The organism is Bacteroidales bacterium, from assembly GCA_014860585.1.
GTDB lineage: Bacteria > Bacteroidota > Bacteroidia > Bacteroidales > 4484-276 > RZYY01.
Genome location: JACZJL010000107.1, coordinates 1 through 57,671 on the forward strand (window position 1 = coordinate 1; position 57,671 = coordinate 57,671).

Annotated in this window: 31 protein-coding genes (1 of these 31 running past the window's edge); 23 read left to right on the forward strand and 8 right to left on the reverse strand. The window is 43.5% G+C overall.

From position 1 onward, the window contains the following. A partial coding sequence (locus tag IH598_11225) for a hypothetical protein (GenBank protein MBE0639081.1) occupies positions 1-6,531 on the reverse strand: 6,531 nt, incomplete at its 3' end. A 316-nt stretch (positions 6,532-6,847) separates the two neighbouring features. Next, a complete protein-coding gene (locus IH598_11230; protein MBE0639082.1) occupies positions 6,848-8,062 on the reverse strand; it encodes a dicarboxylate/amino acid:cation symporter in 1,215 nt (404 codons plus the stop codon). A 180-nt stretch (positions 8,063-8,242) separates the two neighbouring features. Here IH598_11230 and IH598_11235 point away from each other — a divergent pair, with 180 nt between their 5' ends. From IH598_11235 to IH598_11275, 9 genes are all read left to right on the forward strand, one after another. Beyond that, positions 8,243-9,811 (forward strand): T9SS type A sorting domain-containing protein, encoded by a 1,569-nt coding sequence (locus IH598_11235; protein ID MBE0639083.1) that lies wholly within the window; start codon positions 8,243-8,245, stop codon positions 9,809-9,811. Positions 9,812-9,908: 97 nt separating this feature from the next. After that, positions 9,909-10,529, forward strand: a complete 621-nt coding sequence (locus tag IH598_11240; protein ID MBE0639084.1) for a hypothetical protein — start codon at positions 9,909-9,911, stop codon at positions 10,527-10,529. A gap of 138 nt (positions 10,530-10,667) precedes the next feature. Next, positions 10,668-11,309, forward strand: coding sequence for a TetR/AcrR family transcriptional regulator (locus tag IH598_11245; GenBank protein ID MBE0639085.1), 642 nt, complete (start codon positions 10,668-10,670; stop codon positions 11,307-11,309). Continuing rightward, complete coding sequence (locus IH598_11250; GenBank protein ID MBE0639086.1) at positions 11,306-12,658, forward strand: TolC family protein; 1,353 nt, start codon at positions 11,306-11,308, stop codon at positions 12,656-12,658. Before IH598_11245 ends, IH598_11250 begins: the two co-directional genes overlap by 4 nt. Before the next feature lie 16 nt (positions 12,659-12,674). Beyond that, positions 12,675-13,835: an efflux RND transporter periplasmic adaptor subunit gene (locus IH598_11255; protein ID MBE0639087.1), complete on the forward strand. Its 1,161-nt coding sequence runs from the start codon at positions 12,675-12,677 to the stop codon at positions 13,833-13,835. A gap of 48 nt (positions 13,836-13,883) precedes the next feature. Then, positions 13,884-17,252, forward strand: a complete 3,369-nt coding sequence (locus IH598_11260) for an efflux RND transporter permease subunit (protein ID MBE0639088.1) — start codon at positions 13,884-13,886, stop codon at positions 17,250-17,252. Positions 17,253-17,270: 18 nt separating this feature from the next. After that, positions 17,271-17,978 carry an FKBP-type peptidyl-prolyl cis-trans isomerase gene (locus tag IH598_11265; GenBank protein MBE0639089.1) on the forward strand — a complete coding sequence of 236 codons (708 nt, stop codon included), beginning with the start codon at positions 17,271-17,273 and terminating at the stop codon, positions 17,976-17,978. A 12-nt stretch (positions 17,979-17,990) separates the two neighbouring features. Beyond that, the gene (locus IH598_11270) at positions 17,991-19,148 is read left to right on the forward strand and encodes an iron-containing alcohol dehydrogenase (GenBank protein ID MBE0639090.1); all 1,158 of its coding nucleotides are present in this window, start codon (positions 17,991-17,993) and stop codon (positions 19,146-19,148) included. 66 nt (positions 19,149-19,214) lie between these two features. Further along, a complete protein-coding gene (locus IH598_11275; GenBank protein ID MBE0639091.1) occupies positions 19,215-21,086 on the forward strand; it encodes an ABC-F family ATP-binding cassette domain-containing protein in 1,872 nt (623 codons plus the stop codon). A gap of 435 nt (positions 21,087-21,521) precedes the next feature. Here IH598_11275 and IH598_11280 read toward each other — a convergent pair whose 3' ends face one another. After that, entirely contained in the window at positions 21,522-21,878 is a 357-nt protein-coding gene (locus tag IH598_11280) for a hypothetical protein (GenBank protein ID MBE0639092.1), read from the reverse strand. A gap of 226 nt (positions 21,879-22,104) precedes the next feature. Between IH598_11280 and IH598_11285 the strand changes: the two genes are divergently transcribed. From IH598_11285 to IH598_11295, 3 genes are all read left to right on the forward strand, one after another. Then, positions 22,105-23,013, forward strand: a complete 909-nt coding sequence (locus tag IH598_11285; GenBank protein MBE0639093.1) for a DMT family transporter — start codon at positions 22,105-22,107, stop codon at positions 23,011-23,013. Between the two features lie 62 nt (positions 23,014-23,075). Beyond that, on the forward strand, positions 23,076-23,888 hold the full coding sequence (locus tag IH598_11290; protein MBE0639094.1) for an inositol monophosphatase: 813 nt from the start codon (positions 23,076-23,078) through the stop codon (positions 23,886-23,888). A gap of 184 nt (positions 23,889-24,072) precedes the next feature. Then, complete coding sequence (locus tag IH598_11295; GenBank protein ID MBE0639095.1) at positions 24,073-24,570, forward strand: nuclear transport factor 2 family protein; 498 nt, start codon at positions 24,073-24,075, stop codon at positions 24,568-24,570. A 30-nt stretch (positions 24,571-24,600) separates the two neighbouring features. Here the strand turns inward: IH598_11295 and pheS are convergent, their stop codons facing one another. From pheS to IH598_11315, 4 genes are all read right to left on the reverse strand, one after another. Beyond that, positions 24,601-25,641 carry a phenylalanine--tRNA ligase subunit alpha gene (gene pheS / locus IH598_11300; GenBank protein MBE0639096.1) on the reverse strand — a complete coding sequence of 347 codons (1,041 nt, stop codon included), beginning with the start codon at positions 25,639-25,641 and terminating at the stop codon, positions 24,601-24,603. 26 nt (positions 25,642-25,667) lie between these two features. Beyond that, complete coding sequence (locus IH598_11305; GenBank protein ID MBE0639097.1) at positions 25,668-26,300, reverse strand: peptidylprolyl isomerase; 633 nt, start codon at positions 26,298-26,300, stop codon at positions 25,668-25,670. Between the two features lie 34 nt (positions 26,301-26,334). Next, entirely contained in the window at positions 26,335-27,054 is a 720-nt protein-coding gene (locus tag IH598_11310; GenBank protein ID MBE0639098.1) for a peptidylprolyl isomerase, read from the reverse strand. 148 nt (positions 27,055-27,202) lie between these two features. Continuing rightward, complete coding sequence (locus tag IH598_11315) at positions 27,203-27,799, reverse strand: thymidine kinase (protein ID MBE0639099.1); 597 nt, start codon at positions 27,797-27,799, stop codon at positions 27,203-27,205. A gap of 126 nt (positions 27,800-27,925) precedes the next feature. Between IH598_11315 and IH598_11320 the strand changes: the two genes are divergently transcribed. The 11 genes from IH598_11320 (at position 27,926) to IH598_11370 (ending at position 56,526) form a co-directional block, all read left to right on the forward strand. Then, complete coding sequence (locus IH598_11320) at positions 27,926-28,690, forward strand: hypothetical protein (GenBank protein MBE0639100.1); 765 nt, start codon at positions 27,926-27,928, stop codon at positions 28,688-28,690. Positions 28,691-28,721: 31 nt separating this feature from the next. Further along, a complete protein-coding gene (locus IH598_11325; GenBank protein ID MBE0639101.1) occupies positions 28,722-29,510 on the forward strand; it encodes a hypothetical protein in 789 nt (262 codons plus the stop codon). A 129-nt stretch (positions 29,511-29,639) separates the two neighbouring features. Beyond that, entirely contained in the window at positions 29,640-33,044 is a 3,405-nt protein-coding gene (locus tag IH598_11330) for a S8 family serine peptidase (protein MBE0639102.1), read from the forward strand. Between the two features lie 133 nt (positions 33,045-33,177). Beyond that, complete coding sequence (locus IH598_11335; protein MBE0639103.1) at positions 33,178-37,101, forward strand: T9SS type A sorting domain-containing protein; 3,924 nt, start codon at positions 33,178-33,180, stop codon at positions 37,099-37,101. 103 nt (positions 37,102-37,204) lie between these two features. Continuing rightward, on the forward strand, positions 37,205-41,608 hold the full coding sequence (locus IH598_11340) for a T9SS type A sorting domain-containing protein (GenBank protein ID MBE0639104.1): 4,404 nt from the start codon (positions 37,205-37,207) through the stop codon (positions 41,606-41,608). A 100-nt stretch (positions 41,609-41,708) separates the two neighbouring features. After that, positions 41,709-45,668: a PKD domain-containing protein gene (locus IH598_11345; protein MBE0639105.1), complete on the forward strand. Its 3,960-nt coding sequence runs from the start codon at positions 41,709-41,711 to the stop codon at positions 45,666-45,668. Positions 45,669-45,726: 58 nt separating this feature from the next. After that, positions 45,727-49,470 carry a hypothetical protein gene (locus IH598_11350; protein ID MBE0639106.1) on the forward strand — a complete coding sequence of 1,248 codons (3,744 nt, stop codon included), beginning with the start codon at positions 45,727-45,729 and terminating at the stop codon, positions 49,468-49,470. Between the two features lie 23 nt (positions 49,471-49,493). Next, complete coding sequence (locus tag IH598_11355) at positions 49,494-52,751, forward strand: T9SS type A sorting domain-containing protein (protein MBE0639107.1); 3,258 nt, start codon at positions 49,494-49,496, stop codon at positions 52,749-52,751. A 404-nt stretch (positions 52,752-53,155) separates the two neighbouring features. Continuing rightward, a complete protein-coding gene (locus IH598_11360) occupies positions 53,156-54,088 on the forward strand; it encodes an EamA family transporter (protein ID MBE0639108.1) in 933 nt (310 codons plus the stop codon). Positions 54,089-54,417: 329 nt separating this feature from the next. Then, the gene (locus tag IH598_11365) at positions 54,418-55,668 is read left to right on the forward strand and encodes a U32 family peptidase (protein ID MBE0639109.1); all 1,251 of its coding nucleotides are present in this window, start codon (positions 54,418-54,420) and stop codon (positions 55,666-55,668) included. A gap of 6 nt (positions 55,669-55,674) precedes the next feature. Beyond that, complete coding sequence (locus tag IH598_11370) at positions 55,675-56,526, forward strand: histidinol-phosphatase (protein MBE0639110.1); 852 nt, start codon at positions 55,675-55,677, stop codon at positions 56,524-56,526. 38 nt (positions 56,527-56,564) lie between these two features. Here the strand turns inward: IH598_11370 and IH598_11375 are convergent, their stop codons facing one another. Continuing rightward, positions 56,565-57,671, reverse strand: the final stretch of a protein-coding gene (locus tag IH598_11375; GenBank protein MBE0639111.1) for a leucine-rich repeat domain-containing protein. Its footprint extends 1,515 nt past the window's final position; only the last 1,107 of its 2,622 coding nucleotides appear in the window; its start codon lies beyond the right edge, outside the window; the stop codon is at positions 56,565-56,567.

The window sequence follows — 57,671 nt, forward strand, 5'->3', positions numbered from 1 at the left end:
TTCCCAGAGAACACTTTCATCATTTTCTGCAGTGGCAGATAAACTCACTGTTTGCGACTCGCAAACCGACATGTCCTCTCCGGCAGAAACAGTTGCATTGGGCAGGAAGGTCAGGGTAAAACAATGTTCGTCATCAGCACAAGGATTAAGGGCAAAGGCTTTGAGGCACAGCTCTGCTGAACCGTTAATCATATCCAGCTCTCCCGGTTGGTAGGTTGTGTTCAGTTGATCCGGAGCATCAAAATATCCATCACCGCTTGTTGACCAGAAAAGTTGTTGGTAATTCACCGCAAAAGCATCGCTGATCATATAAACCTCACCTGAACAAACTGAACTATGTTCTCCTGCAAAAACTATGGGTAAGCGGTTGAAGGAAATTAATAACTGATCACTGACCGATGGGCAAAAACTGCTGTTGGCAGTTAGGGTTATCATTACTTCACCATTGATGAGATCTTGATTGCCTGGGGAATAGGTCGTATTGAGTGAGCCTGGGTCAGTAAAAATACCATTTCCGGAGGTTGTCCAAAAAACATCGGTGAAATTTTTTGCAGAGCCGTCTAAAACTATACTATCTTCAGTCTCACAGACTGTTTGATCAGTACCTGCGTCCACTTGAAGTGCAGGTGACAGGGTTACCTGCATAAAGTCAGTACTATCAATGCAATTGGGGTGAGCGATGGCAGTTAAATTGAGCGTAACGGTACCTGAAGAGATATCGTTTACACCCGGATAATAAACTGTCTCAAGGGAAATTGGGTTGGTAAAGATGCCATCACCCGATGTTTGCCAAAGTACTGATTGTTCATTCAGTGCTATACCGTACAGAATTACCGATCCTGTTGCACAAATGGTTACATCTTCACCAGCATCAGCAATTGCATCCTCGCAACCTGCCATAATGGTAATCTGAATAAGATCAACCGCTGCAACATAGCATGGATCAAATGGAAATGCAGTTAGTGTTAGAGTGACACTCCCAAAATCAATTTCGCCCTGGCTGGGATAATAAACCGGGTTAATAATTGCCGGATTATTAAACAAGCCTGAGCCACTTGTAGACCATGCAATGCCAGATACTGAGTGCACAGTTGCATTAATGATCGAAACACTGTCACCGGCAATAATTGTTAAATCGTTTCCTGCATCAGCAAATGGAGCTTGTTGGATAGTAATTGAAACATGATCAGTAGCATCGTCGCACTTGTCATTTGCAAAAGCAGTGATGGAAAGGTTCACATGCCCGTTCATGATATCAACTGCACCGGGAACATAGTCCGGATTTAGTGCTGATGCATCGGAAAAAACACCATCTCCATCGGTTGTCCAGAGAATGGATGTGTAATTCCCGGCAGTAGCGGCAAGGGGAACAATATCATCTGTTTCACAGATCGTTAAATCATTACCTGCATTAACGTTAGGTGATTTTTCGACAGTTACCACCAATGTCGAAACAGCATCGCTGCATCCATTTATTGATGAGGCTGTTACAGACAACTGAACGATTCCGAAATCGATGTCCTGAGGGCCGGGAACGTATTCAGTAGTTAGGCTGTATGCATTGCTAAATGAACCATCTCCTTCAGATTCCCAGATAACGGAACTAAAATTCAAAGCGTTGGCTGTCAAAATCACAGATTGTGTCTGACAAATGGTAACATCTTCACCCGCAAAAACTGATGCGTGCGGGAGGAGGGATAAGATAAAACAACTTTCATCATCATCGCACGGCTCATCTGCAAAAGCTTTGAGGCATAATTCCACATAACCGTTGTTAATATCCTCTATACATGGATGGTAAATAGTATGCAGTTGATCAGGTGCTTCAAATTGACCACCACCTGATGTTGACCAGAGAAGATGATCAAAGTTTACAGCAAAAGCATCAATAGTAAAAAATGTTGCGCCGGCGCAAACAGATGCGTTTTCTCCTGCAAAAACAATAGGCTTACGGGTAATGCTGACCATGACCTGATCATAAACTTCAGGACAAAAATCACTATAGGCCGTAAGCGTAAGTGTTACCTCACCGCTATTGACATCTGCAATGCCAGGGTTATAAATGGCAAAAAGTGCACCTGCGTCGGAGAAGGAACCATCACCTGATGTTGTCCACAAAATGGTTGAGAAGTTTGCGGCAGTTCCTGTTAAAACTGCTCCAATCTCACTTTCACAAATTGTTTGGTCATTTCCGGCATTCACCTGAGGAAAAGGCGACAACGTTACTACGATGTAATCGGTATCATTTGCACAATCTGGTAAAGCAAAGGCTGTTAAGCTTAGATTTACTAACCCTGATGAAATATCGTCTGAGCCCGGAAAATACTGCGCTTCAAGTGCAGTAGCATCAGAAAAACTTCCATCACCTTCAGTTTGCCAAAGTACTGATTCTTCATACTCAGCCGAACCGGATAAATTCAGCCAAGCCACGGCACAAGTGGTGAAATCCTCACCTGCAAATGCAACTGCATCATCACAGTCGATCACAAAAGTAACTTCAACCTGATCCACTGCTGAAACAGAGCATGGCTCAACCGGAAAAGCAGTCAGGGTGAGTACAACATTTCCATTGCTATAATCATCATTGCTTGGTTGGTAGATCGGGTTCACGATTGCCGGATTACTGAATGTTCCTGTCCCGCTTGTAGTCCATTCCAGGCTTGACAAAAATTCCACAGATGCTGAGGTAATTGGAAAATCTTCACCAATCAACACAGTGGCATCATTTCCAGCATTAGCTACAGCTAAAGCTTGGATGGTAATTGTTAAACAATCAGCCACATCATTGCAAACACCCTGCCCGCCAGCAGTTAGACACAGTTGAACCGAGCCCGTCTCACGATCATTCATGCCGGGAGCATAAATTGGAGTCAATAATCCGGCATTGTTGAATGACCCATCTCCGCTGGTTTCCCAGATCAAACCGTTGTAACTATAAGCAAAACCCGAAAGCTGCACCTCTTCGCTGGAACAAATCGTTATATTTTCACCAGCTTCTACAATCGGTGAAGCGAAATAGTTGATTGTCGTGCAATCGGTCACATCATAGCAAACAGAGTTGCCCATCGCAGTTAAACACAGCTCTGCAAAGCCTATAATCAAATCATTTTCACCGGGCGAATAGACCGGGTTTATCGTTCCAATATCATCAAAAATACCATCGCCATTTGTAGTCCAGATTAGTTCAGTATAGTTATCAGCGGTTGCATCAATCATTACCGGCTGATTGCCACAAACCGAAAGATCAGGCCCCGCATCGGCAGATGGTGAATGTTGGATAAAGAGGGTCAGGCAATCTGACACACTTTCACAATCCTCTATACCAGAAGCTGAAAGGCAAAGTAAAACCTGACCGTTATTAATGTCTGAAATTCCCGGTGTATAAACCGGGTTCAGTGTTTGAGCATCATTGAATAATCCGTCCCCGTAAGTTGTCCAGAGAATTGTTCCAGAATTTTCGGCTGTCCCGGATAAAGGAACTATTTCATTTTGACAAAAAGATAAATCATCGCCAGCATAAACTATCGGAGGTGCCTGAAAGTAAACGGTGATACAATCTTCAGCAATGCCACAGCCATTGATGCCAAAGGCTGTCAGGCAAAAAGTCGCAAAACCATTAAGAAGGTCATTTGCACCAGGTGTATAAAATGGTTGTAAGTGGTTTGGATCATTGAATATACCGTCCCCATTGGTCTCCCAGGTAAGCAGTTCATAGTATTGAGCCTCTCCGGATAATTGGATCATATAATTTGAGCAAGCTATAAAATCTGAGCCTGCAAAAACCACTGGCAAATGTTGAATAAACAGCGTAAGGAAATCTTCAACTTCACCACACCCCTGGTTACCATATGCTTTTAAAGATAGATGTACTGATCCTAGTTGTACATCCGACGGGCCGTGCTGGTAAACCGGACTAAGTGACTGTGGATTGATAAAAACTCCGTCACCGGAAGTTTGCCAAACAAACCCGGAATAATTCCCTGCAGTGCCAGATAGCTGATATTGCATACCTTCGCATATCGTTGCATCTTCGCCAACTTGAACATTGGCCTTTCCAGTGATGTTTACAATCAGGCAGTCTGTAGAATTCTCAAAACCCTCGTAGGCAAATGCTGTCAGACACAAGGAAACCGTTCCGGTCTGTTTGTCATTTGTTCCGGGATGATAAACCGGATTGAGCAGGAATGGATTCTCGAAAAAACCATCTCCGGTGGTATTCCATTCCAGTGAAGCATAAAAAGCAGCATTGGCTTCAATTAACAAAACATCTTCATCACTGCAGATCAATTGATCTGAACCGGCATCAGCTATGGCATGATGACCACCGGTGTTGACTATTGAAAGTGTTAGGGTATCCGATGAAATGATCGAACAGGGCGCTATGGGTTGAGCAATAAGGATAAGATCAACTTGTCCAGATATTTCATCCGTCATCCCATGCACATAGGTGGAGATTACTGCTGAAGCGTTTTCAAAAACCCCGTCTCCGGTTGTAATCCATTGTACTTCAGAATAATTATCAGCGGAGGACCCTATAGTGACAAAATGTTCCCCGGCATTAATTTCAGCATCTGCACCTGCAAAAACTTCTGCAAGGGGAGTAATTACAACAGATTTACTGAGTGTGGTTCCAGTACTGCAATAAGTTTTTGGACCGGCAAAGAGAGTAAGCGTGAAAGAACCATTGGCCTTGTCATTTGGACCGGGATAGTACTTTGGATTTAAAATATTGGTCGAACTTAATGTTCCATCACCACTGGTTGACCATGAAAGAACATCGCTTTCAAACACCTCTGCTGCTAATTGTAAATAACTGTTTGTTATACACAGGGAATCAGTATTTGGGCCAAAAGAAATGATTTGAGGAAGGGGTTGTATGAAAAGTGTTACATCTTTTGTTGCAGGAATCGAACAGGGTGCAATGGGAAGCGCATTTAATGTTACTATCGTTCCCTTGTTTGCCAAATCCTGTGGGCCTGGTGTATAAACTGTTGGTTTTATAGTTGGATTTGAAAAAGTACCATCACCCTGGGTAGTCCATAATATTCCGGAATTGTTGGAAACACTCCCATTGAGAGAAAATGTCTGACCCTGGCAGCGACGAATAATTGCAGGTCCTGATGCGGTGGGCCCCGGCAAATAGGATATGCAAAGATTGTCGCAAACGGAGGCCACACATGGATTTATGGCCTGTGCACTGATGGTGAGCGTTACTCCGTTCGTGATATCGCTATTTGAAGGGATATACTGTGTAACAGGTGAACTGGGATTTGTAAAAGTTCCTGATCCGTTTGTGGTCCAGGCAACAGAACTGTAATTGGTAACAGAGGGCTCTAAAATGATGGTTTCATTGCCACAGGCGCTCCTGTCTTCACCTGCACTAACGATTGGTATGGGTAGCACGGTAAGCTGTAAATCGTCAGTTGCAATTAGCGAACATGGACTAAGTGGCTCCGCAGAAAAAACAAGTGTTACTGAACCATTTGCAATATCCTGAACCCCTGGTGTATATATAGCACAAGACTGTAATGGAGTATTGAATGTCCCGTCACCGCTCGTATTCCATTGTGTATTCAGTGAATTGGTGGACACTCCTGTAACGGTAAATGTTTGATTAGCACATATTTCCCCATCATTCCCTGCCGAAGCGGAAGGGTGATCATGAACAACAACAGTAAGCTGATGTGTAGAGGTGTAATTTGGATCGGTCACTGTTAAATAAAAGTCAGTGGTAACATCGAGAGTAACAGGAGGGGGCGTTTGGACATTGGAAGTTAATATCGGCGGGTTTGATGTCCATGAAAAAGTATATGGCCCTCCTGCCCCAACAAATTCATTGGCATTCATGGCTACCTGGCTGTTTATACAAACCGGATTTTCTGATGCACTAATATAAAAATCGAGGTTGGTAACCGCCTTCATATTCATCACCATTGATAATGATGTCGGGTACCATCGGCCATTAGTGACATAACCGGTACTCACGTAATACGATATGACCGTAACAATGTACTCCTTCTGGGTCTCCCAAAGAAAAAATCTGAATTCGATCAGTTCTCCACCCGAAAATCCATCCTTAATCGGGGTTGTGTTGTCATCACCAAATAAAGTTAGGATTACATTCTCCGTGCCTGTCCACATCCTGGCGCCACCACATACCCTTACACCATTGCGAAGAAAAAACCCTCCCATATAATCTCCGGGTTGCAACGGAATGTCATTTATTCGTGGATTGGCAGCAAGGTTAATAATATAACCATGAATTGTTCCAGTGTTTACAGGTGTATCCCAAACTGGCGGAAATCCTGATCCACGGGTGTTTTCAACCTGAAGCAAAGAATCCAGAATCTGTTTCTTTCTTTCTTCCGTCAGATCATCAAGAAAATAGTTGGTAACAGCACTATTTTCGAAATTGAATTGGCTGGCTGAGTCTGCTCCTGGCTCAGCGGCCCGAAGCGACGAAGCAGCAAGCATTTCAATAACAACCAGTAAAAACACTACGCTTGCAAATCTCTTGTAAAAACAGTACATATTTCCCCCCTTCTTTATGAAGATTCGATCATTAAATTCCACATCTTAAAATGCAGAAATCACTTTAATTGGTTTTGGAGATATTGTACTTGGCTTGTTTAAAACAACATTATCACTTGTTAATAACTTGCGGTGGTAAAAATATTAATAATCCTCACTTATCAAATAAAAAAATATATCAAAAAAATTGATTATTGTCATAATATTTTGTTTTTCAGTATTTTACAATTTCCTTAAAATAGAAATTTTTACACAGTATAAATAGTGTACCGGAAAATTAAAAGTTAAAAACAATTATTTTTATTGTTGAAAACTTTTAATCTGTTTTCAGCATTTCGCCTTCAATCTTTGCAATGATCACAGCCCCACATGTATCGCTCCATACATTTACAGTGGTTCTGAACATGTCGAGAATGCGGTCAACTGCCAAAATCAGCCCAACCCCTTCTAAAGGTAGTCCGACAGCAGAAAGAACAATAGTTATCATCACCAGTCCGGCCATCGGGATTCCTGCAGCTCCAATTGAGGCGAGCAACGCCGTAATAACAACAATGACTTGCTGAACGAAGCTAAGCTCTACTCCATAAGCCTGGGCTATGAAAATTACAGCAACGCATTCATACAGTGCCGTTCCGTCCATGTTGATAGTTGCACCTAAAGGCAAGGTGAAACTGCATATTTTGTTTGAAACCCCTGAATTGTTCTCCACAGCCTGAATTGTAAGTGGTAGCGTTGCACTTGAGGAAGAGGTGGAAAATGCAGTAAGTAAAGGTGTTTGCATACACCTGAAATGCTTCATTGGTTTTGTTTTACCAACTAATTTCACGAGTAACGGAAGGGTAATGATCGAGTGAATTGCAAGCCCTGTAATGACTACCAACATATAAAGACCCATACTTTGCATCAGTCCAGACAAATCGTTCTGTTGAGCTACTTTCTCGGCTACAAGCCCAAAAATACCGAACGGTGTGAATTTAATGATAAACAATGTCAGTTTCATCATGACCTCAAAAACAGCGTTGAAAAAACCTGTCAACATTTCCTGATAATCAGTCTTTACGCGGGTGATGAAAAAACCAAACAACATGGCAAAAAATATAACCGAAAGCATCTGACCATTGGAAGACATCGCATTGAAAATGTTGTCAGGAATTATTTTAATCAGCGTTGTGGCAAGGGTGTCACTCTCCATACCAAGATCCACTTGTTGTTTCAAATTCAGGTCTGCACCTATTCCCGGCTTGAAAATATTGACAAGAACAAGCCCTGTGAAGATTGCAAAAACACTTGTTGTCAAATAATAAATGATTGTTTTGATGCCAAGTCTGCCAATGTTATCTGCATTTCCTATGTTCGTGATACCCGATATAATGGAACTGATGATGAGTGGAATAATGATCATTTTGAGCGCCCTGAGAAAAATCTCGCCCATCCATGAAACATAACCAACATAACCTTTAAAAAAAATTCCGAATAAAACGGCAAGAATCAATGCAATCAGAATTTGCCAGTGCAGCTCAATTTTTTTCATATCAATGTCTTTCATGATCCGAATACACAACCATGTTGGGTTATTCTTATTTTTTGGGCTAAAGTATAATATTTATCCAAAACAGACCATGATGTTGTTTCCAATGACGTTGATTAGTTTTTACAAATACCGGATTATCAGATTTTATATACTTTTACCCATTGAATTAAATTTTGCAAAATGAAAATTATACAGTTACTGTTACTGCTCGGTTTTTTATTCTTCAACTCATTGGTTTTTAGTCAACACGAAAACATTATGATTGTAAATGTGGATGGCCCGAATGAACCAACTATTGCTATTGATCCCAATAATACCAACCGACTGATAGGTGGATCCAACCTCAATTTCTATTTTTATTCTGACGACGGAGGCTACACCTGGCAATATGGTGTACTTACTTCTGCATCTCTGGGTGTTTGGGGCGACCCGGTAACTATGGTGGATAATAACGGACATTATTACTTTTTCCACCTCTCCAATCCGCCAAGCGGCAACTGGATCGACAGGATAGTCTGCCAGAAATCAACCGATGGTGGTGTTACCTGGAATGAAGGAACTTATATGGGGCTGAACGGTACTAAAGCCCAGGACAAACACTGGGTAATCATTGACCGGAACAATGGAAATATTTATGTAACATGGACCCAATTTGACAGTTATGGAAGTTCCAACCCAAGCCACCGAAGCAACATCATGTTTTCAAAATCAACTGACGGTGGAATGACTTGGTCGCCGGCGCTGAGGATAAATGAAGTGGATGGCGATTGTATCGACAGCGACAATACAGTGGAAGGATCGGTTCCGGCTGTTGGGCCAAACGGTGAGATTTACGCCTCATGGTCTGGGCCTTCCGGACTTGTTTTCGATAAATCCTTAGACCAGGGTGAAACCTGGCTTGAAAATGATATTTTTATTTCTGATCTTCCGGGAGGCTGGGACATAGCCATACCCGGGATTTACCGCGCTAATGGCTTCCCTGTGACTGTCTGTGACCTGAGCGGAGGACCCAATCATGGCACAATTTATATCAACTGGTCAGATCAGCGAAACGGAGAAGATGACACCGATGTATGGCTGATCAAATCCACCGATGGCGGCGAAACATGGTCGGAGCGAAAGCGGGTAAACAATGACCCGCCGGGCAATCAACAGTTTTTCACATGGATGACTATTGACCAGGTGACCGGCTACCTCCATGTTGTGTTTTACGACCGTCGAAATTATACAGATAACCAGACTGATGTGTATATGGCCGTTTCGAAAGATGGAGGTAATACCTTCTTCAACTATAAAGTAAGCGAAGAACCTTTCATACCCAACTCATGGATTTTCTTTGGTGACTATAACAATGTAACCGCACATGACAACGTAATCAGACCAGTATGGACTAGGATGCATGACGGGCAACGCAGCATAATGACCGCGATCATTGATAGCCAGATACTTTCAGTCGAAAACGCACAAACACCCGTCATTCCATTTGCCCTGGAGCAAAACTACCCAAACCCTTTTTATGGCAGCACAGGTTTTTCTTTCCGGTTAAAGCGGGCTTCAACAATTTCGTTGAAAATTTTTGATTTATTCGGACGTGAGGTGGCTACCCTGGTGGATGATGAATACCGATTTCCCGGCAATTATACAGTTCATTTCGATTCGAGGGCTTACCAGTTAAGCCCGGGCGTTTATTATTTTTCCCTTTCAGGAAACGAGGTTAACCAGGTCAGAAAAATGATCATCGAACGATAAATCATACGCAAATACCTGGTTGATTGTTTAATAAGTGTTTCATTTAAACTTTTGAATATACATTTGTAAAAATTAATTATCCTGTAAATCGTTAATTATGGACGACCGATTAAAAGCTTTTCTCTCGAAAATCCGGATGCTGGCCGTTGAAGAAGGAATCGAAAACCTTTCAGTTCAGGCCATTTGTGATAAACTTTCAATCTGCAAGGATGAACTTTTCAGTATGATCAGGGACGAAGAAGATCTCGCATCGAAAGTGCTCGAATATGAGCGTGATAGTTTCAAAGCCATATTTGATGAGTACAACTTTGAAGGGATGAATGCCATTGATATCCTGATGATCGTCAGCCGTGAAATTGCAAGCCGGTATTACGATGTCACTCCGGCAATTTCCCGATCACTCAAACAGCGGTTCCCCGAAATTTACCAGGATCATTTTCAAAAACGGGTTGACTATATTTTCGGTAAAATCCAAATCAACCTTCAGAAGGGAATCAGTCAGGGGATTTACCGAACAGACCTGAGCATAGAACTGGTTGCCCGTCTTTACCTCAGCAGACTGATCGACATCCATAACGAAGATATTTTCCCCTCTAAACAATTCAGTTTTCACACCCTTTTTGAAGTGATGTTTGAGAATTTCGTCCGCAGTGTGGCAACTCCCGAAGGACTTAAGTATTTTGAAAAAAGGATGAAGAGAGTGGATTGGCGTCGTTAGAACTTTAACATCTTCTTACACCATCAAATTTCTGTAAACACCGCCCGTTTAAAGTAGTTTCTTTGCAAAAACTTTGGAAACGAATTTTATTAAAAACGTTTCCTGGGTCATTTTGTAAAAATTCAACATCATAAAGCATTGGAAAATACTGAGAAAGCGGAAAGGATAAAAAGAATTGTTGCCAAAAGTGTGAATCTTTTCAAGACTTATGGCATCCGTAGCGTTTCGATGGACGATATTGCCAGGGAACTGGGTATGTCGAAAAAAACATTGTATGAGCATTTCGACAACAAAGCTGAATTGTTATCCACAGCATTGGAGGTTGTACTTCAGGAATTTACACTTTGGTATGATGATTTGAAAGAGCAGAATCTTAATGCTATTGACGAGTTGCTCAGTATCAGTAAAAGGGTGAATGATGAATATGCCAAATTTTCGCCGTCCAACATTTTCGACCTGAAGAAGTACTACCCTGATGTGATTAAAGAACACATCAACAACGAAAAACAAATCACCTATACAGTGCTGGTCGAAAACCTCCGCAAAGGTATAACAGGAAATATTTACCGCAATGACCTTGATGTTGATCTGATCGCAGGACTATACGTGCAGAAGATCGCAGTCTTACATTCCGGAGAATTCTGGAGCGATGCCAATGTGACTTTCGAAAAAATTTTTGAGATCATGTTTGAAAATCACATCAGGGGAATAGTTAATCCGGAAGGATTGGAATATTTTGAACAACGTAAATCACAATTAATTTTTAAAAACTTACAATGAAAAATCTGTTGAGTTTTCTTTTTTCCGCTGTTGTTATATTGTTCAACAGCCTCACAGCGCAGGAAATCGCATCAAATGACTCGGTAATGCGTATCTCGTTGGAAGATGCGAAAAAGTTTGCATTCGACAATAATTACGACATCATCAATGCGATGAAAGAAATCGATATAGCTCGTGAAAAAGTGAAGGAAACGGCTGCTATTGGTTTACCACAAGTCAGTGGGTCGATTGCTTATAATGATTTTATCAACATTCCGACGCAACTCATCCCGGGTGAATTCTTTGGCGAGGAAGCAGGAACATTTATACCGGTAAAATTTGGAACGAAATACAATATGAGTCTTTCTGCCACGGCGAGCCAGCTGATTTTCAGCGGGGAGTACATTATCGGGTTGCAAGCCATGCGGGCTATTGTGGACTTGTCGCAAAAACAACACGAAAAAGCACTTATAGAATTGGTGCAAAATGTTTCACAATCCTATTACCTGGTGCTGATTGCCGAGCGAAACAAGCTAATTGTTGATTCTCTCCTCGAGTCGCTAACCGAAATCAGGGATGCCAATGTGGCGCTTTACGAAAATGGGTTTGCTGAAGATATTGATGTTGATCAGGTTAACCTGCTTATTTCTGATCTGAATGCCACGCTGATGAATATCCAAAACAATCTTTCCGTGTCGAAAAACATGCTTAAATTCCAGATGGGTCTCAAACTTGAAAATGAAATTGAACTCACCGATAATCTTGATGACCTGCTTGGAAAGGTTGACCAGGAAGTACTCGTGCAGTCAGGATTTGATTATCGTCGAAACATCGACTACCGTATTCTCCAAAACCAACAAGAATTGACCAATCTCAATCTTAAACGATATAAATCGCTTTACCTTCCAAGGCTTTATGCTTTTGTAAATTATGCCGAAAACGCACAGCGCAACGAATGGAACTTTATGGACATGACGCAGCAATGGTACACAACCACTATATTCGGAGTGCAAATGGACATTCCGATTTTTGAAAGTGGCAACCGCTCAGCAAAAATTAACCAGGTTAAAATACAACTTGACCAGCTTGAAGTAACTGACAACAAATTACAGGCAGGTCTGAATATTCAATACAGCACTGTAAGGAACAACTTCATCAATGCATGGAAAGTGATGAAAAATAAGGAACAGGGATTGGAACTTTCACAAAAAATTTACGACCGCACACGACTGAAAGTTCTTGAGGGAGTCACCTCCTCTATCGAATTGCAGCAAATCTACACGCAGTTCCTCAATTCAGAACGCGATTACGTAATGGCTGTGCTCGACCTGTTAAATAACAAACTTGAGCTGGAAAGATTAAATAATTAACATAAAAGTGATCCCAATGAACTTTAAAATCCTATTCAGGAATGAAATTAAATCCGCATTTCTGATTCTGTTTTCGGTTTTAATTATTGCCGGATGTTCAGCAAAAACTGATGACTCATCCCAACTTCAGAAACTTATAAGTGAGCGTAACAGCTTAGATAACCAAATTAAAGAAATCGAACAGCGCATGGCTGTAAGTGGAGACAAAACCGGAAAAACAGATCATGTGCCATCGGTTAATGCTCTGGTGTTAAAGCCTGAGCTTTTTAGCTATTTTGTAAAAGTAAGAGGGAAAGTTGAGTCGGACAACAACATTTTTGTTCCAGCACAGCGTCCTAACCTCGTCAGCCGAATCCTGGTTAAAGAAGGCGATTACGTCAACAGTGGACAACTGATGGCCGAGCTGGACAATGAAAGTATTCTGCAGTCGGTCAAAGAACTTGAGAACGCCCTTGAACTGGCTCAGACACTTTACGAACGCCAGAAGAATCTTTGGGAAAAGAAGATTGGCACCGAAATTCAGTACCTACAGGCAAAGACCCAGGTTGAGGATTTACAGATCAAACTTAAAAATGTAAATACTGAATTGGAGAAAACCAGGATATACTCACCAATCGACGGGGTTGTTGATCACATAGCGATTAAGGAGGGTGAAGCAGCTATTCCAAATGTCGGGGCGATCAGGGTTGCCAATTTTTCCTCACTTAAGGTTAGGGCAAAATTAGCAGAAAATATGATAGGCCAGGTTAAACGGGGCGATAGGGCGACTGTTGAATTCCCAATTACCGGCCTCAGTCTTGATGCAAAAATTACGGCCATTTCAAATGTAATAGACCCTCAAAACAGAACTTTCGACATCGAATTGTTACTGCCGGATGACAAGAAAATTAACCCCAACATGCTGGTTATCGTAACCATCAAAACATATGAAAACACTGAAGCCATAATTGTTCCTGTGAACGCCCTGCAAAAATCAGATGACGAAATTTTTGTTTTTATTGCATCGAAAAAGAACGACCAATGGATTGCTGAATTAAGAAAAGTGACCACGGGTTTATTTTACAATAATCAAATCGAAATCACCTCAGGTCTTGCAAGCGATGATGTAGTCATTACTTTCGGATTGAACAATGTAACCCTTGGAGAGCCTGTTGATCTGATATTTTCAGCACTTTGACAACTCAGCATCAACCTGAATACTACGATTTAAAACACGAAAAACCTGATGAATACAGAAAAAGAATTTAGCCTGACCAATATAGCGGTAAAGAATCGCACTACAGTATATATTTTTACCATTATCCTTATTATTGCAGGCATTGTAGCGTATCAATCCACACCAAAGGAGAAATTTCCCGAGGTCACTTTCCCTTTTTTTTCCATAGCAACAATTTATGTCGGTACATCACCCGAAGACATGGAAAACCTGGTGACCTATCAGTTGGAAAAAGAGTTGAAAGGCTTGAAAGGTGTGAAAAACATCAGTTCCAACTCAATACAGGATTTTTCACTTATCTTCCTTGAGTTTGACACCAATATTGATGATAATCGCGCCATGCAGGATGTTAAAGATGCTGTGGACAAGGCAAAAACCAACCTCCCCCCCGAACTGGCGCAGGTGCCGAACCAAATGCCGGAAGTAACCCGAATTGATCTTTCCGAAATCCCAATTCTCAACATCAATCTTTCGGGTGAACTGGGTTTGGTAAAAATGAAGGAATATGCCGAAAGTCTTCAGGATCGTATCGAAAGTCTTCAGGAGGTTACAAGGGTTGATATTGTCGGGGCGCTCGATCGCGAAATACAGGTAAATGTAGACTTGTACAAAATGCAGGCTGCCGGCATTACCTTCGACCATATAACCAATGCCATCCGCCTGGAAAATATGACCATTACTGCCGGCATGTACAAGATGGGAACGATGGAACGCAACATGCGTGTTGTTGGAGAATTTACCGACCCTGACCAACTGAACTATCTGCTCCTGAAAGAGGGTGTTTATCTTCGTGATATCGCTGAAATTCGGGATGATTTCCGTGACAGAGAAAGCTACTCACGGATGGACGGAAAAGATGTAGTGACGCTGAATGTGATCAAAAAATCGGGTGAAAATCTTATCGTTGCAATTGATAAAATTAAGGAGATCATAGCCGACTTTGAAGAGAACACCCCGGGAAATTTTGAGATCAAAGCCACCGGCGATCAAAGTACCATGACCCGAAATAACGTGAGTGATTTATTCAACACAATTATACTTGGTTTTTTGATTGTAACCCTGGTGTTGATGTTTTTCATGGGTATCGACAACGCGTTGTTTGTAGCAGTAGCGATCCCGCTCTCGATGGTCATCGCATTCATTTTTATTCCCCTGATTGGTTTTACCATGAATATGGTGGTGCTCATGGCGTTCATCCTGGTGTTGGGTATTGTGGTTGACAACTCCATTGTGATTGTGGAAAACATCTACAGAATTTTTATGACCACACCCAACCTGAACATAATGGACGCTACCCGACGTTCTGTTGGCGAAGTGGCCCTTCCCGTTTTTACAGGAACTTTAACTACCATCATGCCATTTGTACCCCTGGCATTTTGGCCGGGTCTTATCGGAAATTTTATGGTCTACATCCCTGTTACCTTGATCATTACCTTGTTGGCTTCAATGCTTGTAGCCTATGTAATGAATCCTGTTTTCGCAGTATCCTTTATGAAATACCGTGGGGAAAAAGCGCACGAACGTAAACTCTACCGCAAAGAATCCATTTTCCTCATTTCAATAACCGTTATTGCCGTAATTCTTTATGTTGTTGGAATATTCTGGGCTGGTAATCTACTTGCATTCCTCGTCATTATCTGGTTGTTCACAAAGTTTGTGATCTTTTATTTTGTCGAAAAATTCCAGCAACGTGTTATTCCAGTGATCATGAATGCCTATAAAAGTACTTTGTCTTTTTTACTTAAAGGGATCCATCCATACCTCATTATAGGATTAACAGTTTTTCTTTTCTTTTTTACTTTCTATATGCTGGGCGTAAGAACACCACGTGTAGTTTTTTTCCCCGAGGGAGAGCCAAACAATATTTTTATTTACATTTCAATGCCTTCAGGAACTGATATTGAGGTAACAAACCGGGTAACTCAGCAGGCTGAAGACTCAGTGTTTGCAATTCTTGGCTATAACAACACTGACGTTGAGTCGGTGATTACCAACGTGGCTATTAATGCCGGACAAAATATCTTTGAGCGGAGTACCCAGGCTCGATTGGCAAAGATTGCCATCAATTTTCAGGAATACAAATACCGAACTGGAAAAAGTACAACAAAATACCTCGAAGAAATGCGGCAGAGAATTGTGGGGATTCCTGGAGCAAAAATCATCGTGGATCGCGAGCAGTCAGGTCCACCTACCGGGAAAGCCATCAATCTTGAGATCAGGGGGCAATCTGACCGTCCTTACCGCGAGTTGATCGCATTGTCAGAAAGCACGCGGTTGTTTATTGATTCATTAAATATCCATGGCATTGAAGATTTGCGTTCGGATGTTGAAATGGATAAACCTGAAATCGTTGTAAAAATTGACAGGATAAAAGCCAATCAGCTTGGAATAAGCACAGTTCATATTGGATCAATGCTGCGAACCGCCCTTGCTGGAACCACGGCTTCAAAGTACCGCGAAGGTGAAGACGAGTATCCTATTAATGTCCGGTTGGATAAGCAATATCGAGATCACCTTGATCAATTGTTATCAATTACCGCAGTTCTGCCTGGCGGACAAGATGGCTCTATGCGTGAAATTCCTCTATCTTCTGTGGCTGAAATCGAATACCAGAATTCTTATGGTGGTGTAATCCACCAGCAGTACCGTCCAACAGTAACCATTTCTTCGAATGTACTGACCGGCTACAATGCCAACGAGATCGTTCAACAGTTGCGCACAGCGCTCAACTCCTTCGATCTTCCCGATGGATACGAAATCACTTTCACAGGTGAACAGGAAGACCAGGCGGAGGCATCCAGCTTTCTTACTATTGCTTTTCTCATCGCAATATCAGTGGTATTTTTAATTTTGGTTTCCCAGTTTAATTCCCTCTCAAAACCGGTAATCATTATGTTACAGGTGCTTTTCAGTATGATCGGAATATTTCTGTTGACAATCATTTTCGGCATGAGTATCTCGGTGATCATGACAGGGATGGGCCTTGTTGCAGTGATTGGGATTGTAGTGAAAAACGCCATTATCCTGATCGACTACATTGATATCCTGATCAATCGTGGTTATAAATTCAAAGATGCTGTAGTCATCGGAAGTGCAACACGTCTTACACCGGTAATCCTGACAGCTTTTTCTACCATCTTCGGGTTGCTGCCGCTGGCCATTGGGATGAACATCAATTTTTACACGATTTTCACAGAACTGAACCCACACATTTATTTCGGCGGCGACAGTGCATCATTCTGGAATCCACTGGCCTGGACCATTATTTTCGGATTGTCGTTTGCCACTTTCCTTACACTTGTAGTTATTCCCGCCATGTATTATTTAATTTACCGTAAAAGACACACTGAACCAATTGCCGTGCAAAGCGTTGATTGAAGCAAAGTCCATGTTAAAATGACCAAAAACTTTTTATTGCTGCCAGTTGTCCTGATGATCATAAACGCCTGTAATCAGCCTGCCGAAGGTCCTGATCAGGTTTTACCCAAAGACAGGATGGATTCCATCAGCTACATCATAGGTTATGATTATGGTAAGGGCATTCGTGAGCAGGAAATCAAAGCAAATCCTTTTTTGGTTTATAAAGGGATCTATGATGCGCTGAATAAGGAACAAGGTCTTTTTGATGATTCGTTGCAAAGCAGGCTTATAGCAGAGTTCAACCAGGAGTTGGAAGTTAAGGATGCTGAACGATTCAACGAAATGTTGGCTAAAAATAAGCAGGACGGAGAAAAATTCCTTGAAGAAAACAGCAAAAAAGCGGATGTTTTTGTTTTACCTAGCGGACTTCAATACAAAGTCATGAAATTAGGTTCCGGGGATTATCCTTCGGTTGCGGACAGCATTACCATTCATTACCGTGCAATGTACCTTGACCGGACTACTTTCGACATGTCTTACGATGGCGGACCGGTGGATATCCGGATCAATCATCTGGTAAAAGGGCTGACTGAAGGTATCCGGTTGATGCAGCCCGGCGCCATTTTCGAGTTTTATATTCCATCCCAACTTGCTTACGGCGACCGCAATTACCTTGACCTTGTGCCCGCCGGTTCAACAGTCATTTATACCATCGAATTAATTGCCATTCATAATAAAAAATAAAACCAAAAAATCATGAACAACTTCACCTATTACAATCCTACAAAAATCATTTTTGGGGAAAATACCATCGCTAAAATTACTACAGAAATTCCGCATCATGCCAGGATTTTAATTACTTATGGCGGCGGTTCGATCAAGCAAAATGGTATTCATAAACAGGTAGTTAGTGCCCTTAAAGGATTTACCTTCTTTGAGTTTGGCGGGATTGAACCCAACCCACAATACAGCACGCTGATGAAAGCTGTTGAAATGTGCCGCAAAGAAAAAATTGACTTCCTGCTTCCCGTTGGAGGGGGGTCGGTACTGGATGGAACAAAGTTCATTGCAGCAGCTGCATCATTTGAAGGGGAACCATGGGATATTCTTGAGAAAGGAGCTAAAGTCGAATCAGTAATCCCCTTCGGCGCGATTCTCACATTACCGGCTACCGGCTCCGAAATGAATGCATTTGCTGTGATTTCAAGGAAGGAGATCGGAAAAAAACTGGCTTTTGGTGTCCCTCCGCTTACTAATCCAAGATTTTCAGTACTCGATCCCAACTTCACCCGTTCACTTTCACGTCGTCAGCGCGGTAATGGTGTGGTTGACGCGTTTGTACACGTTACCGAACAATACCTCACTTATCCGCAAAACGCTCCGTTACAGGACCGTTATGCCGAATCGGTGCTGAAAACACTTATCGAACAGGGTCCTGCTTACCTGAATCATCCGGAAGACATGGAAACCGCATCGAATGTGATGTGGAGCGCTACCATGGCGCTCAATGGACTGCTCTCCTGTGGAGTGATACCCGATTGGGCAACCCACAGTATTGGCCATGAACTAACAGCCCTCCATGGCATTGACCACGCCCGAACTCTTGCCATTGTATGGCCGGGTATGATGCGCGTGATGATGCCCGAGAAAAAAGTAAAACTGTTGCAATTTGCCGAAAGAGTCTGGAATATTACCGAAGGTAGCGACGCTAATCGCATCGGAAATGCTATTTCAGCAACCGAAGCATTTTTCAACAGTCTCGACGTCCCAACGAAATTATCCGATTATCAGCTTGATAAAACGGTTGTTGAAAAAGTGATTGAAAATCTTACCGCCAACGGCTTTACTGCATTGGGTGAAAAGAAGCTTGTCACCCCCGAAAAGGTTAGAGAAATTTTAATTGGAAGGTTGTAGTTTAATTTAAGATCAGGCATTTTACTTATTTTGCAAAATGAAACCAGCGCTTAAATTTACGGCCTGATGAATTTACTTACAGTTGAAAACCTGACAAAGTCGTTTGGGGAAAAAATACTTTTCGAGAACCTCTCCTTCGGAATCGAAGCCGGCCAAAAAGTCGCCCTGATTGCCCGAAACGGAGCAGGAAAAAGCACTTTGATTAAAATCCTTGCGGGGGAAGATACAGCTGACTCAGGACGGGTAACCATGGGCAATGATGTCACCATTTCCTACCTCCCCCAAAATCCTTTGATGGATAATCAGCAAACCATCATTGATTATCTCTTTGATTCACAAAACGACCTGGTGAGGCTGGTTAAGCACTACGAGGAGCTGATAAGCGGCAGGTTGGAAAATAAAGAAGAACTCAACCAGGTGGTGAGCAGGATGGACGAACTTCAGGCCTGGAATTTCGAATCGAAGATCAGGGAAATACTCGGAAGATTTGATATCAATGATTTGAATCAACCCATTGGCGAACTTTCTGGTGGAATGCGCAAAAAAGTGGCACTCTCAAAAGCGCTGATCGAAGAAGCCAACTTTATCATCATGGATGAGCCTACCAATCACCTCGATATCACCATGATCGAGTGGCTCGAAAACTACCTTGACCGGCAAAACCTCAGCATCTTCATTGTCACACACGACCGCTATTTCCTTGATAAAGTCTGCAATGTGATTCTTGAACTGGACAATCAGACGATATACCGTTACAAGGGAAATTATGCCTATTTCCTGGAAAAGAAAGCTGAAAGACTGGCTGTGGAAAAAGCCGGGATAGACAAAGCAAAATCGCTTTACAGCGTCGAACTGGACTGGATGCGCCGGCAACCTCAGGCAAGGGCTACCAAGGCGAAAGCGAGGGAAGATGCATTTTATGCCATTGAGGAAAAAGCAAAACTGAAAACCGAAAACGAGACCAGGGAGTTTAATGTACAGATGCAACGCCTTGGAGGAAAAATTTTAGAGCTAAATTACATTTCCAAAAAATTTGGCGACCAAAAAATACTGGAAGATTTCACCTATACCTTCAACAGGGGCGACCGGATTGGAGTCGTCGGGAAAAACGGAAGCGGAAAATCCACACTCCTGCGGATCATCATGGGTGAAATGAAGCCCGACAAAGGCAAAATCGTTAAAGGTCAGACCGTTGAATTCGGCTATTTCCAACAGGAAGGGTTACCCATTAACGAAGACAAACGTATCATCGATATCATCAAAGACATTGCCGAGCAGGTGGAAATGAAGAAAGGAAGTATGACCCCGGTACAGTTTCTCAACTATTTCAACTTTCACACAGATGTACATTACAATTATTTTTCAAAGTTAAGCGGAGGCGAAAAACGTAAACTTTATCTTCTCACAGTTCTGCTTCGAAATCCCAATTTCCTGATCCTCGACGAACCCACCAATGACCTCGACATTGAAACCCTGAATAAATTAGAGGAGTTTCTGCTCAACTACGAAGGCTGCCTGATGATTGTTTCCCACGACCGCTATTTCATGGATCACATTGTAGATCATGTGTTTGCTTTCCAGGGAAATGGAAAGGTAAAAGATTATTACGGTAATTATTCAGAGTTCAACCGGTTAATCAAACTGGAGGAGAAAAACTCAAAATACCTTCGTGATAAGAATGCGGAAAAGCCTGTTGCAAGGGAAAAGAAACCAACAAACAAGCCTACTTATAAGCAAGTTAAAGAGTTTGAATCGTTATCAGAGGAAATTCATTCCCTGGAAAAAGAGAAAGAGCATTTAGTAAACAACATGAATCAAGGCAAAGGCACCACTGAAAATTACCGCGAATGGTCTACCAGGGTTGGTGAACTGATTCGCCTGATTGATGAAAAAACCGACCGTTGGCTGGAGTTGAGTGAGATTGTTGAGGGGGAGTAGGAAAACAGTTGCCATTTTTACCGGGTTGTTGCTGGACGTTCATCATTGCCGGTATATCACCGGACAACTTTTTACAACCACAACAATGCCGCGAACAACCATTAAAACCAAAAACTTAACTCTAACTTAACATCCATAAATTTAAAACACTGTACTTTTGCTGCCAGAAAACAAAGATAAAAAATCGTCTTTGCGGAAATAAAAGCGGTGATGGCCAAGTAAAAGCTCATTGTCGCGACGGGGGAATCCTAAAAGGAACCTTCAAATGATGCTGGAAAATTCCGGCTTTTTTTATGCCCGGACTTTTGGTCTTCTCAAACATTCACTCATAATCTCTGTAAAAATATTTGGATGAGCTAATATTAAAAAAGCCCTTGCGAACAAGGGCTTAAAATCAAATCAGCAACAATAAATTATCTAAAGAAAATAATTCCTTCATGTCATTTTCAACAGCAGGTTGATCCATTTTACAAGATATTCCACGCTGCCGAGTTTACTCAAATCCAATGATTTAGTCCTAATATTAAGTGTATCATTTTCCGCTTTGCATTGCGGAATAATCACTGGCGGGATTTCTTCGGCAGGTTCTGCTTTTTCAGTTGATGAGAATTTATGAAGAACCGTGTCACGCATACACCGAGTCGTGTCATTACAACCTGTTACTGAGGAAATGGGTGGCACATCATCTGAGAGAATATCATCAGTGTTCTGAAAGTTAATCACTGTATTACCTCCTAGCATCAGCACATAAAATGCTGAGAATAATACGATTAATAAGATTTTCTTTTTCATGATTACAAGGTTTGATCACTGAATAACCAATCTTATGCCAATTCAGATAAGTGCTTGTTTGTCTGAATATTAAATTACACTCCTGCATAAATTATGTTCGGATTTAAGAAAATCATGTTCAAAAACGCACATGTAATTTTCGTCCAATTGAAATTAGACAGGAAGCATTTCAATTCCCCCGGATAATCTGATCCTTCATTTTCTTCAAACATTTACTTTTGCGGCGATGAAACATCAGAATAAAGCCTATATCTATGCCCTTACAGCCACCCTGCTTTGGTCAACTATAGGAACGGCATTCAAGCTCACCCTTAGGTATATTTCATTTGCCGATTTGCTGTTGATCGCTTCTCTTACTTCTGTCTTCGTGCTTTTCTTGGGTTTGCTTTCGACCGGTAAAATTGTTCTTCTCAAAAGCCTAAAACGCAATGATTACCTGAAAGCTGCAACTTTAGGAGCATTAAATCCATTTTTATATTACCTGGTATTGCTGAAGGCTTACGAACTTCTTCTTGCGCAGGAAGCAGGAACCCTTAACTATATCTGGCCGGTGGTTCTTGTTCTTCTTTCCATACCGCTACTCAGACAAAAGATTGGCTGGCTGAGTGTTGCTGCTGTTCTCATCAGTTTTTCGGGAACTATTATTATAGGTACTCGTGGAAAACTTCTTGAACTGCAATTTGGCAATCCGGTGGGTGTGATGCTGGCTGTTGCAAGCGCAGTATTTTGGGCATTATTCTGGATTTTCAATGTAAAAGATAAAAAAGATGAATTGGTCAAGTTGTTTCTGAACTTCTGTTTTGGCTCACTGTTCGTTTTGTTTTATGTAATATTCACATCAGGGCTGAAAGTACCAAATATTTTGGGGCTAACAGGTGCTGTTTACGCCGGCATTATTGAGATGGGAATTACCTATATCCTTTGGCTAAAAGCCCTGCAGCTTTCTGCTACTACGGCTAAAGTATCTAACATGGTTTACCTTTCTCCATTTATTTCATTGATTATCATAAGGTTTGTTGTGGGTGAGCAAATTCTGCTATCCACAATCATTGGCCTGATGCTGATCATCGGAGGAATTACCATGCAACAACTGATTCCAAAACCAAAAGTGACGACCAATGATAAACATCACTGATTTGATCAAATGTTCCAAGTTGAGATGATTGAGGAGTTTATTAGCAAAAAAAACTGATTTGTATGAATAATAATCCAAATTTGGAAGCCCTAACATTTCAGGTAATCCAACTCGCCAAAACCATCACCATTTACCTGAAAGATGAAATGAATGCATTTGGCAATGAGGCCATCGAAATCAAAGGTTTGCACAATTTTGTGACTTATGTTGATAAAATCGCTGAAAAGAAAATCATAGCTGCATTAGCTGAAATTCTTCCCGAAGCTGGTTTTATAGCCGAAGAAACCCAGGACACAAAAAAGGGTGAACGATACAACTGGGTAATTGACCCGCTTGACGGTACAACGAATTACATTCATGGTGTCCCGGTTTTTTCGGTGAGCATTGCGCTGCTGGATGGCAATGAGGTTGTTGTTGGGGTGGTGCACGAGGCTGTACGCGATGAATGCTTCTACGCCTGGAAAGGAGGTCCGGCTTTTTTGAACGGGAAAACAATGAAAGTCAGCACTGCCGGAAAGTTGAATGACAGCTTGATGGCGACCGGATTTCCGTATTATGACTACTCAAAACTCGATCCCTATTTAAAGATTTTCAGGCATTTAATGGAAAACACACACGGCATCCGCAGGCTTGGATCGGCGGCTGTTGATCTGGCTTATGTTGCCTGTGGAAGGTTTGAAGGATTTTACGAATATGGCCTCAACAGTTGGGATGTCGCTGCCGGAGCACTTATTGTAAAGCAGGCCAGTGGTAAGGTTACCGATTTCAACGGTGGAACTAATTTTCTTTTTGGCAGAGAAATCATTGCCACAAATCGATTAATTCATGATGAATTTTTAGGAATTGTGAAGAAATATTTTTGCAATTCCTGGTGATGAATTAAAGTGATTTCAAAACCATTGAAAAGAGAAACCTTTTTCAACCGTTTAAACACCAGATGAAATAAATCTAATTTCACAGGTTATTAATCAAATTTACTTTACTATATTTGCGGTGTTGAATTCAATGTAAATCGACAATCAGGTATTAATATATCATAAATCAAAAAGTGAGGTCGTTATGAAAAAATTATTGTTCTTCTCAGGTTTAGCTGTCCTTTTTCTATTCTGTTCCTGTTCTTGCCCAAAACCGGAGGTAGTTGATGCGGATAAGGAAATCAGTGAAGTTAAAAAAGTCCTTGATAAATATCGTTATGCGAATGAAAATCAGGACATTAATGTAATCGAGGAAATCTGGTGTCCTAACGAAACGATAGTAAGCATTGGTACTGAAAAGGGTGACCGGCTTGTTGGATTTACACAAATTCAAAATGTTGTTCAGCGGCAGTTTGAGACCTTTTCTGAGACCTACATTACACCTGCAAACCAAATTGTACAGATTGGCGAAGATGGAAAAACCGCCTGGTTTTCGCAAACCATGAATTACAATTTCATTCTTGATGGAACAGCCTATAGCTTCAAGAACCTGCGCTATACAGGAGTTCTGATTAAGAAGGAGGGGAAGTGGAAATTGGTGCAGACACATATGTCCATCCCTTATAATCCATTAAAGGAATAATCAATCCGTTTTAATGAATTGACGAAAGACTTAAACAGCGCCTTCAAATTGTTTAAGAAAGCGGAGGTCGTTTTCGAAAAACAGCCGCAAATCATCAATCTGGTATTTAAGCATAGTTATGCGTTCGATGCCCATACCAAAGGCCAGGCCTGTGAATTCTTTACTGTCGATATTACAACTTTCGAGCACACTGGGATCAACCATTCCGCAACCAAGGATTTCGACCCAACCGGAATACTTGCAAATTTTGCATCCGGCTCCGCCACAAATTTTGCAGGAAATATCCATTTCGGCTGAAGGTTCGGTAAACGGGAAATAAGACGGTCTGAAACGCACCTGTGTATTTTCACCAAACATTTCGGTAGCAAAGTAGTACAGTGTTTGTTTGAGGTCGGCAAAGGAAACATTGTGATCAATATAAAGGCCTTCGACCTGGTGGAAAATGCAATGGGCACGGGCAGAAATGGCTTCATTACGAAACACCCTGCCTGGCGCGACAACCCTGATTGGTGGTTTGCTGTTTTCCATAACCCGCACCTGCACCGAACTTGTATGCGTCCTCAAAGCGATCCTGTTGGAGGCATCGGCATCAGAATCATTTATGAAAAACGTATCCTGCATATCTCTTGCGGGATGTTCTTCAGGAAAATTGAGTGCTGAGAAATTGTGCCAATCATCCTCTATTTCAGGTCCTTCAGCCACGGTATAGCCAATTCTGGCAAAGATGTCAAGAATTTGTTTTCGTACTATGGCGAGGGGGTGTCGTGCTCCCAGATTCTGGAAATCAACCGGGCGCGTTAGATCAATTGCAACGCCTGTTGTTGCCATTTCTTTATCCGAAATCGTTGCTTTGATTTGGTTATATTTATCCTGAGCTTTGGTTTTTAAAATATTCAGCGCCTGCCCTATGGTCTTTCTTTCATCTGGCGCTACATTTTTAAATGCCTCGAAAAGCAGGGGTATTTTTCCTTTTTTGCTCAAATATTGTATACGGAATACTTCGATCTGCTCCGGTGAATCCGTGTTGAAAGCATCAACCTCCCGGAGTAATTGTTCAATTTTTTCTTTCATGAAAAGGGTAATTGCGGGCGATTAACTTACTTGATAATTTTGATCGTCATTTTTACATCCTCCAGCGGTTTGTCCCCCGGAGCAGTTTTCACAGCTGCAATTTTATCAATCACATCAAAACCGTCTGCAATTTGCCCGAAGACAGTGTAGGCGCCATCGAGGTGGGGTGTGCCGCCAACTGTAGTGTAAGCCTTGCGCTGATCTTCGGTGTACTGAATCCCGGATCGCTGGGCCATAGCATCAAGGGTGGCATCGTTAAGAATTTGACCGTGAACGATATAAAATTGTGATCCTGAAGATGCTCGTAACGGGTTGACATTATCACCCATCCGTGCTGCAGCCAGTGCACCTTTTTTATGAAAATGTTGGGGAAGAATCTCAGCGGGGATAGTATAACCCGGATCTACCTGGCCGGTTGTGCCCTGGCCTCCCTGAATCATAAAGTTGTTAATTACCCGGTGAAAAATCGAGCCATTGTACCAGCCTTGTTCCACCAGTTTAATAAAGTTATCGCGATGTTGAGGAGTATCATTAAAGAGGACTCCTTTTATGTCACCGTATTCAGTTGTAATAATGAATTTTACCATTTTATCCTGTGCATTCAAATTGGCGGCAAAAATAAGAATCATTGCCACAAAAAGAGCAATTAGCTTTTTCATCGATGTTGATTTTTATGATTTTAGAAAATTCTGATTATTTATTGAATAATTTGATCGTCATCTTAAGATCGTTAACCGGGCGATTGCCATTGCCGGTTTGCGCATTAGCAATTTTGTCAATCACATCAAGGCCTTCGATCACCTCGCCAAAAACTGTGTATTGTTGGTCGAGGAATGGAGTACCACCAATTTCTTCATAAATTTTAATTTGCTCAGGGGTATAAAACACACCGCCGCGGGAGGCAATATTGTTCAACTCGGCCTGTGTGATTTTTTTACCCTGAACGATGTAAAACTGTGATCCGGATGATCTTCTTTCGGGGTTCATCTGGTCGCCTTGCCGGGCAGCAGCCAGTGCACCTTTTTTATGGATAAACTCAGGATGGAATTCGGCCGTTAGTGTATAACCCGGTCCTCCCATCCCGAGCGGTTTATCCCGTGGTGCATTTTTTGAATCAGGATCGCCGCCCTGCACCATGAAATCCTTAATAACACGATGAAAGAGTGTTCCGTTGTAATACCCTTCTTCTACCAATTTAATGAAGTTGTCGCGGTGAATTGGAGTTTCGTCATAAAGAATTACAATCATGTCTCCAAACGAAGTTGAAATTACTGCCTTTTGTAATTTTTGCTCAGATGCGGCAGGAATTTGTACAGGAGGCTCCTCGGGTTGTTCCACCGGGGTTACTACAGATTCAGTGATTTGATCGGTTTTTTTGGCAGATTCAGGTTTAGTAACCTGTCCACATGCCATGAAGTAGAAGGCTGATAAGAGCATCAGCCCTTTTAAACAGAAGATTTTCATGAGTAAAGATTTTTGCCTGATTTACAATTTAACCTTTTTCAAAACTCATTTAGCGCTGTAATATTTTATGAACTGTTCAAAATCTGACAGTTCAAGTTCAGGATTTTGGAGATGATTTTTGTTGCCGCTGAGTTTGGAAACAAGTGCGGCAAAGTGGCTCGTAACTCTCCTTTTCACCCAATTCTACCAGTTTTGTGCCCCCGGCAATCCTGTGCGAATACTGAGCAAGGTTACCGCATTCTATACAAATTGCGTGGACTTTGGTCACATATTCGGCGGTAGCCAGTAGTGCGGGTATAGGACCAAAAGGTTTTCCCTGGAAATCCATATCAAGTCCGGCCACGATAACACGAATGCCATTATTCGCCAACTGATTGCAGACAGATGGAAGTTCACTGTCGAAAAACTGGGCTTCGTCAATGCCAATAACGTCCACATCATTAGCCAGCAGGAGTATTTGTGTTGAGGATTCAACGGGGGTAGAAGATATTTTGTTGGCGTCGTGGGAAACCACATTTTCTTCGTCGTAACGCACATCAACCGCCGGTTTGAAAATCTCAACTTTTTGCCGGGCAATCCGGGCACGTTTGAGCCTGCGGATCAGTTCTTCGGTCTTACCCGAAAACATCGAACCACAGATCACTTCGATCCACCCCCTGCGCGATCCTGTTTCATTTTTTATCTCAAGAAACATCGTATTATCCAGTAAATTGCCTTTGCTTCAAAACATTACCAACTTGGATACGCTTTTAACAAATGATTCGTTTAATTAGCGGCAAATTTAATGTTTTCCTTTTCAATAAATCGCTGCAGCTAATTTATGGAACAACAAAAAGTTTTGATTGATGATATTTCCGGCATCCTCAACAAGATAAAAAAGGATTGGGACAGGGTTATATCCAATGGTCATATCATTTCAAAAATTGAAAAAGATATTCTGATCACTGACCTGAAGATCGCTTACGAGTTGGCTACGGAGCTGAAAGTTACAAGTATGGCTTCCTTCTACCGGCAAAATAATTTACATTCATCACCGGAAGCCGGGCCTGAATCAAAAGAGCTACCTTACTCCTACTCACTGACAGATGAAGAATTAAAACCCTTGCCGCTACAGGATAATGCAGAACCTGTTGAACCGGATAATGGAAATGTTTCACACTCCAAACCTAATAAGACTATTTTTGATTTTGATCAGCAGGACGCCAGGCCTGAATCTCAAAAAGAAGAAACCAAAACTCATCCGGGACAGTCAAAATTAATGGTTGACCTGTTTACGGCTCCCAAAACGGTTTCCGATGTGTTGCACGGCAACGGAGACAACTCACTGGCTTCCAAGATTCAGAACAACCGGATAAGCGACATCAAGGCTGCCATTGGTATTAATGACAAGTTTACCTTTATTAATGACATATTTAAAGGTGAAATTACAAAATATAATGAGGGGATTGAAAAGTTGAATAATATGGAACACTATCATGAAGCGTTGGACTATATTGAACAATCAGGATTAGCAACCGGAACACCTGAAAATAAAGCGGCTCTCGGCAGGCTCACTGATCTGATCAAACGAAGATACCAATCATAAACATTACTATTCCTATACCAAAAGCTTATTTATGCGAAAATTGTACTTAGTCTCACTGGTGTTGCTCATGGTTACAATGCTGACATCCTGTTTAAAAACAAAAAATGAGGCGCTTCCATTAGGTGAAGTCGATCTTGGATTTATTGAAGCGTTAACCCCTGATGCCAGGTACCTGACCTTTTATTTTTTTACTAAGGAGCAATTTCCCTGCACAAATTATTTCATCAATTATAACTATTCCAATGATCTTGGAAATTTAGAAATTCACCTTAAAAACATAGAGGTTACAGATTTTTGCTTGACGGCAGCTGGCCCTGCGACTGCACAGATGAACCTTGGGATTTATCAGATGGGCGCCTATCAGGTTTTAATTAAAGTGGTGAATGCAGAGAATTCAGGCACACTTCAGGTTACACCTTCCCAATATATCCTGACCATAAACGACCCACAAATGCTCACGCAACTGACCGACACACTCAACCGGATTCCGGAAAATACTATATGGGGCTATGTTGCATACAACGAAGAGGAATACATGAGTGTAGCCGCTGCCTGCCTTGATTCGATTGAACAACACGGTGCAGTGCCTATCTCCCTGGATCAGGGAAATTTCGGGTATTTCAGTCTAAATGAAGAAGGTGAAATAAACCTTATTGATCAAGCCGAAGCAAAGTTTAGTATCGGTTTTATCTATGAATTCGAGGGTAGTGATGAAGAAATCAACAGCGTGATTCGTTATTTTTACATCAACCATTATGACGAGGTATTCCTTTTCATCAGAAATGATGATGGCGAAGTGTTCAACTCAAATATTATTTAATCCAGTTGCGTTTTATCTTATCCCAATGATTATAATCAGAACCATTTTAAAATAACGACATAAAAGGCAACCATCTTAACCGTATTTAGTCTTCAAATATCATTTACTCAAAACTAATAATTAATCCACATGAAAAATGTTTTTACACTGCTTATCCTGTCAGTGTTTCTTTCCTTGGGCTTCGGCCAAAAAATTAATGCAACCGGTTCAAGTTTGATCTCGGAGCGTTTAAACCAGCAAATTTTATCGGCTAAAAGTGGCGATCTGATCAGGGTCAACATTTTAATGCGGGAGCAATTTGACACACAGCAACTTCTCCGTAATGTAGAAACCATGGAAAGAGAAGAGCGGCGTGCGTACGTTATCTCGGTATTGAAAGCGTTTTCATCTCTTTCTCAAAAAGACGTGTTGGCTGAACTTTCTACCTATGAGCGCAATCAACAAGTTTCTGAAATTACTGCCCTTTGGGTAGCCAATGTCATTAACTGTTATGCTACGCCAGAGGTACTTGCTCAACTTGACGGCCACAGAGACATCGAATTAATCGATTATGATGCTTATCAAATAGTACTCGATCCTGAAGAACGCAAAAATGCTGTTGCTGAGCAGGGCAACCCTAAAAATCGTGAGATTACCTGGAATGTAACAAAAATCAATGCCCAGCTTGTTTGGGCATTAGGTTACGACGGTGAAGGGGTAGTCGTAGCGGTAATTGACACTGGTGTAAACTACAACCATGTTGACCTGGTGAACAATGTCTGGGAGCATCCCGAATATCCTTATCATGGATGGAATTTTGTGAACAATTCTAACAATCCGATGGATGATCAGGGACATGGAACCCATTGTGCCGGAACTGTTGCTGGTGATGGCACTGCAGGCTCACAAACCGGAGTAGCTCCCGGAGCGACTATTATGTGTCTTAAGGTGCTTGACTCGGGCGGTGGTGGAAACCAAAGTTCTGTATGGTCAGCTGTTCAGTTCAGTATCGAAAATGGCGCCCATGTGTTAAGCCTTTCTTTAGGCTGGCAGCACTCATGGGGGCCAAACCGTTCCGCATTCCGTCAGTCTTTTGACAGCGCATTGGCTGCAGGACTTGTGGCTTCAGTGGCTGCAGGTAATGAAGGCGATCAACAAGGAAGTTATCCTATCCCGGATAACGTGCGAACTCCCGGCGATTGTCCTCCGCCATGGCTGCATCCTGATCAGACGCTCACTGGTGGGATTTCCAGTGTAGTGTGTGTTGGTGCTACTGATAGCGGTGATGGATTAGCCGGATTTTCAAGTCGCGGCCCATTAACATGGGCAACCATTACCCCTTATAATGATTACGCTTATCAACCGGGAATGGGCTTGATTCGCCCTGATGTTTCAGCTCCGGGAGTTAGCATTAAATCGCTTGCCCATTACAGCAACACCGGTTACGAATCGGGGTGGAGTGGAACTTCAATGGCAACTCCGGCCGTTGCCGGTGTTATGGCACTAATGATGCAGAAAAACATGGGAATAACACCTGCTCAAATCAACCAGACTCTGGAAGAAACCACTGTGGTGCTTCAACCCGGAAAAAATAACAACAGTGGCTCCGGCCGCGTTAATGCACTGGCTGCTGTTGAAGCAGTTTCCATGCCAGGACCAAGCTATTATTCACATACATTTAACGATGCAAGTGGAAATGGAAACGGAATCCTGGAACCCGCAGAATCGGTGCTGATGACCCTGGCGATGGCCAATTTCAGTGACGAAGCGGTCAGCGCTGTTACTGTGAATCTTTCAACGGAATCTGATTTTATCACCATTACTGACGGTACAGAATATTATGGTGATTTTGGCCTGGAAAGTATAATTGAAATGGAAGATGCATTTGCTTTTGACGTGGCCAATAATATTCCGGGTGGTGAAGCTGTCAAGTTTATCATAACCGCTGTCAGTGGTGATGAAAGTTGGGAAAGCAGTTTTACTGTGACAGCCTATGGGGTAACTTTAGCAACCGGGTTATTCACTATTAATGATCCTAACGGGAACGGGAACGGCAATCTTGATCCGGGTGAAAACGTGTTAATTTCAATCGAGGTAAATAATCTTGGACAGATTGCCGCCCCCAATTTAGTTTGTACACTTACCACTTCATCTCCTGAAATAACCATCAACAATGGGTCTTTTACTATTTCAGAACTGGGGGCCGGACAATCAGAAAATACAACTTTCAATATCACTGTGAGCCCTGATGCTGCGGTTGGTACAGTAGTAACACTTGATCTCACCCTCGTTTCTGGTTTCTATACATTCGAAACTTCATTTTCCCCAAAAATCGGATTAATTGTAGAAGATTTTGAAACAGGAGATTTTAGCCAGTACGCTTGGGAATTTGGCGGAAATGCACCATGGACAATCGTTAGCACCGGAGCCTACGAAGGAACTTATGCCGCAAAATCCGGCGCCATTGGCAACAATGCTTCTTCGCAAATCAGTGTCGCCCTGGAAGTTGCCGCAAATGACACCATCGCTTTCTACCGGAAAGTTTCCTCGGAAGCCAGCTATGACTTCCTTCAGTTTTTTATTGATAATACAAAAATGGGTGAATGGTCGGGCGAGGTGGCCTGGAGCAGAGTATCCTATCCGGTTACTGCTGGTACGAGAACCTTTAAATGGGTTTATATAAAAGATGTATTCGTCGTCTCCGGTCAGGACTGTGCATGGATTGACTACATTGAATTCCCCGGGATGGCCGATCAAACCATGACTGTAAATGCCGGCGAAGATGCAGAGATTTGCATTGGACTGGATTTTCAAACTGCCGCTAACGCTCAAAACTTTAACAGCCTGTTATGGACAACCTCCGGAACGGGAACATTCAACAATAACACCCTCCTGAACGCCATTTATACACCCAGTCAGGCTGATTATGATGCAGGCAATGTTACACTGTCACTCACAGTTTATGGAGATGGTGGGGCAACCTTAACTGATCATCTTACATTAAATTTCCTTTACACACCTGATGCACCTGAACCAATTACCGGACTTCCCACCGTGTGTATGGGCTTTAGTGAGTATTATCATACAAACGGATCAACAAATGCCGACTGGTATGAATGGGAACTTTCACCGGACTACGCCGGAAGTTACAGCGGAAATGATACATCGATCATGATTACTTTTACGGAAGGATTTACCGGCAGCGCGATCCTTAAGGTTCGTGGAATGAATGACTGCGGTGAAGGTGAATTTTCTGTTGAATTCCCTATCCAGGTAGATGATTGCACAGGTGTAAATGAAATTTTAGCCGGAGAAAAATTCACGGTCGCGCCAAACCCAAACAATGGTTCATTTTTAATTACCTTTGCCGATGATATTGTAAAGGATAATACTATTAAAATTCTCGATACAAAGGGACAAACCTTATTCGTGCAGACAAACAGCGGCGCTAATCAGCTTCAGCTGGATGTCAGATCACTTGAAAACGGTTTTTACTTCCTTATGATCGAAAACGAATTTTCAACTTCAATTGAGAAACTTATCATTAACAAATAATTCAAAATGACGGGGAACTGTTTCATCATTCATTTTTTTGCCTGACCTTTTAAGGCCTGAATAACCAGGCCTCAATCAATTATGCAAAGGAGAGGATGAAGAGGCGGTTTCCCATTTTTTAACTAACAGTACTATGAAAAAAATTTTCCTCTCCTGTGTTGTGTTTTTAGGGTTGGCAGCTTTTACCTTTGCCGATGTCATCAAACAGAGTTACTCATTTAGTCAGCCTAAAATTGAATCCTCAGATGGCTTTCATCGGCTGCAATTTGAAGGATTGTTGCAAAGTGGTTTGGCCGGTGAGCCGACTTTACCTTATCAAGCTGTATCGTTACTCATCCCTCCCGGTCATTCGGCTTCCGGAATACAAATCGAAACCGGTGAAGAGGTTTATTTAGAAGGTTTTTACAGGATTTTCCCCATGCAATATTCTCAGCCCATCTCAAAAGGAGGTTCGGGAATTTTTGCTTTCAAAGAGGATGTTTATGCAAAAAATGCCGCTTACCCCGAGCAAATGAACGGGGAGGTGGTTACCTATTTTATGAATGGATTTGCAGTGGTTATGACCTCATTTACTCCGGTAAGGTACAATCCGGCAACAGGAAAGTTATCCTATTTCAAAGAAATCACCATCAGTATCGAAACCAAAGCTGATGAAACTGCGGCTGAAGCGCTTATGAATATCAATTCATCGGAAGCGGTCATGCAAAGGCTTGGCCTTTTAGTCCAGAATATGGAAATGGTTGCTGCATATCCCACCCGGTCAGGTAAAAGCGATGATTATGATTTGCTGATCATCACTGCTGCACAGTTTGAAAGTACTTTCCAATCCATGGTCAGTTTTTATGCCCCTTATGGAATTGCTGCACATGTTGTTACAACACAGACCATTTACTCGTCAACACCCGGACAGGATAACCAGGCAAAAATCAGAAATTATATTATCCAGGAATATCAGGATCATGGCATACAACATGTTACCCTTGCAGGTGATGTTGAACATGTTCCTTATCGCGGATTTTACTGCACTGTTCAGTCTTCATCCGTTTACACAGATGACGACATCCCCTCCGACCTTTATTTTTCAGGGCTTGATGGCAATTGGAACACCAACGGAAACAACCTTTGGGGTGAAATTGGCGAAGATGATCTTTTACCGGAAATCGGGATTGGCCGTATGAGTTTCAGCACAGCAACTGAACTTAGTGCAATGTTCAACAAGCTGACGAGCTATATGGGATCACCGATCCTTGGCGAACTGAGCAATCCTCTGATGGCCGGAGAACACCTTTATGATAACCCACTGACCTGGGGTTGCGATTACCTTGATCTGCTTGTAGGTTACCAAAACGAAAATGGCTACATCACCAATGGAATACCGGAAGACCACAACATCGAATGGTTGTGTGACCGCGACCAGACCTGGTCGGCATCGCTGCTCAGAACCAAGATCAACCAGGGGAAATCATTTGTTCATCATGTGGGACATGCCAACTCTAATTACACGATGAAGATGTACAACAGCGATATTACGAATGCAAATTTTTCGGGTGTGAACGGAACTACGCATAATTATACCCTTGCTTATTCGCACGGTTGCATTTGCGGGGCTTTCGACGATAATGACTGCATTGCCGAACGGATGATCAACATCGAAAACTTCGCAGTGGCTGTGATCATGAATTCCCGCTACGGCTGGTTTAACGAAGGACAGACGGAAGGCCCGTCGGCTCATCTCCACCGTGAATTTGTGGATGCACTTTATACCGTTAAAGAGCCACACATCGGGATGGCACATACACTTTCGAGAATAAAAACCGCACCCTGGGTTAACGCACCCGGGCAATGGGAAGAAGGCGCTTTACGCTGGTGTTTCTACGATTGCAATGTACTGGGTGATGCCGCTCTGAGAATCTGGACCGATGAACCGGTGAACATTACGGCAACTTATCAGAATGCGCTACCCATAGGCGTTCCCTCCATCTCAATCAATATTAGTGGTAACGGACCCGTTGAAGGGCTTGTTTGTTCTTTCATTAAAGATGGCATAACATACGGCAAGGCATTAACCAACGCTGCCGGTCAGGCACAGATTACTTTTGACCAAACCATCACTGAACTTGGCGAAGCAGCAATTTATGTGTCCGGCTATAACTGTCTGCTGAACGAATTCCCGGTGCTTGTTATCCCTAACGAGGGCGCCTATGTTGTTTATGAATCATCCTTAATTAATGATGCTCAGGGGAACAACAACGGCCAGCCCGACTATACTGAATCCATCCTGCTGACAACAACACTGAAAAACGTAGGAACTGCACAGGCTTCAAATGTTACAGCCACCCTGCTTTCAACCAGCCAGTTTGTAACCATTACCAATGCCAACGCATCGTTCGGTACTATTCCCGGACAAGGCACTATCACTGTTGATGATGCTTTTGCCTTCGATATTGCCGGAAATGTTCCCGATCAACACCCCATCGTTTTCAATATCGAAGCTGCCGGTCAGAAAAACTGGTCGTCAGGATTTTCTATCATTGCCAACGCCCCAATGCTGGAAAAGGAGAGTGTAATGATCAATGATGCCGGGACAGGCAACAACAATGGTATGCTTGATCCGGGCGAAACAGCCAACATGGTAATCACCATTCAAAATAGCGGTCATGCACAGGCTTTTTCAGTTGAAGCTTCATTAACGTCTGCTGACCAGTATATTACAATAAATACAACATCAGCTCAAAGCCTTGGCAACATGAATGTTGGTCAGTCTTTACCGGCTACTTTCAGCGTTTCGGCAAGCGCTAATACCCCTGCAGGCTACACTGCCCAGTTGACTTTCCATATTGAGGCCATGCACGGTATCGAAGTTGAACAAACCATTTCGCTACTCTTTACCGATTATTGCTACCCAACCGCAAATTGTTCCTTTGGTGATGGGCTTACAGGCTTCTCATTGGGGACAATAAGTAACATGAACAGTGGTTGCAGTTCCAATGGTTATGGTGATTTTACCAGCATGTCCGCCAATATTGAACAAGGACAGAGTTACACCGTTTCGCTGCAGACCGGCTATAGCGACCAGAATGTTTGCCTATGGGTTGATTTTAACAGCAATAAAGAATTTGAATCATCCGAACTACTGCTAAATGATTTTAATCTTGCTAATTCCGGCCAGGTTTACACGACTCAAATTACTATTCCCCAGGACGTAATGGGCGGTTTAAAAAGACTAAGGGTCCGGGCAAATTGGCTGGACAGCGCTTCTGATCCCTGTGCAAATTTTTCATACGGCGAAACTGAGGACTATACCGTGATCCTTCCGGCAGGCACCCTGGGTGTTACCGCATATTGCGACCCCAGCGAGATCTGTCTATATGAATCCACCCAGCTGATGGCTATCGCCAGCGGCGGATCAGGCAATTATACATACCAATGGTCGCCTGTAACCGGGCTGAGTAATCCTAATATTTTCAATCCAGTTGCAACACCAGAGGAAACCACCACTTATACTGTTGAGGTAAATGACGGCTCTTCTACCATCAGCCAGCAGTTGGTTGTAACTGTCCACCCGCTTCCTGCAACTCCGGTTATTCAGTTGAACGGCGCTATACTGAGCTCCAGCGCTGCTTCAGGCAACCAATGGTATTGCAGCCTTGGCATGATTGAAGGCGCTACCGGACAGTTTTACACCTGCACATGGGAAGATGTTTACTTTGTGATGGTAACAGGTGAGTATGGCTGCGTTTCAATGCAGTCCAACAGCATTCATGTGGTGGTGACTGCGGTGGATGATCCTGAAAACCAAAAAGATCTTTCCATTTATCCGAATCCATTTGCTGACAAGGTGTTCATTGAATTTGAAAGCAGAATGGGTGAAAACATCAAATTGTCTGTTTACAATGCTTTAGGCCAGGAAGTTAAGGTTGTTTCCGAAGGTATCAGTTTACAAAATGCATTGGAAACCGTTGAGGTTTCAACAGAGGGATTTGACAATGGTATCTATTATTTCAAGCTTACTACCGATCAACGGGTAGTGGTAAAGAAAATGATCAGAACCAGGTAATTACAACATATTGATTGACAATCCCGGATTAACCGGGATTGTTTTTAGTGAAAAATTATTGCTTTATTTGTTTCATATTTATTCAACTAATAACATTCACTCCATGAAAAAATTTACGATTGTATTATTGCTCGGATTTATTTCGATTCTGGCATTTAGCCAGAAGAGCTGGGTTCCATTTACGAGCCAGCAGCCCTTACAGCACGAAATTACCATCCTGAACTCCGACCGCTCAGGGCTTATCCTTGAAGTTTCCATTCCAGGGATGTTCAGTGAGGTTGTAACCCATGAAAACATGATTTTCGAGAGAATTTCACTCGACGACAACCGTACGACCAAGGAAGTCGGACGTCCGGAACTTCCGATGCTCCACGAGTTGATCGGGATTCCGGGAAACCAGAAAATATCGGTTACCATTCTTGAGACGGAAACGATGAAATTTGGCGGATATCATATCTATCCGTTCCAGACACCAACCACCGACAACCCTGGTGGCCATTCACACCCGTTTGTGATGGACGAGGCCTTTTACGGGAAAAATGCAAATTATCCGGCTGAAAATGTGGTAATGAGTCAGCCGGGTGTTTGGCGCGATGTAAAAGTTGCAGGTGTGCATATTACCCCATTTACTTACAACCCGGTAACAAAGGAATTGGAGGCCATCACCCGTTTAACATTGAAAATTGAATTTTCAGGCCATGATCCATCGATGAGCTTCACCCCGAAAATGGAGATCACTCCAAAATTCTACCAGATGTACGGCGCAGCCATTGCCAACTTTGATGATCTAGGATATACTTTAACCTATCGTGATACGCCGGCTACTAAATATCTGGTCATCACCAACACCGAAGCAGTAAGTTCTATTCAACCGCTTGTGGACTGGAAAAACCAGATGGGACATAAGGTTGAAGTTAAAACAATTGAGGCTGGCTTTACTACTCCGGCACATTTCAAAGCCTACATTTCCGAGCTTTATGCTGAAGGATTGGAATATGTACTAATGGTAGGCGATGCTTATCCGAATGGCGGCAACAACGGTGGGCCAAATGTGGTTCCCATGTTTTATTGGGCGCCGGGTGGTGAAGACCCTTCCTACTCCGATAGTTGGTACACATGCCTTGACGGACCGGACGATCATTATGCTGACCTGGCCATCGGACGTTTTGTTTACGACGTTAACCAGTTGGGTCAACTCCAGTTACAGATTGAAAAAACCATGACCCATTATCTCAATCCTGATCTGTCGGATAACTGGGCTGAAAACACCATTTTAATTGCTCACAAAGAACAATATCCTGGCAAATACACCCTATGTTGTGAAGAAATCCGCACATTTAATTATGCAATTCAAACTCCCATTTTCGAAAAAGCATATGGTGGTGAAGCTTATTCCAATGGCCAGGTGGTTGAATTTGTCAACAATACCGGTGTTGGAATTTTCAACTATCGCGGACACGGAAGTGCAACCCAGCTCTGGGACTGGACAACAGCAAACCCAACGCATTTTACGGCTACTAACGTAAATCAGCTAACCAACTTCGAACAGTTATTTGTGTTTTTTGATGTTTGCTGCGATAACATGGATATTGTAGCTCACGTTGGTGATTGCCTTTGTGAGTCTTTCATGAAACATACAGGTGGTTCTGTAGCGGTGAATGGCGCCATCATTCCATCCTACACCATTCCAAACCACGATTATGACAAGGAAATGTACAAAGCTGTTTTCAATGAAGGGATTACAAACATCGGTTATGTAACCAACTATGCAAACGTTACCGTGCTCAATGTTCACGGAACAATCGGACGCTCAAATGTCAGAACCTATCTTTGGTTAGGCGACTCCTCAATCGAACCCTGGACCATGCAACCGATGACCGTCACAGCGCTTCACAATGAACAAATTTTCCTCGGTTTATCTGAATTTGTGGTCAATGTATTAGGAAACGGTAATCCGGTTGAAAATGCTTTGGTTTGTGTAACTAACGAAGATGGTAGCGTTTATGGCGTTGCCTACAGCGATGCAGCAGGCGTTGCAACGGTTCAGTTTGACGGTCCGGTGCAAACACCAGGCGAAGCTACGGTTACGATCACTAAACACAATTATGTTCCGTATCAGGCAGTTGTCCCTGTTATTCCACAGGCAGGTCCCTATGTAGTAAAGGATTCTTTTGTAATTAACGACAATGCCGGTGGTAACGGCAACGGACTGATGGATTATGCAGAGTCCATTTTACTTACCCTAAGCGTTAAAAATGTAGGTATCCAGATAGCACAAAACGTGGTTGTTACTTTATCTACCGAAAGCGAATATGTTAACATCACTACTGCATCAGCCAATTTTGGCAATATTGCACCAGATCAGATTGTTACGCTTGTTGATGCCTTTGCCTTCGATGTGGCAGAAAATATACCTGACAATCACGCCGTGTTGTTTACAGTTTCAGCTTCAGATGGTTCCGATAGCTGGAACAGCAATATTGTGATTACAGGTCATTCTCCGGTGTTGGTATATGATAGCTATGAAATCTTAGATCCGACAGGAAATAACAACGGAAAATTAGATCCGGGTGAGGAGGCCACCGTTGTCATTTCTGTAAAAAATACCGGATCAGCCGATGCATTTGATGTTCTTGCACAGTTAACAACCAATGATACTTTTCTTCAGGTAACCCAAACCGGACCTCAGCCATTTGGCGACATTGCAGCAAATTCGACTGCAAACGCTTCATTTGGCGTTTTTGCTTCCGAATCAACCCCGGCAGGTCATTCGGCTAATTTAGCTGTTGAAATGACAGCCGAGCACAACATTACCGGATCGGGCAGCTTCAATGTGATCATCGGCCAGATTCCGGTTGTCATCATTTGTCTTGACCCTAATCACAGTTCCGGCACACAAATGCAGACTGCGATGAATACGATCGGAATCACTTCGGAATATGTTACCACATTCCCAACCAATCTCAGTCTTTATTCATCCGCATTTGTTTGTCTGGGTATTTACAGTAGTAACACTGTTTTATCCTCCACACAGGGACAACAACTGGCTGATTTCCTCAATGGTGGTGGCTCACTGTATATGGAGGGAGGCGACACCTGGTATTACGACCCGCAAACGCCGGTGCACAGCATGTTTAAAATCAATGCAACAGGCGACGGTAGTGGCGATCTTTCGACCTTAACTGGTCAAACCGGAACATTTACCGAAGGGATGTCCTTTGTTTACAGTGGTGAAAATGCCTGGATTGATCGCATCGAGCCTGTTTCTCCTGCAGTCAAGATTTTCCAGAATCAATCACCTGCTTATGGCACCGCAGTAGCCTATGATCAGGGGAATTACAAAACCATCGGCGCTTCGCACGAATTTGGCGGGCTTTCCAATGGAACATCAACAAAAGTTGCGCTGATGGAAGAGTACCTGTCTTTCTTTGGTGTTCTTTCAGCCGGCGTTGCCGCTAACTTTCAGGCTGATTTGACCGAAGTTTGCGAAGCAGGCCAGGTTCAGTTTACCGATAATTCAACCGGAGGTGTAACCGAGTGGGCATGGGAATTCCCCGGCGGAACTCCAGAAACATCCAACCTCCAAAATCCGCTGGTGGTTTACAATACCACCGGTCAGTACGATGTTTCGCTCACAGTCACCGGTGAAAATGGAAGTCATAACACAACCAAGAACAACTACATCACTGTGATGGGAATGCCCGGGACAGCAACCACTCCGGTCGGTACAACCCAGCTTTGTCAAAATGCTCCCAACACACAGTACACAACAACAGGTACTGCAAATGCAACTGATTACAGTTGGTTTTTATCTCCAAATGAAGCGGGAACAATAAACGGATCGGGTTTATCTGCCATGGTCAACTGGGCAGATGATTTCTTTGGAGAAGCAGAAGTAATGGTTTATGGTTTCAATGCATGCGGTGAGGGGGCAATGTCAATCCCGGTGGCAATCACTCTCGATCCGATGCCTGAAGCAGCCGGACAAATTGAAGGCAGCCATGAAGTTTGCCAGGGATTTACTGACATGTATACTGTTGCCGAAATCGGACATGCTACTTCCTATAACTGGTTACTGACACCTGCAGAGGCAGGTACAATGGTGGTTAATGCCAATGAAGCAACAATTACCTGGAGTGCGGGTTTCGAAGGCACTGCCATCCTGAAAGTATGCGGTGTGAACAATTGTGGTGAAGGCGCATTATCCGCTGACTTTGAATTGACTGTTGAAAATTGCACAGGAATTCTAAATTATGTTTCCGATCATGCCATTTCTATCTATCCAAATCCAAACTCAGGTAGCTTTACGTTGAATCTGGATGTGAATGATAAAGTGATGATCAAAATGGTGAATGCAATTGGTGAGGTTGTTTATCTGTCTGAGAAGATCAGTCTTACCGGTCAGTTTGCCAAAACTATCGAACTCGACCTGCCAAATGGTATTTATTACTTCAAAGTTGAAGGCGAATACACCAACCTGGTTGAAAAGATCGTGATTTCGAAATAGTCATCATTTTTTGATATGATTTTAAACAGGCTGCCGGTGGTTTATCTTCCGTCAGCCTGTGTTTTTTAATAACTTTAATCCATTTAACCTACTGACAAAGATGAATTTTCACCTAACAAGAAAAAATGTACTCGAATTATTTATAATGGCGCTGTTTATCAGCTTGTTAACCTGCACACCACTCTTTTCGCAGGAGTTAGCTATAGATTTTGGAAGAACGAGCCCGGAAATCACTGTGAAAGAGGATAATATTGAAAAATTGAGTATTACTTTCAGCTATCTGGGGGTTACGAAATTCAGTGTTGAAACGGGCAGGGGACTTTTTGATGAAATTGGGATGCCCGGAGCATTTTCCATTGGAAAATTGGGAACACCAAAATTGCCAGCCACCAAAAAGTTGATCGAAATACCGCATGGCGCAGAGGTTACAGTTAAGGTGAAAAATTATTCGGTCACCGAATACAAGTTGAAAGATTTTAATATCCATCACCCATTGATGCCTGTTCAGCCTTCCATCCGTAAAGACCAGGATGCAGACGAAGTCCCTTTTGAATTTGATGAATTGGTTTACCAGTCAAATCATTTTATTGCTCATGAGCTGGCTTCGGTCGAGGTACTCGGCGTCATGCGCGGGACCCGGATTGCACGGTTAACGGTTGCTCCTGTAAGCTATAACCCGGTTCAGGGGGTAATCAGGGTGTGCAACAATATCGAAGTTGAAATCACATTTTCAAATGTTGATCAGGCAATGAATGAGTATATCAAAGCTTCTGCGTGGTCGCCTTATTTTGAGGTGGTGCAAAACACTTTGCTTAACCGGATAGAGCACGGTTATCCGGCACATCCCGACCTGACCAAATATCCGGTGAAGTATCTCATTGTTTCTCCAAGAATGTTTGAAAATGATTTGCAATCGTTTATTCAATGGAAAACAAAAAAAGGATTTAAAGTAATTGTCGGCTATACCGACCAGATCGGAACCACCTACGCTGCAATTCGCACCTGGGTGCAAAACCAGTACAACTCCGGTACGCCGCTCGATCCGGCGCCGAGTTTTCTGCTCATTGTTGGCGATACTCCGCAGATTCCGGCAACCACAGGCTCAGCTTCGGGAAAGATGACCGATCTGTATTATGGTAGTGTTGACGGCGATTATTTTCCCGAAATGTATTACGGCAGATTTTCGGCAACCAACTCCGCTCAATTGGTTTCACAAATTGCCAAAACCATGTATTACGAAAAATACGAGTTTGCCGATCCTACTTACCTCGACAACGCTACCCTAATCGCCGGTGCTGATGCTACCTGGAATCCGCGGGTAGGGCAACCAACGATTCTTTATGGCACAAACAATTACTTTAATGCAGCCCACGGTTACAACGCGGTAAATGCCTATTTGTCATCCTATTCCGGCTGTTACGATCCTGCCAGGATAGCTGTCAGCCTGATCAATTACACGGCCCACTGCAGCGAAACTTCCTGGGGTACGCCCTCTTTGACCCAAAGTATGGTTAACAGTTTTGTAAACAATGGAAAATACCCGGTTGCAATCGGCAACTGTTGCCTGGCCGCTGATTTTGGTTATACAGAATGTATTGGTGAAACCTGGCAAAGGGCGCTCAATAAAGGATCGGTGGCTTACATCGGTTCATCTCCGAGCAGCTATTGGTTTGAAGATTTTTACTGGTCAGTAGGCGCCTTTCCGATCCAGGGCACCAATAACGGTTATGTGCCCACTTACGCCGAAACATCCTGGGGTGCTTATGATGCGCCGTTTGTGAGCGATTATGTGACCACAGGATCAATGGTTTTTGTGGGCAATCTTGCTGTTACTGAAGTTCACATCCAGGGGTATCCCAGCCACTCAAGCCCGACTTATTACTGGCAGGCGTATAATGTACTGGGTGACCCATCACTGGTTCCTTACCACACACAAGCGAGCCAGAACACCGTATCGCACATGGCCATTTTCCCGATTGGCCTCGCTACTTACGAAGTCGCTGCATTACCTGGCTCTTATGTGGCCATCTCGAAAAATGGTGTACTGCATGGAACCGCCCTGGTAGATGCTTCAGGTGTTGCCACGGTTGAGATTGATCCTGTACTGAATTCAGGATTGGTGGATATCGTAGTTACAAAACCGCAGCACATCCCTTACATGGCTCAAGTCCAGGCAACTGCGCTGGAAGGTCCCTACATTGTCCTTGACAATTTCTCGATCAGCGACCCGGAGGGTAATAATAATGGCCAGGCTGATTACGGTGAGGACATTTCATTGAACATAACAATTAAAAATATCGGCGCCGACGCTTCAGGTCAAATCATTGCAACCATTACAGGCACTGATCCAAATGTTACAATTTCAGGCCAGGCTGTGCAAAGTTTTGGCGTGATTGCATCCGGAGCCAGCACCACGGTTCAGGATGCTTTTACCCTTTCGGTTGCCGGTTATCTACCCGACCAGTACCAGGCTTCCTTCCAGCTTCAGTTTTCAGATGGCAGCGGAAATTGGAATTCGACATTTCAGATCACAGTAAATGCCCCACAATTGGAGATCGGAACCATTACAATTCAGGATCAATCGGGCGGCAATGGTAACGGAAGGCTTGACCCCGGAGAGAAAGTGGATGCAATGATCACCTTTTCCAATTCAGGGTCAAGTGCTGTATCCCTTGTTGAGGGTTTATTTGTAACCAATTCCACATATATTTCTGTTGTGCCGGCCAATTTCCAGGCAGGAGCATTACTCCCCGGTGAACAAAAATCTGTTTCAACCAAAATTAGTGTTGCAGTTAATGCACCGACTGCCGTGTTTGCAGATGTTAACCTGTTGCTTACTTCGGATAGTTATTCTGCACTGAAAACATTTAATCTCCCGGTAGGTGTAGCTAACAATATCGAAAACTTTGAAACCGGAAACTTTTCCCAGTTCCCGTGGTCGTTCTCCGGTAATGCCAACTGGACCATCACAAACGTCCAACCTTACGAGGGAATTTACAGTGCAAAATCAGGCTTGATTACTCATAATCAAACTTCAGCAATGCAGGTTACCGTCAATGTTTCGATGGCCGGCGAGGTTTCGTTCTGGTATAAGGTTTCTTCGGAATCCAACTACGATTATCTCAGGTTCTATATTGACAACATCGAAAAAAACAGTTGGTCGGGTAATGTGGACTGGCAAAAAGCTACTTATCCACTTACAGTCGGACAGCATGTCCTGAAATGGGCCTATACAAAAGATGTTTCCGTTAACACGGGAAGCGATTGTGCCTGGGTGGACTTGATTTCATTCCCCTCTTATGTTTCACCGGGTAATCTTGCTGTTAACATCATGGCCAGTCAAACCAGCCTTGATCCCGGAGAGTTTGTCCAGTTCTATGACATCTCCACCGGTTTCCCAACCAGCTTCCTCTGGACATTCGAAGGAGGAACACCGGCTACTTCCACTTCAAAAAATCCTTTGGTGACCTATAACCAGTCAGGTATTTTTAATGTCACACTGCAGGTTTCGAATCAAAACGGACAAGCTACCGGCACTTTCGAAAATTTCATTTCAGTAGCCGAGCCAATGACTTCCCAAACCATCTTTATACCTGCCGGATGGAGTGGTTTGTCTTCCTGCCTGATACCAGGTAATCCCGAACTTTTTGAATTGTTTCAGCCGGTAATCAACGACCTGATTATCCTGCAAAGCATGAACGGCGTATTTTATCCACAATATAATATCAACACGATCGGACAATGGGATTACCAGGAAGGGTACAAGATAAAAACCGAAAACCCGGTTATGTTTGATATCACAGGCTGGCAAAACGTACAGCAGACACTACAACTTGAAGCCGGCTGGAACCTGATCCCGGTAATGAGTGCCTGTGGTCAAATACCGGAGTTACTTTTTAATGGGATAAGTGGAAATACTTTCATCGTCAAAGAAATAGCCGGAACGGGCATTTACTGGCCGGCAATGGGTATCAACACCATCGGCCTGCTTAATCCCGGAAGAGCTTATTACGTAAGGGTAGAGAATCCTGTGACGATTACTTTCCCTTTTTGCAATTGATTCATTAATTTTGTAATTTTACAACTTTCAAATTTTACATCACTAATCTGTTGGCGTTATGAAAAAACTTCTATTCATTTTCTTCTTCCTTTCATTTCTTCTTAATATTAAAGGTGCTGAAGGTTATGATGTCATCTACACCCGCATCAATCCAACCACCTCTACGGTCAAATTCACCCTCGGTGAATTTTCCCTGCGCCCAGATAATCTGAGCGGAACGGATTTCACCAGGATTTTGTTCTCAGGCAGTGTAACCACTATGGACGAGGGTTTTGCCGAGTTACCATTTATCAATGCCAACATCCAGATTGATCCGTTGAAGAATGTTCGCATTGTGGTGATTGCAGAGGAATTTACTGATTACCCGCTTGATTTTCCCCTGGTTCCTTCAAGAGGTGTGATTTACCGTGACCAGGACCCCAGTCTGATTCCATATTTTATTGCACCGGAATCGCTCATGGATGATTTTTATCCGGGTGAGCTGATCGGACTTACTGACCCCTTTATCATCAAGGATGCAAGAGGAGTGACTGTATATGTTTATCCTTTTCAGTACAATGCCGTGCAACAAAGTTTGAGGGTTTTCACCAGGGTGACTGTAGAATTTTCGGAGGATGATACTGAACCGGTAAATCCTCTGAAGCAACCCTCAGGGAAATTTTTTCCGGAAATGGAAGCACTCTATCATTCCGTTTTCCTGAATTACGAAAATACGACAGACCTGGCCGTTGGCGAAGCCGGCGATATTCTTGTCATCACTACTGCAAGAGACGAATCGGCCATTCAGCCCTATATTGACTGGAAAAAGCAAAAAGGACACGGAATCACCAAAGAAGTTGTGGCTACCGGTACCAATGTAAAAAGTCTGATCCAGTCAAAATACAACCAGAACAACAGCATTCTTTATGTTCAGTTGGTTGGCGACTGGGCTGATATCAAGTGTGACCTGGGGGGCGGCGCCAACGCCCCGATGGACCCCATGCTCGGATGTGTGGTGGGTACCGATAATTTCCCGGATATAGCTATCGGGCGGTTTTCTGCCAACAATGCAACGCAGGTTACTGTTCAGGTGAATAAAACCATCAACTACGAAAAACTGCCTTCCGGAACCTGGTATCCAAAGGCCATCAGCGTGGCAAGCGACGAAGGGGCAGGAATTGGCGATGACGGCGAAATTGATTATGTTCACACAAATGTCATTTATAATAACAAACTCGATCCTTTTACTTACGATGGCCATAGCACTGCTTACGAACCGTCAGCCACTGCACTTCAGGTGAAAAATTACATCGAAGCCGGCGCCAGTATCATTAACTATTGTGGCCACGGTTCGATGAATTCATGGGGCACAACCGGATTCAGCAATACCCATGTGAACCAGTTGACCAACGGCGCCAAACTTCCATATATCTTTTCGGTAGCCTGTGTCAACGGCGCTTTTCATCTTGGCGACTGCTTTGCGGAAGCCTGGTTGAGAAAAGAAAACGGCGGTGCTGTGATGACTTTAATGGCTACCATCAATCAACCCTGGCAACCCCCGATGCGCGGGCAGGACTATTTTAACGACCTGCTTACCGGTGGATACAATTACACTGCCAACCCGGGTAACGGAATCAACACTACAGAAGGGAGGACAGTACTTGGCTCAATCGTCGTCAACGGGCTGATCCTTATGTACACCGAGTCTGCCGGTACTTCTGACCTTCAAACCATCCAAACCTGGACAACATTTGGCGATCCCTCCCTGCAGGCAAGAACAAAAACACCTGCAACACCCACCTTGACTAACATGAGCCTTACCGTGGGATCGCCCTTCGAAACAATCGTCAAAGTGAACGGCATTCCTTTCAAAGGTGCATTGGTATCGGTGTCTCAAAATGGAACCTTTGCCAGCGCGTATTCCGGTGATAATGGCGCTGTCTCCATTCCCAACAATTTTATCCCCGGCGACGTATTGCTGGTGGTTACCGGTTTTAACTTACAGCCGATTTACCAGACCATTCAATGCAGCGCTGCAGGTGGTCCGGCTGTCTATTTCAACCACGTCATTGTGAACGACCAAAACGGAAATCAGAATGGAAGGCTTGATTATGGCGAAACCGCAGGTTTGACTGTTGGGATGAAAAACACCGGGTATGATCCCGCCCAAAATGTTGTCGCTACACTTTCAACAGCAAATAGTTTTATTACCATACTCAACCCGACAGCCAATTTCGGCAATATGGCGCCAGGTCAGTTGGTCACCATCACCAACGCCTTCACCATCCAGGTTGCCAGTAATGTTCCCAATGGTCAATCCATAATTTTCAATCTTACAGCCAATGATGGAAGCTCATCGTGGGAAAGTTCGTTTAGTCTTTTCGCTTATGCAGGTCAGTTGGCATTTATCGGATTTGAAATCGAAGACCCTTACGGGAATAACAACAATAAGCTTGACCCGGGAGAAACTGTTGACCTGATCATTTCGATGAAAAATCCTGGTGCTTCAGCAGTAACTGGCACTTTGGGACAACTAACTATCACCGATCCTTATATTACCATAGCTCAACAACAAATGAACTATGGCACATTGCCGGCAGGAGCAACAGTGGAACGAACCTATCAAATTACAGCAGGCAGTTCAGTTCCGGCTGGCTACATAGTCCCTTTTGAGTTCCTTGCAACTGCTGATCTTGGTTTGGAGCTTCTTGAGTTTTTTGATGTGATCATCGGCCAGATACCTGTGTTGATCATCGATTTTGATACCAATCACAATTCCTCGGATAAAATAGTAGCAGCCATGCAGGAACTTGATGTTTCCGCAAATATTGTCACTACCATGCCTGAAAACCTTGAACTGTATTCTTCTGTTTTTCTGTGTCTTGGAATCTATCCATTTAACCATGTGTTGACGCAAGCACACGGTCAGGCATTTGCCGATTACCTGAATGGAGGCGGAAAAATGTATGTGGAAGGTGGTGATACATGGTATTACGACCCAAAAACCCCGATGCACAGCATGTTCGGCATCAATGCAACCGGTGATGGTGGGAGCGATTTAGGAACTATTGTGGGTCACTCAGGTACTTTTACAGAGGGGCTGAGTTTTACTTACAACAGTGAAAATTCTTATATCGATCGACTGAGCGCAACAAACGGAGGTGTTGTTATCCTGAGTAATCTGGCGCCGGCATATGGTACGGCGGTCATTAACAGCACCACATCCTACCAGACCATCGGCGCATCACATGAGTTTGGCGGACTGCTGGGCGACCGCACTACACTGATGGAGGGCTATCTCGACTATTTCGGATTACTTCCTCCCCCACCAATCACTCAATTCATAATGATTCCTGACGGTTGGAGCGGGTTGTCTTCATGCCTGATTCCTGAAAACAGTTCACTTGAAGAAATGCTTGAACCAATAATGGGCGAACTGATTATCCTCCAGAGTTTAGAAGGGGTGTTTTATCCCGAATTAAGCATTAACACGATTGGCAACTGGAATCATCAGCAGGGGTACAAAATTAAACTTGAAAATCCAGTAATGATGCAGGTTTCGGGATGGGTCAACCCGAATAAACAGGTAGATTTGCAATCTGGATGGAATATGATCCCGGTAATCAGTGAGTGCGATGTAGAAGTAGTTTCATTTTTTAGCGGTATATCAGGTCAACTTCAAATTGTAAAGGAAATTGCAGGAAGCGGTGTTTATTGGCCTGCAATGGGCATCAACACGCTTGGTCAGCTCAAAGCAGGCCAGGCCTATCTGGTAAGGGTCAGCACCGATGCCGAAATCATCTTCCCTGAATGCGATAAATAGTTTTAAACCAAAAAGTATATGTTATGAAAAAGTTTCTTTTATCTCTCGCTCTTGCCCCTGTAATTTTTCTTCTACAGGCGCAAACACCTCCTTCGACATACGATTTGCGTAATGTGAACGGGGTGAATTACGTAACTTCTGTAAAAAGCCAGCAAGGGGGTACCTGCTGGACTCATGGCGTCATGGCAGCCATGGAGGGCAACCTCCTCATGACAGGCAACTGGGCTGCCGCCGGCGAGGTGGGCGAACCCAACCTTGCCGAGTATCACCTCGATTGGTGGAATGGGTTTAATCAACACTACAATGAAGACCTTAACCCACCCACCGGCAATGGATTGGTGGTGCACGAAGGCGGTGACTATCGCGTCACATCTGCCTATATTGCGCGCGGCGAAGGCCCGGTGCGTGAAACTGACGGGCAATCCTATGCAAGCCCACCGCCAAGATATCTCGAGTCATTCCACAAATATTTCCCCCGGCGGATTGAATGGTACACCGTTGGTCAGAATCTCGAAAATATTGACCTCCTGAAAAACAAAATCATTGAGTATGGTGTAATGGGAACCTGCATGTGTTATGACGGCCAGTTCATTTCCAATTATATACACTACCAGCCCCCAACCAACAATCTTGAACCAAACCATGCCATTGCCATTGTGGGCTGGGACGATTCCAAAGTTACCCAGGCGCCCCAACCGGGAGCATGGCTCTGTAAAAACAGCTGGGGTTCAGGTTGGGGATTATCAGGATACTTCTGGATTTCCTATTATGATAAACATGCCGGCCATCATCCCGAAATGGGCGCCATCTCTTTCCAGGATGTTTTTTTGTACGATTTCGACAAAGTATATTATCACGATTACCACGGGTGGAGAGACACCAAACCGGGTACCACAGAAGCCTTCAATAAATTTCTCGCTGAATCGAACGACCTGTTGAAAACCGTGAATTTTTATACTGCCGCCAATAACGTGGATTATGTGGTTAAAATTTATGACGATTTCACAGCCGGCGCCCTGCAAAATGAACTTTCGAGCATGTCCGGTACCATCAGCCATATTGGTTTGCACACGCTCGACCTCGAACAGCCCGTTGACCTGGTAATGGGGGATGATTTTTACATCTATCTCCAGTTATCAGCCGGAGGGATGCCTTATGACCGCACTTCAGACGTTCCTGTTTTGCTTGGCGCCAGTACCAGGGCCATCGTGAATTCCACAGCAAGTCCCGACGAAAGCTATTACTTTGAAAACGGACTGTGGCGCGACTTTTACAATTATGATGATCCTTCGGGTTTCCAAAATACCGGAAACTTTTGCATTAAAGGGTTGACCATCCGGGCTTACTCGATTGAAACCGGTAGCATTCAGATTCTCGATCCGGCCGGAAACAACAATGGCGTAATTGATCCGGGTGAAACGGTCAATGCAGTGATCGGACTGATCAACAACGGATATTTTGATGCCACCGATGTGGTGGTTGGGCTTTCCACTTCCGATCCCTACACCGTAATCAATTCAGGATCAACTTCACTGGAAATGATCGAAGCCGGCGCCACCGAAGAGCTGATGTTTAACTTCACGGTCAATGCTTCAGTTCCCATTGGTCATGTTGTTGAGGCCGAACTGACCGTAACCTGCGAATCGAACGGCAACAATTTCACCTATACTTTTGATTTGAATTTCCCGGTCGGTTTGTCTATCGAAGATTTTGAAACCGGCGACTTCAGCCAGTACGATTGGGAAACTTCGGGCAGCGCCAACTGGTACATAACCAATGATGGTGCTTTCGAAGGAACCTATGCTGCACGGTCGGGAACCATTGGCAACAATGCCCAGTCAACACTAGAGCTGACACTCGATGTAGTCGCTGACGGAGAAATTTCGTTTTACCGGAAAGTCTCTTCTGAGCCCGGTTATGATTACCTCACATTTTATATCGACGGACAGGAGAAAGATCAATGGGCAGGAGAAGAAAGCTGGGCAGAGGTTTCTTTCCCGGTAACCCAGGGGCAAAGAACTTTCAGATGGACTTACGAGAAAGACCAATCGGTAGCCAACGGAGGCGACTGCGGCTGGATTGACTTCATCACCTTCCCACCGGTTGCCGGCGCCATGCCGCCGCTGATGCAACAAACGATCGTAATTCCGGAAGGATGGAGCGGCCTGTCGAGTTACCTGATGCCGTCCGATAGCCAGCTTGAGGAGTTGTTCAGCAGCATCGGCGACGAACTGATCATTGTCCAGGATATGGATGGCGCTTACTGGCCATCAGCCGGGATGAATACCATCGGACTGTGGAATGTACACAGCGGATACAAAATCAAGGTTTCTGAAGATGTTTCTCTGGAAGTTTCCGGGTACGATATTGTGAACCACACCCTTTCACTGCAGGAAGGCTGGAATCTGATTCCGGTGATTTGCGGAAATGAAGTGCCATGCAATGATCTGTTCAGTGTGCTGGGAAATAATCTCACAGTTGTGAAAGAGGTGGCAGGTACTCAGGTTTACTGGCCCGGTGAGGAGGTGATGACACTCGAACACCTGAAAGCCGGTAAATCCTACATGGTAAAACTGGAATCAGCAGGCAATGTTACTTTCCCGCAAACCAACAAAAATATGCCAGGAAAGCAACATTCGCAAAAAATGAAGTCAGCACCGGAAGATTTTGAGATGATCACCACAAGCACTTCCCACCTTGTGTTGTTCTCTCCCGAGCCGTTCGCCGGCCAGTTGGAAGTGGGTGACGAGCTAATCGTTACAAATGGTGCGGATATTTGTCTTGGTTATCTCGAAATTACCGACCTGGAAACCCCTCATGTTATGGTGATTTATGGAGTTGATTCAACCATGAGTAGCAATCCGGTTGGGTTACTGGAAGGTGATGAAATTTCATTTTCATTTCACCGGCCATCAACCGGTACCTTGGGCTACCTTACCGGGATCGAATATGACCCGTCATACCCCGACCAGGGCAATTTTGTTGTGGACGGTTTAACAAAGATCAATTCTTTTTTACTTTACACCTCCGGCGTTCACGAATCGCAGGAATCCAGGATAACGCTCTCCCCAAATCCTGCCGGTGAATTTATTCATCTTTCAGGAATTGAACGCTATCCCGTGCAAGTGGACATCATCAACGCAAAGGGTGTAACGCTCAAACACGAAACCCTCAACAGCAAGACTTCGCTGGATATTTCCGGGTTGAGTAACGGGGTTTATTTCGTCAGGCTAATCGGTGAAGAACTGAATGTAACCAGGAAAATAGTGGTGAGGAAATAGTTTCCCTGCCAGAAATCTGACAATACTTAATCATTTTGGTGCTTTTGTGGTTGCAAGCCGCTCCGCAAAAGCACTATTTTTTTAGTTTAGGAAAAATGAACCACAACGCAGTGTCTTCTCCGTGTTACTCTGTGATATAGCTAAAATGTTGTTGCACAACCTGTCCCGTCCATGCGGGAAAGTTGGGATTGACTATCATAAAGCATGTCCCTAATTTCCATTTAACTTCTTTAGTTCATGTTAAACTGATGGTAAATTTTTCTTAGAAAACATAAGTTCTTAATTGGACACCTCAATTAATTTCTATTCTGCAGCCTTCAGAACTTAATTAATGCTTTATTTTGCCATCGGTTCATTAACCGTTTTTTAATAACTGATGCTTTAAACTTTTAATCTCCCGGAAATTGCAAAATTCCGCTGCACAGCAGGAAAACAGACCATTATTAATTGACTGGCTGGTATTGATTGCCCTGATGTTGATTTGGGGCAGTTCCTTTATTCTGATCAAAAAGGGGCTGGTGGTTTTCAGCAGCCTGCAGTTGGGAGCACTCAGGGTTTCCATTTCTTTCCTGGCGCTTTTACCCCTGGCAATTTTCCGGTTGAGTAAAATAAAAAAGAAAAATATCCATCTGTTCATCATTGCCGGATTGCTTGGCAATGGTATTCCGGCATTTTTGTTTGCCAAAGCCCAAACCGGCATGGACAGCTATATGGCAGGCATCCTTAATTCTTTAACTCCTCTTTTTACGTTGATTGCCGGTGTGCTTTTTTTCGGGCGGCACACAAAGTTTATCAACGTATTTGGGGTCATCATCGGGTTGATCGGCGCGATCGGATTGCTTTCCGTGGCAGGCGCCGGCAGCTTTAGCCTCAATATAGGGCCGGCTTCGCTGATCATCATCGCCACGATCTGCTACGCTTTCCAGATGAATTTCATCAAAAACTACCTTACCGGTTATGATCCGGTCACCATTGCTTCGGTAGCTTTTATCTTTATCGGCATTCCTTCGCTGGCTTTCCTTTTATCCGGAACAGATTTCGTCCACCGCATGACAAATGTGCCGGGGGCATGGGAGGGGTTGGGATTTGTATCTATCCTGGCAGTTTTTGGAACTTCAATAGCCATCATTGCCAACTTCTGGCTGATCAAGCGCACTTCAGCCATGTTTTCATCAAGCGTCACTTACCTCATGCCCATCGTTTCCACCCTCTGGGGCATTGTTGACGGCGAATCCTTCCTGATCGGATTTGCCATCTGGATAATCATCATCCTTGCCGGAGTTTATATGGCCAACCGCCCCGTGAAGAAGGGGATTCCGGCTGTGGTAAAAGTTTAACAACCGATGTTTTTATGATGGCTCCATCTTTAATTAGTGTCAGCAAGAAAACCCCATAAGTTGAAAATCAATGAATACCCCAACCCTCCCGACTGCATCGGGATAAATTCCGGGAGCATTGATTTTCAACGATTTACTCCCTTTTCCCGAAGGGATCCCTGTGGGAAGGGTGGGGAAAAGAAATCGTTGAAAATCAAATTTGAAGGGTTTTCTTGCTGACACTAATTTTTTGGTAAAAATTTCAAATGACCTCTTGGCTGATCCTGAGCATCCGCCACAGACACTACATTCTTAAAATCGGATTAATTTTGCTGCCTTAAAATCAAATGATGACTGCAACTGATATCGAAATAATGGCTCCTGTAGGCTCGTATGAATCGCTGATGGCGGCAATTCAGGGCGGCGCCAACTCAGTATATTTTGGAATTGGAAAACTCAATATGCGTTCGCGCTCCTCACAGAATTTTACCCTTGACGATTTGGCGAAGATTTCCGCGACCTGTCGCGAACACGGCCTTAAAAGCTACATAACCCTCAACACAATCATTTATGACAAGGAACTGGAAGAGATGAAACAGATTGTGGATGCAGCCAAACACAACGAAATCACCGCCATTATTGCTTCTGACCTTTCTGTGATCCAGTATGCCCGCGCAAAAGGTGTTGAAGTGCACATGTCAACCCAGACCAACATTACGAACATTGAAGCTGTGAAGTTCTGGGCAAATTTTGCCGACGTTATGGTGACAGCACGGGAGCTTACATTGAAAGATGTGGGTGCAATTACCCGCCAGATTCATGAGGAGCAGATCAAGGGACCCTCCGGAAATCTGATCAGGATTGAGCTATTTGTGCACGGTGCGCTATGCATGGCAGTTTCAGGCAAGTGCTACCTCAGCCTCGATAATATGAACTCCTCGGCCAACCGCGGCGCCTGCCTGCAATTGTGCCGCAGAGGTTACAAGGTGACCGATCTGGATGGAGAGGTGGAATTGGAAATTGACAACGAATACATCATGTCGCCAAAAGACCTGAAAACCATTCAATTCATTGACGAAATCATCCAGGCCGGGGTTCAGGTGTTTAAAATCGAAGGGCGCGGACGTTCGGCAGATTATGTGAAAGTAGTCAGCAGGTGCTATCGCGAGGCTGCCGATGCGTATTTCGACGGGATCTTCACCGATGAAAATCTTGCCAAATGGGAAGAACGCCTCGGTACTGTTTACAACCGTGGATTTTGGGATGGCTATTATTTGGGTCAAAAGCTGGGCGAATGGACAAAGCAATATGGGTCGCTGGCCACAAAGCGAAAAATTTATGTCGGCAAAGTGACCAATTATTTCACCAAACTGGGTGTAGCTGAAATCAAAATCGAAACCCATGACCTAAAGACCGGTGACGACATCCTGATTACCGGCCCAACCACCGGCGTTTATCAGGCCATAATTAATGAGATCAGAGTGGATGAACACCCGGCCCCGCAAGCTGTCAAGGGCGAGTTTTGCTCCATCGCCACTACAACGGTCGTCAGAAGAATGGATAAAGTTTACAAAGTTGTTGATGTCGAACCGGAAAACTGATCAACCATGAAACTATTTAATCTGCACACCCACTGTACTTATTGTGATGGCTCATCCGAACCGGAAGCGTACGTGAAAGAAGCCATCCGGCAGGGGTTTCACACACTTGGTTTTTCAAGTCATTCGCCCTTACCTTTCAAAAACCGCTTTGCTATTACGAATGATGAAAAGCTGAAGGAATATGCTGATGAAATCCGGTCATTGAAATCAAAATACAGCAACCAGATCAACATATATCTTGGATTGGAGATTGATTTTATCCCCGGAATATCAAAGCCTTTTCGGTATTTTACCAATCTTGCCGGGCTGGATTATACCATTGGCGGAGTACACCTGATTAAAAGAGAAAACAGGGATGAACTCTGGTTTACCGACGGGCCTGTTCAGGAGATTTATGACAATGGAATGAAATTACTTTTCGGGGATGATGTTCAGACGGCGGTCATAGCTTACTGGAATCAGGTTCGGGAGATGATTTCAACCCAAAAGCCCGATGTGGTGGCTCATCTTGATAAAATTAAGATGCACAACAAAAACCGGTTTTTCACCGAAGACGAAGCCTGGTATGAAGAGCAGGTTGATGAAACACTTGCCTTGATTGCCGAAGCCGGAACAATTGTGGAGGTGAATACCCGTGGCATTTACAAAGGTCGTTCGGACGAGTTGTTCCCGGGAGTAAAAGCGTTGAAAAAAATTCACCGGCTTGGCATACCCATTATCCTGAGTTCCGATGCACATCGCCCGGAGGAACTTTCCGGATATTTCAGAGAGGCACTTGAAATACTGGATGGTATTGGATTTAAAAAGCTGATGCTATTCTCAGAGAAAGGGTGGACAGAGACGCCTGTAAAATCTTAAACTTACCTTGTTTTGCCGGATTCGTCCCGGTGTTTAATTTAATAGTATACAACCTCCACCTCAGGGCGTGCAGCACGGAACTTATCGATGGTTCGGCTGGTTATCTTTGTATTGTAGCATTTGACCAGCTTCAGATTGGGAAGTGCCTGCACCTGTTTCAGGTTTTTAATCCTTGTGTTAAAACAGTCGAGCTGCTCAAGGCCTGTAAGATACTCAACACCCTTCAAACTTTTAATTTGTGTTCCGGAGATATTGAGTTTGCGCAACTTTGCAAGCGGTGCAAGAAACAACAATTCACTAACAGCTGTATTTTGAATATCAAGCACTTCAAGTGTTACAAGTTCCGATAATGGTTGCAGAGATTCGATCGGATTGTTGGGACAAATCAGGGTATGGAGCCTGTTCAACGTACTTAGAGGCGCCAGGGAGGAAATCCTTGTATTGGAAAATCGGACTTCCTCGAGCAGGATCATCTTATTGAGGTATTCAAGGCTTGTAATTTCGAGCGAACGCTCTGAAAGTGCTGATTCATCAAGGTTAACAACCCTTAAGTTGGCCAGCTCCTGCAATTGTTCACGGCTTAATTCGGTGTTGGGAGTAATATATTTTTCGGCCAGCGATTTCCAAACTTCGGGCAATTCATCCCACCACTTTCGCAAATCATCTGTTTGATAAACGACCAGACATCCCGGGTGCCTGATTAAAAATTCGATGATCTCTGTTTCATCCACAGGTGCATCATCACAATAGATGACTTTCAGACTTCCAAGTTCCATGATGGGGAGGAACGAAGTTACATTGGTGTGGTCAAAGGAGATTTTGGTAAGCTTTGTAAGATCTTCGAGGGGTGACAAATCACTCACCTTTGTGTTGGAAAAGTTGAGCTCGCGAAGATCGGACAAGTTACTTACCGGAGTAATATTGGTAATGCCCGTTCCCTGGCAGTATATCGCGTTGAGCATCGGCATGTTTGCGACAGGATCAAGAGAGAGCAGTGCCTTATTCTCAGCTATGTTCAGTGTTCTCATTCTCGTTACATCATGCAATTCTTCCTTGGTGGGATTTGCAAATAGCGCAACTTTATCTGCAAATACACTTTTCCATTCGGGCAACAGGTCGTTCCACCAATGTTTCAATTCAGATGT

What these genes read in the sequence shown, in the direction of transcription:
- IH598_11230 (MBE0639082.1), bottom strand. Translation starts at nt 8,062, where the DNA reads ATGAAAAAAATTGAGCTGCACTGGCAAATTCTGATTGCATTGATTCTT.
- IH598_11235 (MBE0639083.1), top strand. Translation starts at nt 8,243, where the DNA reads ATGAAAATTATACAGTTACTGTTACTGCTCGGTTTTTTATTCTTCAAC.
- IH598_11240 (MBE0639084.1), top strand. Translation starts at nt 9,909, where the DNA reads ATGGACGACCGATTAAAAGCTTTTCTCTCGAAAATCCGGATGCTGGCC.
- IH598_11250 (MBE0639086.1), top strand. Translation starts at nt 11,306, where the DNA reads ATGAAAAATCTGTTGAGTTTTCTTTTTTCCGCTGTTGTTATATTGTTC.
- IH598_11255 (MBE0639087.1), top strand. Translation starts at nt 12,675, where the DNA reads ATGAACTTTAAAATCCTATTCAGGAATGAAATTAAATCCGCATTTCTG.
- IH598_11260 (MBE0639088.1), top strand. Translation starts at nt 13,884, where the DNA reads ATGAATACAGAAAAAGAATTTAGCCTGACCAATATAGCGGTAAAGAAT.
- IH598_11265 (MBE0639089.1), top strand. Translation starts at nt 17,271, where the DNA reads ATGACCAAAAACTTTTTATTGCTGCCAGTTGTCCTGATGATCATAAAC.
- IH598_11270 (MBE0639090.1), top strand. Translation starts at nt 17,991, where the DNA reads ATGAACAACTTCACCTATTACAATCCTACAAAAATCATTTTTGGGGAA.
- IH598_11275 (MBE0639091.1), top strand. Translation starts at nt 19,215, where the DNA reads ATGAATTTACTTACAGTTGAAAACCTGACAAAGTCGTTTGGGGAAAAA.
- IH598_11280 (MBE0639092.1), bottom strand. Translation starts at nt 21,878, where the DNA reads ATGAAAAAGAAAATCTTATTAATCGTATTATTCTCAGCATTTTATGTG.
- IH598_11285 (MBE0639093.1), top strand. Translation starts at nt 22,105, where the DNA reads ATGAAACATCAGAATAAAGCCTATATCTATGCCCTTACAGCCACCCTG.
- IH598_11290 (MBE0639094.1), top strand. Translation starts at nt 23,076, where the DNA reads ATGAATAATAATCCAAATTTGGAAGCCCTAACATTTCAGGTAATCCAA.
- IH598_11295 (MBE0639095.1), top strand. Translation starts at nt 24,073, where the DNA reads ATGAAAAAATTATTGTTCTTCTCAGGTTTAGCTGTCCTTTTTCTATTC.
- pheS (MBE0639096.1), bottom strand. Translation starts at nt 25,641, where the DNA reads ATGAAAGAAAAAATTGAACAATTACTCCGGGAGGTTGATGCTTTCAAC.
- IH598_11305 (MBE0639097.1), bottom strand. Translation starts at nt 26,300, where the DNA reads ATGAAAAAGCTAATTGCTCTTTTTGTGGCAATGATTCTTATTTTTGCC.
- IH598_11310 (MBE0639098.1), bottom strand. Translation starts at nt 27,054, where the DNA reads ATGGCATGTGGACAGGTTACTAAACCTGAATCTGCCAAAAAAACCGAT.
- IH598_11315 (MBE0639099.1), bottom strand. Translation starts at nt 27,799, where the DNA reads ATGTTTCTTGAGATAAAAAATGAAACAGGATCGCGCAGGGGGTGGATC.
- IH598_11320 (MBE0639100.1), top strand. Translation starts at nt 27,926, where the DNA reads ATGGAACAACAAAAAGTTTTGATTGATGATATTTCCGGCATCCTCAAC.
- IH598_11325 (MBE0639101.1), top strand. Translation starts at nt 28,722, where the DNA reads ATGCGAAAATTGTACTTAGTCTCACTGGTGTTGCTCATGGTTACAATG.
- IH598_11330 (MBE0639102.1), top strand. Translation starts at nt 29,640, where the DNA reads ATGAAAAATGTTTTTACACTGCTTATCCTGTCAGTGTTTCTTTCCTTG.
- IH598_11335 (MBE0639103.1), top strand. Translation starts at nt 33,178, where the DNA reads ATGAAAAAAATTTTCCTCTCCTGTGTTGTGTTTTTAGGGTTGGCAGCT.
- IH598_11340 (MBE0639104.1), top strand. Translation starts at nt 37,205, where the DNA reads ATGAAAAAATTTACGATTGTATTATTGCTCGGATTTATTTCGATTCTG.
- IH598_11345 (MBE0639105.1), top strand. Translation starts at nt 41,709, where the DNA reads ATGAATTTTCACCTAACAAGAAAAAATGTACTCGAATTATTTATAATG.
- IH598_11350 (MBE0639106.1), top strand. Translation starts at nt 45,727, where the DNA reads ATGAAAAAACTTCTATTCATTTTCTTCTTCCTTTCATTTCTTCTTAAT.
- IH598_11355 (MBE0639107.1), top strand. Translation starts at nt 49,494, where the DNA reads ATGAAAAAGTTTCTTTTATCTCTCGCTCTTGCCCCTGTAATTTTTCTT.
- IH598_11365 (MBE0639109.1), top strand. Translation starts at nt 54,418, where the DNA reads ATGACTGCAACTGATATCGAAATAATGGCTCCTGTAGGCTCGTATGAA.
- IH598_11370 (MBE0639110.1), top strand. Translation starts at nt 55,675, where the DNA reads ATGAAACTATTTAATCTGCACACCCACTGTACTTATTGTGATGGCTCA.